Here is a 57,525-nt window from a genome sequence, read left to right on the forward strand (position 1 = left end):
CAATCGCTATTTTCAGCAGCAGCCACATCCAGCCGCGCTTGCCACGAGGCTTACGCCCTTTGCCTTTACCCTTACGCGGCATCGGTTCTTCATCCTCATAGTCATCATCATAATCGTCGTCGTACTCATCATCTCTGAGTTGGCGACGGCTCACCTTTTGTTTCACCGGACGCGTAGGTTTCCCTTTGCGTCCAATTGGCTCGCGGTCATTCCCGGCCATGCTTTTTCTCCGCTACATTCAGGCGCAAGGGCCTGATTCTCTGTTCTTCCGTCAGAAGACAGAAGAAGAAATCTCTCAATTTTACGGCTCTTTTGTCGGACAGGGCGTAAATGCCCTCTCCGGCTTACGAATACTTTTTGGTCCGCCGCGTCGGTGCCGTGTTCGCCGGATCGTCCGGCCAGACATGTTTGGGATAGCGCCCTTTCATCTCTTTTTGCACGTCGCGATACGACCCCTGCCAGAACGCAGCCAAATCCTGGGTTATCTGCAACGGTCGCTGCGCGGGGGACAAGAGCTCCAGAACCAGCGGCACGCGGCCCTCGGCGATGGTCGGCGTACGGGCCTCGCCAAACATCTCCTGCATTCTGACCGCCAGCGCCGGCGGATTATCGTCGTGATAACGAATGGCTATCCGGCTTCCCGTCGGCACAGTGTAATGTGTGGGTAACGAACTCACCAGACGAAGCTGTAGGGAATAATCCAGTAACCCGCTCAATGCCTGGTGAACATCCAGCGATTTCAGGCCGCGCAGCGAATGAACGCCGCTCATATGCGGCAGCAGCCAGTTCTCCAGCGTGGCCAGTAATGTCCTGTCGTCCACCGCAGGCCAGTCATACTCCGGCAGCCATTTCGCCGCACAGTGCAGGCGTAACCGCAGTTGTTCTGCCGCAGGCGTCCAGTTGAGCACGCTCAGGCCTTTATCGCGGATGCCGTTAAGCATCGCCAGATGCAGTTCTTCTTCGGACGGTTTTGCCAACGGCTGGACTTTGACCGTCAACTCCCCGACTCGCAGTCTGCGCCAGGCTTTCAGCGTCCCTTGCGCCTCATCCCACTCGACAGTATCAGACTGCTGTAACAACTCAGGACAACGCTGGATAAGCGCGTCGATATCGAGCGGCAGCGCCAGCAGGATCCGCGCATCCGGCGACGCGCTGCCCTGTAATAACAGAGGCGCGATCAGCCATTCGTGCCGCCCCAGCGCATCATCAGCGTCCAGCGCCGCCCCCATACCATTCGCCAGTTGATAACGCCCGTCCTGGCTGCGTCGACGCGCAATGCGGTCGGCAAAGGCCTGAGCCAGCAACGGGGCGATGCGTGACACATCCGCTTCGCCGTTGCGAACATTCAGACGTTTGAGAAGCTGCTGACTACGCTGTTGCCAGGCAGGATGATGGCGGGAAAACGCCACGCCGAGATTGGTATTGCCCATCCGCGGTGGCTCCTCAAGAACCGCCGCCAGCTTTGCCGCCGTGGCCGCATCGTCGGGTGTGGAAGCACTGACTAACATCGCGGCCAGCCGCGGATCGTTACCCAACGCCGCCATTTTTTGCCCCGTCACACTGAGCTGCTCGCCGTCCAACGCCCCCAGCAGGTACAGTAATCGTTTCGCTGCCTGTAAATTGACTGCGGGCGGGAGATCCAGCCAGGTGAGTTGCGCGGGATCGCGACATCCCCACTGCAACAGTTCCATCAGCAAACCAGAGAGATCGCTGTGCAAAATTTCAGGTTCCCCTTGCGCTGCTGCGCGTTCCGCCTGCTCTTTGGCAATCAGATGCAGACAGATACCCGGCTCCAGACGTCCTGCCCGCCCGGCGCGCTGGGTCATGGAAGCATGACTGATGCGCTGGGTGATAAGCCGGGTCAACCCGGTGCGCGCGTCAAACCGCGCCACCCGCTCCTGCGCGCAGTCAACCACCAGGCGAATCCCCTCAATGGTCAGACTGGTCTCCGCAATGTTGGTCGCCAGCACAACTTTACGCATGCCTTGCGGAGCAGGCAAAATCGCTTTGCGCTGATCGCTAAGCGACAGTGCGCCATAGAGCGGACACAGCAGTACATCGCTACCGACTCGCGTACTCAATTGCTCCTGTACGCGCAGGATCTCCCCGACGCCGGGTAAAAACAGCAGCAGCGAGCCGGGCGCTTTGCGCAGCAGTTCGGCACAGGCGACCGCCACGGCTTCGTCGAAACGCAACTGCGATGCCAGCGGCTGATAACGGCGCTCAACGGGAAAGGCACGCCCTTCGGAAACGATCGCCGGCGCATCCGGCAGGCACTGTTGCAGGCGATCGTTATCCAGCGTGGCGGACATGATCAACAGCCTGAGGTCGTCGCGCAGCCCTTGCTGTACGTCCAGCAGCAGCGCCAGCGCAAGATCCGCCTGCAAACTGCGTTCATGAAATTCGTCGAGGATCACCAGTCCCACACCGCTGAGCTCCGGATCGCGCTGGATCATTCGCGTCAGTACCCCTTCGGTGACCACCTCAAGCCGCGTTGCAGGCCCAACGCAGGATTGCGCCCGCATCCGGTAGCCAACCGTCTCACCGGGCTTTTCATCGAGCAGTTCCGCAAGCCTTTGTGCCACGTTACGCGCCGCCAGACGACGCGGCTCCAGCAGGATAATCCGCCCTTCGATACCCTTATGCGCCAGAAACTGTAGCGGCAACCAGGTTGACTTACCGGCTCCCGTCGGCGCGCTCAGCAGTACCTGTGGCGCAGAATCCAGGGCAGTAAGCAATTCAGGCAGTACAGCAGCAACAGGTAACGACGTCACAAATGGCTCCAGAGGGTTAACATTCTTCGCGCCGCATTGTAGCATCGCGTTAATTCATAACCGAGTACCTAAGATGTCTGAGCCGAAACGGCTGTTTTTTGCCATCGAACTGCCCGCCACGGTACGTGAGCAACTTATCTCGTGGCGGGCGGCTAATTTCCTCCCGGAGGCGGGGCGCCCCGTCGCGGCCGAGAACCTGCATTTAACGCTGGCGTTTTTAGGCGATGTGAGCGCTGACAAACAACAGGCGCTGATTGCCCTTGCCGGTCGCATTCGTCAGCCCGGGTTTACGCTCAGTCTGGATGATGCCGGACAGTGGTTACGCTCTCGCGTAGTCTGGCTGGGGACACGTCAGTCCCCGCGCGGGCTGTTGCAACTGGCAAATATTCTGCGGGCCCAGGCGGCGCGCAGCGGGTGTTATCAAAGTCCGCAGCCGTTTCATCCACACGTGACGCTACTGCGCGACGCCAGTCACGCCGTGGCGATCCCGCCGCCTGGCTTTTGCTGGTCATTTCCGGTGACGGAATTTGCCCTGTATGCCTCCTCTTTTTCCCGAGGACGCACGCGTTATGCCAAACTTCAGCGCTGGACGCTCACCGAATAATCAAGGACATGCGCGATGCAATTTACACCCCCTCTCCAGCGCGCGACGCTGGTTCAGCGATATAAACGCTTTTTAGCCGATGTGATCACACCTGACGGGACTGAACTCACGCTACACTGCCCCAATACCGGGGCGATGACGGGGTGTGCAACGCCCGGTGATACGGTCTGGTATTCGACGTCGGAGAATATCAAACGCAAATATCCGCACACCTGGGAATTAACCCAAACCCAGACGGGCGCATTAATTTGTGTTAATACGCTATGGGCTAACAGACTGACGAAAGAGGCCATTGAACAGGGACGAGTTTCAGAACTTTCAGGTTATTCCACGCTGAAAAGCGAAGTAAGATACGGCGCCGAACGGAGCCGCATTGATTTTATGTTACAGGCAGATTCACGGCCTGACTGCTATATTGAAGTGAAATCGGTAACGTTAGCGGAAAAGGATTTTGGTTATTTTCCCGATGCCATCACTGAACGAGGTCAGAAACATCTTCGGGAACTGATGAGCGTAGCAGCTGAGGGCAAACGCGCAGTGATTTTCTTTGCCGTCCTGCACTCCGCCATTACACGGTTTTCACCCGCGCGCCATATTGACGCGAAATATGCGCAACTATTGTTCGAAGCACAGCGTAAGGGGGTAGAAATTCTGGTTTATAAAGCGGAACTTTCTGCCGATAGTATGACTCTGATAGAGCCATTAACTGTCACTTTATAGTGTTGTAAACAATTGGTTATTTAGTATTCTGGTCGCGTGCGCAAATACGCTTTTCCTCACAGGGTTGTCAAGTGTTACGTTTAGTTAATTGCTATCCGGAAAAGCATCTGCTATTTATAGCGACCTGATTTTTCCCCCGAACATGGGGATCGATAGTGCGTGTTAAGGAGAAGCAACATGCAAGAAGGGCAAAACCGTAAAACATCGTCCCTGAGTATTCTCGCCATCGCTGGGGTGGAGCCGTACCAGGAGAAACCGGGCGAAGAGTATATGAACGAAGCCCAGCTGTCGCACTTCAGGCGTATTCTTGAAGCATGGCGTAATCAACTTAGGGATGAAGTCGATCGCACCGTTACTCATATGCAGGATGAAGCTGCCAACTTCCCGGACCCGGTAGACCGTGCCGCACAGGAAGAAGAGTTCAGCCTCGAACTGCGTAACCGTGACCGTGAGCGCAAACTGATCAAAAAGATCGAGAAAACGCTGAAGAAGGTTGAAGACGAAGATTTCGGCTACTGCGAATCCTGCGGTGTAGAAATTGGTATTCGTCGCCTGGAAGCGCGTCCAACAGCCGATCTGTGCATCGACTGCAAAACGCTGGCTGAAATTCGCGAAAAACAAATGGCTGGCTAAGGCCTGGCGTTTGAAACGTTTACAACAGGCGGGGCTTTCCCCGCCTGTTCATTTTTACGCAAAGATGACTGACTCACACTACATTGGCCGATTCGCCCCGTCACCTTCTGGTGAACTGCACTTTGGCTCCCTCATTGCTGCACTGGGCAGTTACTTACAGGCTCGCGCCCGTCAGGGAATATGGCGAGTACGTATAGAAGATATTGATCCTCCTCGTGAAGTTCCCGGTGCCGCAGACACGATTCTGCGTCAACTGGAACATTACGGCCTGCACTGGGATGGCGACATTTTATGGCAGTCACAGCGCCATGACGCCTACCGCGACGCGCTCGCCTGGTTATACGACCAGGGGCTGAGCTACTACTGCACCTGTACCCGCGCGCGCGTCCAGAGCATTGGCGGAATTTATGATGGTCACTGCCGCGAGTTGCATAACGGACCGGCGCAAGCGGCGGTTCGTATCAAACAGCAGCATCCCGTCACCCGTTTTTACGATCGACTTCGCGGTGACATTCAGGCTGACGAACGTCTGGCGAGAGAGGATTTTATTATCCATCGTCGTGATGGACTGTTCGCCTATAACCTGGCGGTGGTGGTGGACGATCACTTTCAGGGTGTCAGCGAAATCGTGCGCGGCGCCGATTTGATAGAACCGACGGTACGACAAATCTCGCTGTACCAGCAGTTCGGCTGGACGCCTCCGGACTATATTCATCTGCCGCTGGCGCTCAATGAACAAGGCGCTAAACTGTCCAAACAGAATCATGCCCCTGCCTTGCCGCAAGGCGATCCGCGTCCCGTTCTCATGGACGCGCTGCGCTTTCTTGGCCAACAAAGTGATGTGCCGTGGCAGGAGATGCGCGTCGACGAGATCCTGGCATCCGCCGTGGCAAACTGGACGCTTTCGACGGTACCTGAATCGGCGATTGTAAATCCGGCATTCTCAAATACGTCGTGCTGAGCTATGATTAGCCGCTATTTTTACACAGCAAATGATTTGAACTGAATTCTGAATATTGTTTGACACTACCGAGGTGCACTATTTTTACCCGAGTCGCTAATTTTTGCCGCAAGGTGCTAAGCCGCGAAGAGAGCGAGGCCGAAATTGCCGTCGCCCGTCCGCGTATGACGGTCATCCCGCGCGAGCAGCACGCTATTTCACGCAAAGATATCAGTGAAAATGCCCTGAAGGTAATGTACAGGCTGAATAAAGCGGGATACGAAGCCTGGCTGGTTGGCGGAGGCGTCCGCGACCTTCTGCTCGGCAAAAAACCGAAAGATTTTGACGTCACGACCAATGCGACGCCAGACCAGGTGCGCAAACTGTTCCGTAACTGCCGCCTTGTAGGCCGCCGTTTCCGTCTGGCGCACGTCATGTTTGGCCCGGAAATTATTGAAGTCGCCACCTTTCGTGGTCATCACGAAGGCAGCGAAAGCGACCGTACCACGTCCCAACGCGGACAAAACGGTATGCTGCTGCGCGACAACATTTTCGGCTCCATCGAAGAAGACGCCCAGCGCCGTGACTTCACCATTAACAGCCTTTATTACAGCGTCGCTGATTTTACCGTTCGCGACTATGTCGGCGGTATGCAGGATCTGGAAGATGGTGTGATTCGCCTGATCGGCAATCCGGAAACCCGCTACCGCGAAGATCCGGTGCGGATGCTTCGCGCCGTGCGTTTCGCAGCGAAGCTCGACATGAAGATTAGCCCGGAAACGGCAGAGCCGATCCCGCGCCTGGCCACGCTGCTCAACGATATCCCGCCCGCGCGCCTGTTCGAAGAGGCGTTGAAGCTATTGCAGGCGGGCTACGGCTATGAAACCTATAAAAAACTGCGCGAATACAGCCTGTTCCAGCCACTGTTCCCGACCATCACTCGTTATTTCACCGAGAATGGCGACAGCGCAATGGAACGCATCATCGCGCAGGTGCTGAAAAATACCGATAACCGCATCCATAACGACATGCGCGTTAACCCGGCTTTCCTGTTTGCCGCGATGTTCTGGTATCCGCTGCTGGAAATGGCGCAGAAAATCGCCCAGGAAAGCGGTCTGGCTTACTATGACGCGTTCGCGCTGGCAATGAATGAAGTGCTGGATGAGGCTTGCCGTTCGCTGGCGATCCCGAAACGTCTTACCTCGCTGACGCGCGATATCTGGCAGTTGCAACTGCGGATGTCCCGTCGCCAGGGTAAGCGCGCGTGGAAGCTGATGGAACATCCGAAATTCCGCGCCGCGTATGATTTACTCGCCCTGCGTGCCGAAGTGGAAAACAATGCCGAACTGCAGCGTCTGGCGCAGTGGTGGGGCGAATTCCAGGTTTCTGCACCACCAGAGCAAAAAGGCATGCTGAACGAGCTGGATGAAGATCCGTCACCGCGCCGTCGCCACCGTCGTCCGCGCAAGCGCGCGCCGCGTCGTGAAGGGACGGCATGACCCTCGTTTATATCGCGCTGGGCAGCAATCTGGCCTCTCCTCTGGAGCAGGTCAATGCTGCCGTCAACGCGATACGTGAGCTCCCTGAAAGTCGGGTCATTGCCGTCTCTTCCTTTTACCGAACTCCGCCGCTGGGTCCGCAGGATCAGCCCGATTACCTGAACGCCGCCGTGGCGCTGGAAACGACGCTTGAGCCAGAAACATTGCTCGATCACACCCAGCGCATTGAACTTCAGCAAGGCCGGGTACGTAAAGCCGAACGCTGGGGACCACGCACGTTAGATCTGGACATCATGTTGTTTGGCGATCGCATCATCAACAGCGAGCGGTTAACCGTGCCGCACTACGACATGAAAAACCGTGGTTTTATGCTCTGGCCGCTGTTTGAAATCGCCCCTGACCTGCACTTCCCTGACGGCATCTCACTGCAACAGGTACTCACTCACCTCGGCGCAGAAAAACCCGCTCGCTGGTAATCACGCGCGTCTTTCCTCACGTTTGTTCTTTTCACACCTGGCTGCTGCTTAAATCAATTGCCCCACTGAATGTGACTGTTAAAATGCCGGTAAATATGACGTTCACCATCAGGAAATGTTATGAAACCGACCACCATCTCACTGTTGCAGAAGTGCAAACAAGAGAAAAAACGCTTCGCCACCATTACTGCCTATGACTACAGCTTCGCCAGACTGTTTGCCGACGAAGGGATCAATGTGATGCTGGTCGGAGATTCCCTGGGGATGACGGTGCAAGGGCATGACTCCACCCTGCCGGTTACCGTTGAAGATATCGCTTACCACACGCGTGCGGTGCGTCGCGGCGCGCCGAATTGCCTGCTGCTCGCCGATCTGCCGTTTATGGCTTACGCGACGCCGGAACAGGCCTTTGAAAATTCGGCCATCGTCATGCGCGCGGGCGCGAACATGGTCAAGATTGAAGGCGGCGCCTGGCTGGTAGATACCGTGAAAATGCTCACCGAGCGCGCGGTACCCGTCTGCGGACACTTAGGGTTGACGCCACAGTCGGTCAATATCTTTGGTGGCTATAAAATTCAGGGCCGTGGCGATGCCGGACAGATTTTGCTGGACGATGCCCTGGCGCTGGAAGCCGCAGGTGCGCAACTCATTGTGCTGGAATGCGTCCCGGTTGAGTTGGCCAGGCGCGTGACTGACGCGCTTTCCATTCCGGTCATCGGCATCGGTGCCGGTAACGTCACCGACGGACAAATCTTAGTGATGCACGACGCCTTTGGCATCACCGGCGGCCATATTCCGAAATTTGCCAAAAATTTCCTTACGGAAGCAGGCGACATGCGCGCCGCGGTACGGCAGTATATTGCCGAGGTGGAGTCCGGCGTCTATCCGGGCGAAGAACACAGTTTCCATTAAGGAGTCTTGTTGTGCTGATTATTGAAACCCTGCCACTGCTGCGTCAGCATATCCGCAGAGCCCGTCAGGAAGGTAAGCGCATTGCGCTGGTGCCAACGATGGGCAACCTGCATGATGGTCACATGAAGCTGGTTGATGAAGCCAAAGCCCGTGCGGACATCGTGGTAGTGAGTATTTTCGTTAACCCGATGCAGTTTGACCGTCCGGACGATCTGGTGCGCTACCCGCGCACGCTGCAGGAAGACTGCGAAAAACTGAACAAGCGTAAAGTGGATTTCGTCTTTGCCCCCGCGCCAGACCAAATCTATCCCCAGGGCACCGACGGGCAGACGTACGTCGATGTCCCCGGCCTCTCGACGATGCTGGAAGGTGCTAGCCGCCCGGGTCATTTCCGTGGTGTTTCAACCATCGTCAGCAAGTTGTTCAATCTGGTACAGCCAGACGTCGCCTGCTTTGGCGAGAAGGACTTCCAGCAACTGGCGCTGATCCGCAAAATGGTTGCCGATATGGGCTACGACATCGACATCGTCGGTGTACCGATTATTCGCGCCAAAGACGGTTTAGCCCTGAGTTCGCGTAACGGTTATCTGACGGCTGAACAACGTAAAATCGCCCCCGGTTTGTACAAAGTGATGAGCCGCATCGGTGAAAAGCTGCAGGCCGGCGAGCGTGAACTGGAAGAGATTATTGCCATCGCTGAACAGGAATTGACGGAAAAAGGCTTCCGCCCCGATGATATTCAGATCCGTGATGCTGACACGCTGCTTGAACTGACCGAAAGCAGCCAGCGTGCCGTGATTCTGGTTGCCGCGTGGCTCGGTCAGGCACGGTTAATCGACAATCAGACGGTTGCATTAACCCAGTAGACAGGGGTTAAAAATCAGGCAATACTGCCTGAGAAAATTCTCAAAGCAGGTTTCGACCTGCTTCGTTAACAACTGAACACACTCGGAATGACTCAGGCGCTCCCAATACAGAGGCGGCCTGAATGATGAAGAGTCTTTAAGGTAGACGTTATGATTCGCACAATGCTGCAGGGCAAACTCCACCGCGTGAAAGTGACTCAGGCGGACCTGCACTATGAAGGTTCCTGCGCCATCGATCAGGATTTTCTGGATGCCGCCGGGATCCTCGAAAATGAAGCCATTGATATCTGGAACGTGAGCAACGGCAAGCGTTTCTCCACCTATGCCATTGCCGCCGAACGCGGTTCCAGAATCATCTCCGTCAATGGCGCGGCGGCACACTGTGCCAGCGTGGGCGATATTGTGATCATCGCCAGCTTCGTCACCATGTCTGACGAAGAAGCTCGCCGCTGGCAGCCGAAGGTCGCTTACTTCGAAGGCGACAACGAAATGAAACGCGCCGCGAAAGCGATTCCGGTTCAGGTTGCGTAAGCGAACTACCCCTGCGGCTGATTGCTGATCAGCCGCGACATGGTTTCCAGTGAGTCCGTCCTTAAGATGTATAACCGTTTGAGTAAGAACGGATTATCCCCCGGTTTTACCTTCCCTTTCACCGTGGTCACCGCCAGGTGAAATCCAGCCTCTTCTGCCGCTTTCACTGCCGTCGCGTTATAACTGCCAAACGGATAGGAGAGATAGAGCACGTGCGGATTAAACGGGGCCAGCGCGCGCCGGGAGCGTTCAAAATCATACAGAATATTATGATGGCTGCGGCTGAGCAGGATTGGGCGACGATTGCCATCGACCCGATGCAAAAAGTGCGTATGGGACTGAAAATCAAACACATCGCGGATGCCGTTGAGTTCTGAAATACTCATAAACTGCAGCGATTTGGGATCCCATTTTTGCGGACGAACTTTAATTCTCGACGAGATAATAAAGGCCGTGGCCTTCATCCCATACTGCTTCAGTACCGGATAAGCATAGCGGCTCACCGACTTCAGGCCGTCATCAAAGGTAATCACCACCGCCCGCGCTGGCAGGTTCAATTTATTGCGCACATAACCTTCCAGTTGAGTCATCGTCAGCGTGCTGTAACCGCGATCGCGCAGCCAGGTCATCTGGTTGCTGAAGGCGCGGACTGACGTGGTGGTGGAGGTATGACGAAAGCGCGTGTTCTCTTCATCGCGCAGAATATGGTGATAGGTCAGCACCGGTAGCCCGCGATCTTCCTGGGCGTCGAGCGCGCTTATCCAGGCCAGGCGGTCACCAATGCGGATCTGATACCAGGTTTGATTCAGCCTGTCTTTAAGCTTACTGATAATGGGATAACGCAGATTATCCGCCAGTACGCCAAACGGCGCGCTGCCAACGTTCGGCGCATTATAGACGGGGGTGGCTTGCCAGGTGATCAGATTCTGGTTGCTGAGCGGTTTGTTGAGATCGCCGAGGCTGTCCTCAACGCGCTGTTTACCCTGCACCGGTTCCAGATGCCCCTTGTCGATAAACCCGGTGCCGAAGCCAAATTTGAATTCGTAATAGTCAGCAGCGACCGGAATGACAGAAATAATCTGTCCGGCGCGAATATTTCCCACGGTCACCATGTCATCACCAATTTGCGCCCAAATAGCCGCATCTTCCGTGGTTTGCATATAGCGAGCAGGCAACGCCGCACTGACTACTGTAGAGAGTGACAGCAGCAGCAGGAACAGATATTTCATCATTAACGATAACCGGGGCAAGAAACAACGCAACGATTGTACCAATTCATCTCATTAATAAGAATGATTAATACTCATACAAATCGTGCAGCAGAACAAAGGGGGGATTTTTCTGTTGCTGATGCCAAAGGCTGGTAACTTCTGGCCCACCGAGGGCAACAATCTGGTCGCGAAACGCCGGACTACTCATTGAGTCTCGTGATGAAATCATGTTCCCCAGCAGCGTCTCATTAATGCCGGAGATCACTTCACATTGCGGATGTTTATGGCTCATCAATGACGCCACGCGATACGGCGCCGCACCGGGGAGATCGGTCAGAAAGATGACGCCATCACCGGAATCTGTGGCATGCAGGGCGTCACACATCATCCGACTCAGCATGTTCGCGCTCAACCCACGCCAAAAATTCACCGCCCGGCATTGCGCCAGCGGGCCGTGTTTTTTTTCCAGAAGGCTCAGGAGTTCCTCAGCCTTATCGTCATGACAGGTAATGACCCAACCTAGCATTTCTCACCTCATTAGCAGGCAAGTAGTTTATCAGTGTAACAAATGGAGAATGATGACAATGGTCAAAAATCGCCCTCTCCTCACGCGGAGGAGAGGATAAAAACGCTCAGCTACGCAACCCGCGTCCGCGCTGGATTAAGGACCAGCACAGCAGATAGAACGCCACAATAAAGACAACCAGCACGCCAAACGTGGTCACCAGCGGCACGTCGTGAATGCCGAGGAAGCCGTAGCGGAAGCCGCTTATCATGTAGACGATCGGGTTTAACTGCGATAAGCCCTGCCAGAACGGCGGCAGCAGCGTCAGAGAATAGAACACCCCGCCAAGATAGGTCAGCGGCGTCAGCACAAAGGTCGGAATCAGGCTGATATCGTCAAAAGTTTTCGCGAACACGGCATTCAACAGGCCCGCCAGCGAAAACAGAATCGCCGTCAGAACCAGCGTCAACGCAACAAACAGCCACGAATGCACCTGGAACGGAACAAAGAACAGCGAAATGGCCGTCACCAGAATCCCGACACACAGTCCGCGCGCTACGCCACCGCCGACAAAACCGGCGATGATCACGTGCGTGGGCACCGGCGCAACCAGCAGTTCTTCGATGTTGCGCTGGAACTTGGCGCTAAAGAACGACGACGCGACGTTAGCATAAGCATTGGTGATCACCGCCATCATGATCAGACCCGGCACGATGAACTGCATGTAGCTGAAACCGTGCATCTCGCCAATGCGGGAGCCAATCAGGTTACCGAAGATAATAAAATAGAGCGTCATGGTGATGACGGGCGGCACCAGCGTCTGGATCCAGATCCGCATAAAGCGGTTGATCTCTTTCGCCCAGATGCTTTTAAGCGCGACCCAGTAAAGCTGCATCATGTGCGATCTCCTTGTTTTTCATGAACCAGTGACACAAACAGCTCTTCAAGGCGGTTCGCTTTGTTACGCATACTCAGTACCTGAATGCCCTGCGCGCTAAGCTGGCTGAACACGCTATTAATTCCTTGCTCACGCAGCACTTCGACTTCCAGCGTTGAGGTATCCACCAGCCGATACTGATAGCCCTCCAGCTTCGGCAGCGGACTTTTCGCCGCCAGATCGAGAATAAAGGTTTCAGATTTGAGCTTAGAGAGCAGATTTTTCATCGAGGTGTTTTCGACCAGCTCGCCGTGCTGAATAATCCCGATGTTGCGGCAGAGCATTTCCGCCTCTTCCAGGTAGTGAGTCGTCAGAATGATCGTGGTGCCTTTGTCGTTTAAATCCTTCAAAAAGCCCCACATTGAGCGACGAAGTTCGATATCAACGCCTGCTGTCGGCTCATCGAGAATCAGCAGCTTCGGCTCGTGCATCAGCGCACGAGCAATCATCAGACGTCGCTTCATCCCACCGGATAACATCCGTGCACGTTCGTTGCGCTTTTCCCACAGATCGAGCTGTTTTAAATACTTTTCGCTGCGCTCGATCGCTTCTTTTCGCTCCACGCCGTAGTAGCCCGCCTGATTGACCACGATCTGCTGCACGGTCTCAAACGGGTTGAAGTTAAATTCCTGCGGCACCAGTCCCAACTGACGTTTGGCGTTAACGACATCTTTTTCGAGATCGTAGCCAAAGACGCTGACGCGCCCGGAAGATTTGTTCACCAGCGAACTGATAATACCGATAGTGGTCGACTTTCCTGCCCCGTTCGGTCCCAGAAGCGCGTAAAAATCACCCGCCTCGACCTGTAAATCTATCCCGCGCAACGCCTGAACGCCGCCAGGATAAGTTTTTTTAAGTTGTTGAAGTTCCAGTGCAATGGTCATAAATTTTTACTTACCTTACGTTCTTACACTTTATATGTGGTTTAAATAATCCCGGAGTTGCCCTATATTAGCCCAACGCACTTATTTGGTTACAGGTCGTTAACCTCCATGAAAGACATAGATACACTCATCAGCAACAATGCACTATGGTCAAAAATGCTGGTGGAAGAGGATTCCGGATTTTTTGAGAAACTGGCGCAAGCGCAGAAACCACGCTTTCTATGGATTGGATGTTCCGACAGTCGCGTTCCCGCAGAACGTTTAACCGGTCTTGAACCGGGCGAATTATTTGTCCACCGTAATGTGGCCAACCTGGTCATCCACACAGACCTCAACTGCCTCTCCGTTGTTCAGTATGCCGTTGATGTCCTCGAAGTTGAACACATTATTATCTGTGGTCACTACGGGTGTGGCGGCGTACAGGCGGCGGTCGATAACCCGGAACTGGGCCTCATCGACAACTGGCTGCTGCATATCCGTGATATCTGGTTCAAACATAGCTCATTGCTTGGCGATATGCCGCAAGAGCGTCGTATGGATACGCTGTGTGAGCTGAACGTGATGGAACAGGTGTACAACCTGGGCCACTCCACCATCATGCAGTCAGCCTGGAAACGGGGTCAGAAAGTGACCATCCATGGCTGGGCATACGGTATTCACGATGGTCTGCTGCGCGATCTGGAAGTGACCGCGACCAGTCGTGCCACCCTGGAGCAGCGCTATCGCCAGGGCGTTTCTAACCTCAGCCAGAAACACGTCAACCACAAATAAAAATCCCCGGTCATGCACCGGGGACGTATCCAGTCAATGCCGGGATTTTCCCGGCTTTTTTACGCTTACTCGTCCAGCAGCACCACTTTGCCGACATACGGCAGATGGCGATAGCGCTGAGCGTAGTCGATACCGTAGCCCACCACGAACTCATCCGGGATGGAGAAACCGATGAACTCGACCGGGACGTTCACTTCACGGCGGGAGGGTTTATCCAGCAGGGTGCAAATCGCCAGAGATTTCGGTTCACGCAGGCTCAGAATTTCACGCACTTTCGACAGCGTGTTGCCGGAGTCGATAATGTCTTCCACAATCAGCACGTCTTTGCCACGAATGTCTTCATCGAGATCTTTGAGGATCTTGACGTCTCGGGTGGTGGACATGCCGCTACCGTAGCTGGAGGCGGTCATAAAATCGACTTCATGAGATACCTGCACTTCACGGCACAGATCCGCCATAAACATAAATGAGCCACGCAGCAGACCAACCAGCACCATGTCACTGCCGCTGTCTTTGTAACGTTCAGTAATCTGACGACCCAGTTCGGCAATCCGCGCTTTGATCTCCGCTTCGGGGATCATTACTTCTACAGTATGTTTCATAACTCTAACCATATGATTTAAAAACAAATCACTCAATGCCTGCTTCTACCGGAACAGCATCGAAGTGCAAGGCATGCAGTATACCAGTAAAAGTATTTATTCGCGGCATCTCTTAATAAAGCTCATTTTGTGATGACGATCACACTTGTTAAATCCTATAATTAATTGCTACTAAAAAATTAACAAATTGAGATGGTGTATTTTTATGGCAGATAACAACGCACGTTCACCGCGACTCCTCGTGGTGTTAACGGCCCTCTTTGCAGCGCTTAGCGGGTTGTATCTCCTGATCGGCGGAGGCTGGCTGGTCGCCATTGGCGGCTCCTGGTACTATCCGATCGCCGGTCTTGTCATGCTGGGTGTCGCCGTTATGCTCTGGCGCAGTCAGCGTTCCGCACTGTGGCTCTACGCCGCCCTGCTCCTCGCAACCCTGCTCTGGGGCGTCTGGGAAGTCGGCTTCGACTTTTGGGCACTCACGCCGCGCAGTGACATCCTGGTCTTCTTCGGCATCTGGCTGATTTTACCGTTTGTCTGGCATCGCCTGATTGTTCCTTCCCGTGGTGCCGTAGCGGCACTGGTGGTGGCCCTGCTGATTAGCGGAGGGATCCTGACCTGGGCGGGCTTCCATGACCCACAGGAAATCAACGGCACCCTGAGCGCAGACGCCACTCCGGCCGACGCTATCTCCACTATCTCCGACAACGACTGGCCGGCGTATGGTCGTAATCAGGAAGGTCAACGCTTCTCGCCGCTCAAGCAGATCAACGCCGACAATGTCCACAACCTGAAAGAGGCGTGGGTGTTCCGCACCGGTGACCTGAAGCAGCCTAACGATCCTGGTGAGATAACCAATGAAGTCACGCCGATTAAAGTCGGCGATACGCTGTATCTCTGTACCGCCCACCAGCGTCTGTTCGCGCTTGATGCGGCCACCGGGAAAGAGAAGTGGCATTTCGATCCGCAACTGAATACCAACACCAGCTTCCAGCACGTTACCTGCCGTGGCGTGTCGTATCATGAAGCGAAAGCCGATAATGCCTCACCAGAAGTCATTGCCGACTGTCCGCGCCGCATCATCCTGCCGGTGAACGATGGTCGTCTGTTTGCGGTGAATGCGGAAACCGGCAAGCTGTGCGAAACCTTTGCCAACAAAGGTATTCTGAATCTGCAAACCAATATGCCGGACACGACGCCGGGGCTGTATGAGCCAACGTCACCGCCCATCATCACCGATAAAACCATCGTGATTGCCGGTTCGGTTACCGATAACTTCTCCACGCGCGAAACCTCGGGTGTGATCCGCGGTTTTGACGTCAATAACGGCACGCTGCTGTGGGCCTTCGATCCCGGTGCGAAAGACCCGAATGCCATCCCGTCCGACGAACACACGTTTACCTTTAACTCGCCCAACTCCTGGGCCCCGGCGGCTTATGACGCGAAGCTGGATCTGGTCTATCTGCCGATGGGCGTGACCACACCGGATATCTGGGGCGGTAACCGCACGCCGGAACAGGAACGCTATGCCAGTTCGATTGTGGCGCTGAACGCCACCACCGGTAAGCTTGCCTGGAGCTATCAGACCGTACACCACGACCTGTGGGATATGGACATGCCGTCTCAGCCGACGCTGGCGGATATCACCGTCAAAGGTGAGAAAATCCCGGTCATCTACGCGCCAGCCAAAACCGGTAACATCTTTGTTCTCGATCGCCGTAACGGCGAGCTGGTCGTTCCGGCCCCTGAAAAACCGGTTCCGCAGGGTGCCGCGAAAGGGGATTACGTCAGCAAAACGCAGCCGTTCTCTGAACTGAGTTTCCGCCCGAAAAAAGATCTGACCGGGGCGGATATGTGGGGTGCCACCATGTTCGACCAACTGGTGTGCCGCGTGATGTTCCACCAGATGCGCTATGAGGGCATCTTCACCCCGCCGTCTGAACAGGGCACACTGGTGTTCCCGGGCAACCTCGGGATGTTCGAATGGGGCGGTATTTCGGTCGATCCCAACCGTCAGGTGGCGATAGCTAACCCGATGGCGCTGCCGTTCGTTTCTAAGCTGATCCCACGTGGTCCGGGTAATCCGATGGAACCGCCGAAAGATGCGCAAGGCACGGGTAGCGAATCCGGTATTCAGCCACAGTACGGCGTGCCGTTTGGCGTCACGCTGAACCCGTTCCTGTCGCCGTTTGGTCTGCCGTGTAAGCAACCGGCCTGGGGGTATATCTCCGCGCTAGATCTGAAAACCAACGACGTGGTCTGGAAAAAACGCATTGGTACGCCGCAGGACAGCATGCCGTTCCCGATGCCGGTTCCGGTACCGTTCAATATGGGTATGCCGATGCTGGGCGGTCCTATCTCCACGGCAGGCAATGTGTTGTTCATCGCCGCCACGGCGGATAACTACCTGCGCGCTTACAACATGAGCAACGGTGAGAAACTGTGGCAGGGACGTCTGCCAGCCGGTGGACAAGCCACGCCGATGACCTATGAGGTGAACGGCAAACAGTATGTCGTGATTTCGGCCGGAGGCCACGGCTCGTTTGGTACGAAGATGGGCGACTATATCGTGGCTTACGCGCTGCCTGACGACGCGAAGTAACGCAGTCTATTTTGTAGCAGAGACAGCGTGGAGACCCCACGCTGTCTTTTTTATGTTAGCGATTATCAAACGTATCATTCACACCGTCATTTTCACCCGCCGCAGAGACAACAACGTCATCAAAGCGCAAATGATTGACCGCCACAATGCGCCCAAACTCTTTCGCCTCGATCCGGCAATGGCTAAACCGAATGTCTTCCATCGGTTTCTCCGCAAAGGCCACCAGATCAAACGCGCGCGCCGGTAAGCGATAATCCGCCGCCAGCGTGGCATCGACATGGCTGATACGGATATTACGCACTTTGGTCATCTGTAAATTTTCCGGGATCTGCCTCGCCACCGCCTGCCAGGCTTCGGGCAACTCAGCAATATTGTCGAACCGTTTGCGGTTATAGGCGTTGTGCCAGTCCATAATCCAGGAGAAAGGAAATTGCACATTACGCATCCGCAGGTTTTCCACGACCACATCTTCAACAAACCCTCCCCGCTCCTTCGACGACTTCATGCGCAGCCCGCAGTCAGAGTTTTCGAAGGTAATATCGTGCACGTAGACGTTACGTATACCGCCGCTGACTTCACTGCCCAGCGTCACGCCATAGCCCGAGCGAATCACACAGTGGTCAATTTCAATGTGTTCGGCGATCCGCCCCACCCGATACCCATCCCCATCGCGACCCGACTTGATCACGATGCAATCGTCGCCGCATGACACATCACACTGCGTGACGTGGACGTGGCTTGAGGAGTCAATGTCAATGCCGTCCGTGCTTGGCCCGTGGTTATCACGAATGGTGACCCCGCTGACGATTACGTTATCTGCATAGGTTATCTGTAAATTCCAGAACCCGGCACGCTCAAAGGTTAAATCGGTAATCGAGACATGCTCTGCTTTGTAAATCAGGCAGGCGCGCGGTCGCTTAATGAGATAGTCCGCAATCCAGCGCAGCCCTTTGTTATCATAATCAACCCGCAGACCGCTCGCTTTATCCGGGCCGTAGTAGAGATCCCACCAGTGGGCGCCCTGACCATCGATCCTGCCATGTCCTGAAATAGCGATGTTGTTCACCTCAATGGCATTCACGATCGCCGCAGGCCACATCATCTCAACGCCTGCCACACGCGTCGGGATCTCCGGATAGTCGGCAATATCAGTCGACCCCAGTAGCGTCGCTCCCTGCGCGAAATGGAGTCGGCTGCCTTCCTTCAGAAATAACGAACCGACCAGGTAAGTTCCCGGAGAAATCACAACGGGAACCCCCTGTGCCGCCCCGCTATCGATGGCGCTTTGCAGCGCCCGGGTGTCTTTGACGAGACCATCGCCCCTTGCCCCAAAATCTTTGACATCAAGTTGTACGGACATGAATTCAATCCTTCTCTCTCATGGCGTGATGGGCTAATGCCACTGAATTTATTCAGCGTCGCTTCCCTTTCCCGCATTTATCCACAATTTAACGAATAGAGATATATCAAATAACGGCAGGAATCACCATTTACGAGGGTAACAATGTCTTATGCAGGTGAATGATAAATATGATGAATAATAAGAAAGAAGGGGGGATTATCAGAAGCGAATATTCAGGAAAAACAAAACGCCCGCAATAATCGCGGGCGCTTGTTGATATTCAGCAATAATGATCAGTCAAACTTCAGCGACATTAGCGACGCTTTTGCAACATCCTGATACTGATCAACTAAATCCTTCGTCATATTAAAGGCGACCTGGACGGCTTTATTGTCTTCGCTGGTAATCAGCATCAGATTCAGAATTTCACTGTCTGCGGCCTGGGAGCGGAAAGTCAGTAACCATGCTTTATGCCCGTCAACCGTAACCGATTCTGCCTCCGGTTTGTAGTTGGCTAACATTTTCAGCAACGCATCTTTCATCATATCCACCTGTGCGGCTGGCAGCGCGCTGCGGCCAGCAGTCACACCCAGAGAGACTTTACCTCTTTCATCGCCATAAATGATCTGCGGACGATTCTCGGACGGATACTTAATTTTCGCCATTTCAGCCGACATTGGCGTTAGCGTTTGCGGAATTTCAATGCTTAACTTCAGCTCAGGAAAGTTTTTACGCTCCATGTCCATTCCAGCATGGGCTGAAATCGCCACTAACATTGCAAAAGATGCTGCCACCATTTTACGGAAAATATCCATTTTTCACCTCAGAGTTCACGATTAGTTTGCGCAAGTATATCCGGTGACATCTGTAAAGATAACGACCAAAATCTATTTTCAGAGATTACAGATGAGAATGGTATTATTCCTATCTCTATTGGAGAGCGATATCCGAAAAAAACAGAATCGCCCTCCGTACCGCTTATACCGTAAAGCCTAACATCATTCCGGTATCTTCATGCTCCAGCAGGTGACAATGCGCCATATAGGCGTGTTCTTTCGGCGCAGCGTGTTCAAATTTTACTAACACCTCGCTAATGCCGCCTTCCACCCGAACGGTATCTTTCCAGCCCGTACGATGTGCTGCTGGTGTCTGACCATTCTCAGACAAAATACGGAACTGCGTGCCGTGAATATGGAACGGATGCAGCATCATATCGCCCACGCCAGAAATCACCCAGCGTTCAACCGTTCCTCTGCTCGCCGCAAACATCGGTTTGTTCATATCAAAAGCGATATCGTTAATCTTATTGGCATTGTGGAAATCAAATTGACCGCCGTGATTCATATGCCCCATGTCACCGTGCTGCATGTTGCCCATATGTCCCTGCATCTGCCCGTGCGCCATCCCGCTCATCGCCTGGTCGCCGTACTTTTTCATCAGCGACTGCATTCCCATCATGTCGAGCATCGGGTCCATCGACAGTTGCAGATTACGCACCGTCAGCCCGTCAACGGAAGGCAACGCGGGCATTACGCTGAGAGTATCCGGCAATGTACCAGAGGCGTTTACGGCAATCGGCTGAATACGCATGACCGGATGCGGCTTATCAAACGGCGCAATCGCCATCCCCATCTGACTAACCGGCAGAGTCAACAGATCAAACGGTTTACCGTCGCTGACGTCCACCAACACTTCAAAACGCTCGCCCATCAGCACGGGCAGTTCGTTGACTTTTACCGGTTCCGCCAGCAATCCACCGTCACTGGCGATGACGTACAATGGACGTTGATCGCTGGCAGCAAAATTGAGTGAACGGGCGTTACAGCCGTTGAGCAAACGCAGACGCAGCCAGCCACGCGGCGCAGCATGTTGAGGATAAAGGGCTCCGTTGGTCAGCAGCGTATCGCCAAACCAGCCTACGGCAGCCGCCATCACATCAAGCTGATAATCAATCTGCCCGGCAGCATTAAACCGTTTGTCCTGCACGATGACCGGTACATCGTCGATCCCCCACTGCTTCGGGAGCAGCAACTTGTGAATCTCTTCATCTTCAATCAGAACCAGACCCGCTAAGCCCATTGCCACCTGACGCCCGGTTTTCCCATGTTGATGGGGGTGAAACCAGCAGGTCGCCGCCCGTTGTTGCGGCGTAAACGTGACGGTACGCTTCCCGCCCGCCGGGATAATCCCCTGCGGCCCGCCATCCACCTCGCCCGGCACTTCCAGTCCATGCCAGTGCAGCGTGGTCTCTTCATTAAGCTGGTTATGGATATCCACCGTTACCGCCTTGCCTTTTTGCAGCTTCAGCGCGGGCCCGAGCAGATTGCCGTTATAGCCCCAGGTGGTTGCCGTTTTTCCAAAGAAGGTCGACTGGCCAGTCTTCGCCATCAGCGAGATATGGTTACGCGCGTCGGCGGTAAGCAGTTCGGGAATGGGTAGCGCGGGGCGTTCGGCGGCAAAGACGGCGCGGCTCCAGAGCGGTAAGGCTGACGACAGCCCCAGTGCCACAGAATATTTTAAGAAATCACGACGTTGCATAATTATTTCCTTATTTTGCTGCAGGCGAAATAAAGCTAATCTCTGAGCATAGACCCTCCCCTTACGGCAAGGTCAAGCCAGGAATATGACTTAATACATAATAAAAGTCGTCGCTTCGCCTCCAGTATGCTAACGTTTACTTTCCGTAATGCAGTGGTAGAAGCAATGAAGACGTTTTTCAGAACCGTGTTGTTCGGCAGCCTGATGGCCGTATGCGCAAATAGCTATGCGCTTAGTGAATCTGAAGCCGAAGATATGGCCGATTTGACGGCCGTTTTTGTCTTTCTGAAAAATGACTGCGGCTACCAGAATTTACCCAACGGGCAGATTCGTCGCGCACTGGTCTTTTTTGCTCAGCAAAACCAGTGGGACCTCAGCAACTACGACACCTTCGATATGAAAGCCCTTGGCGAAGACAGCTATCGCGATTTAAGCGGCATCGGTATTCCTGTTGCCAAAAAATGCAAAGCGCTGGCGCGCGATTCCCTGAGCCTGCTGGCTTACGTCAAATAACCTCCCGTCCATATTGCTGAAATAATGACCGTGCATCAACGGTCATTGTTAGCTATGATGTTGCGCCCTTTTTTTACGGGTGTTAACAAAGGAGGCATCACCCCATGGCCGAAAAAAAACAGTGGCACGAAACGCTACACGACCAGTTTGGGCAGTACTTTGCCGTCGATAATATTCTCTATCACGAGAAGACCGATCATCAGGATCTCATCATTTTTGAAAACGCCGCCTTTGGTCGCGTGATGGCGCTGGACGGCGTGGTGCAGACCACAGAGCGCGATGAGTTTATCTATCATGAAATGATGACTCACGTTCCGTTGATGGCTCACGGTCATGCAAAACACGTGCTGATTATTGGCGGCGGTGACGGTGCGATGCTGCGTGAAGTCACCCGGCACAAAAACATCGAAACCATCACGATGGTGGAAATCGATGCGGGCGTCGTCTCGTTCTGCCGCCAGTATTTACCCAACCACAATGCCGGCAGCTATGACGATCCGCGCTTTACGCTGGTGATCGACGACGGCGTGAATTTCGTCAACCAGACACAGAACACGTTTGATGTGATCATCTCCGACTGCACCGATCCGATCGGCCCCGGCGAGAGTCTGTTCACCTCGGCATTCTACGAAGGCTGCAAGCGTAGCCTGAATCCGGGTGGGATCTTTGTCGCTCAGAACGGCGTCTGCTTCCTGCAACAGGATGAGGCCCTCGACAGCCACCGCAAGCTCAGCCATTACTTTGCCGATGTCGGCTTCTACCAGGCGGCGATCCCAACCTACTACGGCGGCATAATGACCTTCGCGTGGGCGACGGATAATGAAGCGCTGCGCCATCTGTCGACCGAAATCATTCAGGCGCGTTTTCACTCGTCCGGCCTGAAGTGTCGCTATTACAACCCGGCAATCCACACGGCGGCGTTTGCCTTACCTCAGTATCTGCAAGATGCGCTGGCGACAGCGTCGTCCTAAGGAGAAGATAAGAAATTGAAAAAACTGAAACTGCATGGTTTTAACAATCTGACCAAAAGTCTGAGTTTTTGTATTTACGATATCTGCTATGCCAAAACCGCCGAAGAGCGCGACGGATACATCGCCTATATCGACGAACTCTACAACGCCAACCGCCTGACCGAAATTCTGTCAGAAACCTGCTCCATCATCGGCGCCAATATCCTGAACATCGCCCGTCAGGATTACGAACCTCAGGGTGCCAGCGTCACTATTCTGGTGAGCGAAGAACCTGTCGATCCACGACTTATTGATACAACCGAGCATCCAGGCCCATTGCCGGAAGCGGTGGTCGCCCATCTCGATAAGAGCCATATCTGTGTGCATACCTATCCGGAGAGCCACCCGGAAGGCGGATTATGCACCTTCCGGGCCGACATTGAGGTCTCAACCTGCGGCGTGATTTCCCCGCTGAAGGCGCTGAATTACCTGATCCACCAGCTTGAATCCGACATCGTGACCATCGATTACCGCGTGCGCGGCTTTACCCGTGATATCAACGGGATGAAGCACTTTATCGATCATGAGATTAACTCCATCCAGAACTTTATGTCCGAAGATATGAAGTCGCTGTATGACATGGTGGATGTGAACGTGTATCAGGAAAATATCTTCCATACCAAAATGCTGCTCAAAGAGTTCGATCTTAAGCACTACATGTTCCACACCCGGCCGGAAGAGTTAACTGAGGCAGAGCGTAAAGAGATTACCGCTGCGCTATGGAAAGAGATGCGTGAGATTTACTACGCGCGCAATATTCCGGGCGTTTAAGAAAACCATCAGGAGCGCGTCGGCGCTCCTGAACTTGAAATAATAGAATCAGCCGGTCTCTGAAAAGAGGCTGTCATTGGCTCAATAGACGGTGTAACACAGCCGCCAGTGCCGACGGATTTTCCCAGGACATTGAATGTCCGGCTTCTGGCACGATGGCGACAGACATCCCCTATCGCTGACATACTGAAAGTCACTGTAAGGAAACATAATGCGTACGCGTCCATCATCACGACTTATTATTCTCTCTTCCGAGAACAGGGTTCTGCTTTTTCGTTTTCATCATGAAGATGATGCGCTGAGCGGACGTACCTACTGGGCAACACCGGGTGGCGGCGTTGAGGAAATGGAAACGTTTGAACACGCCGCATTACGGGAGCTGCGTGAAGAAACAGGGTTGATAAGAGGATCCGCTGGGCCGCAAATTGCCTCCCAAACCTTCACCATGATGTTACCTAACGGAGAGACCGTACTGGCAGATGAACGTTTCTTCATTATCCGTGTAGAAAGTCAGGAGACCGATGACTCCGGATGGAGTGGCAATGAACAAAAAGTGATTCGCGGGCAGCACTGGTGGTCGATAGAGGAGCTCAGGGAAACAAAAGAGACCGTATTTCCTCGCGAGTTAATCATCGAGGTGCTTGAGAAGCATTAGCTCAAACTTGATCTGACGGTTTTCACTGGCAGCACACAATCAAATCTGACAGTCTGCTGTGAGCGAGGAGCGGACATTGCTAGTAGCATTCTGTGTCTATCAACGGGTAGCAGATCAAAAATGACTCTGAGGTGTCTGTTAAACCCGTGGCGATTCAAGCCTCTATCTCACCAAAATTGTCACGCTTTACCTCTTTTATAGAAATATGGCTAATACCCATCGTGTTACTCCCTAGCTCATTAATAAATAAACATTATAGGTCCGCAGAAGTCATGGGATGGCCGGTGTTTCATACACCGAAACCTCAATCCTGTTAAGGTCAGGGCTGTTAATACCTTTTAAGGCATGATGGACACGCTCGCGGATAATCCTGCCACTAACTCAATGCCCGCAGGCAAGGTATCTAACTGGATGCGCACCGGTACGCGTTGAGCCAGCCGCACCCAGCTAAAGGTGGGATTAACATCCGGTAGCCCAAGTCCACCCATCTCGTCGTTGCTGTCACCGATCCCACGTCCGATACTCTCCACATGCCCCGTGATCAGTGGATCAAATCCCATCAGCACAATCTGCGCGGTATTTCCGACACGGATATGACGCAGTTTGGTCTCTTCAAAGTAGCCCACCACCCAGAAACTGTGCGCATCGACAATGGCGACTTTTGTCTCTCCCGCAGTGGCATAGTCACCGGGGCGAAGACGGAGATGCGTGACATAGCCATCCACCGGTGAGCGTACGGTGGCATGTGCTAAATTAAGCTGCGCCAGTTCCAGCGCGATCAGTGCCCCCTGATAATTGGCCGCCGCGATGCTTGCCGCACTGCCTGTTTGCTGGATGTCCTCACTGGAAATCACCCCTTTGATCAGTGCACGTCGCCTGGCCGCATCCTGGCGCATCAGCATCTCATGACGTTTTGCCTCAACGTCAGCCTGTGCACTCAGCACAGCCAGCTTCAGCCAGTGCGGATCGATGGCATAGAGAACATCGCCACGATTAACCCACTGGTTATCGCGGACCGCCACGCGGCTCACTGGCCCGGAAACATCCGGCGCAATCTGCACCACATCGGCACGAACCCGCCCGTCGCGCGTCCAGGGTGTCTGCGCATACTGTTTCCAGAAAATAAACGCCACGAGCGTCGCCACCACTACAGCACTTAACGTCAGCACATAGCGACCCAGCAAAGAGAGTAAAGATTTCATGCGAATAACCCCAGAGTGGTCAGGCCCTGCAAAAGCAGGAAAAAACTAATGATAAAGGTTGAAAAATCAATCAACGGGCGAAAGGGCAAACGGCGGTAAAGCCTGCTGAAAGAGAAAAACGGTACGAGTGACAGCGTACAGATCAGCGCGATGAGCGCAGTCATCAGCAGACCGGGGATAAAAACCCCCCCGATATTGATGTCATTTATCATTGGCGGGTTCCTCGTCCTGCGTCCGTAACGCGCAGTGCAGATCAACCAGTTTGTCGACTAACTGACGCGATGGTTCATCAGTTGCGGGCAAGCAGAGATCGGTTATCGCAGCGATGCGCTCGCGTAAGGCTTCTGTCTCCGTTGAGCGGGTAAGGTCATAAAGGATGGTGTTGATCTCACAACAGCCTGAGGACGCATCGCAGCGGCGCAGGTGCATCACACCGAGGCCAACACGCATAAAGTGCATCAGATGAGCAAGTGCCCGAGCGGATGACGGCCCGCTACGCGGCAAGCGCGGCAACAGCAGGGCGGCCCGGTCAATCATCAGATTGGTCCAGTGCGTTTCATTGCCTTTAAACACGCCGTTCACGCTACGGCGGATATCACGCTGGCAAAGTTTCAGCAGTCGGTTTATCGCCGCGTCGGCTTGCACGGTTTGCAGCAGGCTCATGCTAATGACCGCAAAACCGGTCGCGAAAAATAGCGCGATGGCGGTGTTAGCGGCATCGGCGAAGTTGCCGCTGTAGTGCGCACCCAGCTCGCACAACACAGGCAGCGTTAACGTTATTCCCATCGCCATAAAAGTGGTGGGGGGTCGCGCCTGGAGTGACCCGGCAAGCAGGTAGACCGGAGCAAGCACGGCAACCAGTACGGGAAAATCGCTGAGCTGGGGAAGCAGGGCAAAACTATAGATAAGACTGATTAATACGCCCCAGATGGAGCCGATAATGTATTTCACAATATGGGGTGCTGGCGTGTCGAAACTGCCAAACAATGTGCAACAGACCCCAAGAATGGAGACCGCCGTGCCGCCATCTGGCCAGGCCGAGTAAATCCATAGCAGACAGCCGCTGAGGATGATGACAAACGCGCCCAGTGCCGTGCGGGCAGCACTCAGGGGATCGCGATGGAAAACATACCCTTTCGCTGTGTTATCTTCCGTTCGTGTAGGTGCGGGTTTGGCGTGGTAGATAGCCTCCGAAAGTCGCTCACACTGGTGAATGAGGCTAATCAACTCCGCTATGTAGCCTAAGAAATTCACCCGAAGCGCGTCCTCAAAAGTCAACGACTGTACCGCACGCTCCTGTGCCAACCGGGCGCTGCGTTTTTGTAGCGCATCCGCCGTATTCTTGCGTTTCCCGCTATCGCCGCAGGTCAGCCAGGCCTGAACATCATCCAGCAGTATCTGCATGTCGGCGGGCATATCCGCGATCATCTGCAAGCGATCGCGTAATTCACCGTTCACGATGACTAATCGCGCCAGCCTGTCATGGAGTGCTTTCCTGGCCTGGCGGGCCGGAACCGAAAGGGCAAAATCATACGGGATGTGGTGGCTGATGCCCTGCAGGAATTGCAATGCCAGCGCGAGGTGCAAGGGGTTTGATACCGCATCAGACTTGCCCGCCAGGGTATCGGCAACACGCTGTCGCGCCGCGTGCAGCGTCTGCGTTAATTTGCTGTTGAACAGGCCTGATATCCGACTGGGCAGAATGTACCGGTGAATCAGTGCGGCGCAGACGATGCCGATCATTATCTCCTGCACCCGGATGATGGCGATGTTAAACACCGAGCCTGGGTCGGAAACGGCGGGAAAGCCAATCAGGCTCGCGGTGTAACCGGCCAGCACAAAGGCATAGGCACGGGGTGTGCGTTCAAGTAGGGATAACCCGAGGCAGAACGTGATCCAGCCTGTCAGCATCACGCTGCACAACACGGGCATATTCACAAATGTGGGCACGATCAGCACCGTTGCCCCAGCGCCAGCCACGGTGCCGGCCAGGCGATAGAGACTCCTGCTCAGTGAGGCCCCGACCGACGTTTGCGAAACGATATAGACGGTGATGATGGCCCAGGAGGGGCGTTCAAGGCCAATCGACAGGGCGATGTAATACGCGAGCATGGCTGCGGCAAAACTCCTGACGGAATAGAGCAGGGCGTGGGCATCGCTCAGTAGCATGGGAGTGATGATGCGGCCTGACCAGCGGCGTATCGCGTGCCAAAAAGGGATGTGATGGGGGATGATTTTATTCATGCCGGGAATTATTCCCGGTTTGCGCACGTCACTAAATACTCTATTCTGTCAAAAAATACCTAAATGTTGCCAATAACATGACATCCCGACTTGCCAATACGTTGTTTGATCCCGACAGCACGCCGAGCCCGGTAGTCGCACGTCATATTGATTTCGTGGATTACGCAGCAGAAGTGCCGGTTCATACGCACCGTAAAGGGCAGTTGATTATTGCCCTGTACGGGGCGGTAATTTGTCGTGCGGAAAATGATATCTGGATAGTGCCACCCGATTGCGCGGTGTGGATCCCAGGCGGAGTTCCTCATAGCGCCAAAGCGACCTGGAATGCGCACCTTAACTACTTGTTTATTGAACCCGGAGCAGTCGCGCTGCCGGAAAAATGCTGCACGCTGGCAATTTCACCGCTGATTAAAGAGTTAATTGATCGCTTAACAAATGAAGGCGTTGATTACGCACCGCAGAGCCATGTTGGCAGGTTGACCAGAGTGACGCTCGATGAACTCGTGACCATGCCGCAGCAGAAATTGAGCCTGCCGGTTTCTGCGAACCCTAAAATTCGCGCGATGGCCGATGCGCTGGTCAGCAATCCGGAAGATCGGAGCACATTCAAAGTCTGGGCAAAGCGACTGGCGCTCAGCGAACGTTCATTAGCGCGCTTAATGCTGCGTGAAACCGGTCTGACCTTCGGTCGCTGGCGTCAGCAACTGCATTTGATTATTGCCCTTCGGGAACTGGCAAGCGGAGTATCGGTACAAAACGTGGCGGCAAACCTGGGGTATGAGTCGGTTAACGCGTTTATTACCATGTTCAGAAAAACGATGGGCAGCACGCCAGCGCACTATTTTGCTGTTCGCAGAACGGCGGATTCATAGTCTGATACAGTGTGAGTCACTTGATTTACGTGTGGGCAAGCCTACTGTTTTGCCGACGTGGTCGCCAGAATCACCGATAACAAGGGTGTTGATCTCATCCTTGATTTTATCGGTGCGCCATATTTTGAACGAAACGTGAACGCACTTAATTTTGGTGGCCGCCTGGTGCAGATTGGCATTATGGGAGGCATTGAAAACGCGAAGATCCCGCTGGACCGGGTGTTGTACCGCCATCTGCAGATTATCGGTACGGTAATGAAATCATGTTCGCAAGAAGTGAAGCATGAGATGTCCCGTCGCTTTGAAGAGTGCTGGTTAACCCGTTTCGGTAAAGATGGGCTGAACCCGGTTATTGACAGCGTATTCCCGCTGGTCGACGCCTGTAAAGCTCGCCAGCGTATGGAAGACGGTCTGAACACAGGAAAAATTGTGTTGACGATGTAGATGACGCAAACGAAAGGGCTATTTTTCCTGCCTTTTCGTCGCAACCCCCCTTCGCTATCAGGCATGAACAGCCCGCGCAATATACTCAGGGCTGTTCGATGTCAGAGGATGAATCAAGTACCGCCATAAAAAACATCGCTAGTGGTTAAAAGTGATATCAGAGTATTGCTGTTACATTGTTTGTCAAAGCTAAGTTCAGATGTCCGTGGTGGGGCTAATTTGAAATGTCTGCTTCCGGCACAGAGCCGCCTGTCAGATTAGGTTTAGATCTGTGCCATAGTGGTGCCAGGTCAAATCTGAGCTAATACACTTAAGAAGCACGGACACGACGAACATCATTGCGTGCCCTTATCCAAATAGACCTCAACGGGGACTATTCATTCCCCCATTGATTGAGGAATTCCGCGATCTCATCAATGCGTTGCGCATCAATGCCGGCTTCGCTGGCCATCTCTTGCTGCGCGTCTTCGCTGATCTCTTCGTTATTCATCAAACGCGTAATCAGTAACTGAAAATAGTGCGCCAGGGGTTCACGTTCTGAATCCTCTACGGGTTTCGCACACTCCGTCGAATACTCATCCACAATGTCATAATATTTCAGCGGTATTTCATTACCCATCACTCATCTCCTGGGGTTATCCCAACGTCGGTTACAGTGTTACTCAGGCTGTACCAGCATCAGGGCGACGGATTGCGCCTTCAGTTCGGCCTGCACGGCTTGCGGTAAATTAACATCGGTCACAACATCGGTAAAGCGACTGAGCGGAGCAACATTAAACAAGGAATGCGCACCATATTTGCTGCTGTCGGCGAGTAACACCTTACGTTGGGCGTTGGCGATAATTTCCTGCTTCAGCCCCGCTTTGTCCTCTGTCGGCGTGGTCACGCCCTTTTCCATACTCCAGGTATTACAGCTCATAAAGGCGATATCGGGGTAGACGCTACGCAGCATTTTGCGGCCAAACTCGCCAATGCAGGACTGACTGCTATCATCAATCCGCCCGCCGACAATCGTGACCTCTATCTGGCGAAACTCGGATAAAAACAGGGCGATATGCAGATCAACGGTGATCACTCTGAGAGGAAGATGGGTTAAACATTTTGCCAGCTCCAGCATGGTGGTGCCAGCATCGAGCACCACGGCATCGCCCGCGTGTACCATCGAAGCAGCATAACGCGCAATCGCCCTTTTTTCAGCGGGCGATCGCAGTTGCTTCTCGTTAGTCGTCGGTTGTGCAGGTTCAAAGCGCCGTAACGCAACACCGCCGTGGCTGCGGCTGATCACACCTTGTTCATCCAGTTTGATCAGATCGCGTCGTATCGTTGCCGGAGATGCATCAACGGCATCCACCAGTTGCTCCACGGTAACCAGCGTATGATTTTTCAAATACGCCACAATCTTATCCAGACGGTGTTGTCCTTTCATAACAGGAAATTACGCCAGTTGCATTGCCAGTTTAATCGATACGGCCATGCTCTCAGATTTTGCTTTTCCCGTCCAGGCGATATCAAATGCCGTTCCGTGATCGGCAGAGGTGCGGATAAACGGCAAACCCGCCGTGATATTGACGCCATCATAAAAACCCAGCAGCTTCAGCGGGATATGGCCCTGGTCGTGGTACATCGCCACCACCATGTCATATTGACCTTCATACGCCTGTAAAAACACCGTATCCGGCGGGCATGGGCCATAAACCGCCATCCCCTTCGCCTTCATGCGCTCAATCGCCGGTCCGACAATGCGAATCTCCTCATCGCCAAACAATCCGTTCTCACCGGCATGCGGGTTCACCCCTGCCACCGCAATTCGTGGATGCGCATACCCTACGCGCTTGAGGAAGGTATCAGCGATGCCAATCACGGTCTCCACACGCTGACCGTTCAGGGTATCGAGGAACTTACGCAGGGCGATGTGGGTGGAAACATGAATGACTTTCAGCTTATCGGTATAAAGCACCATCGCGTAATCGCGGCTTTCCGTCAGCGTCGCCAGCAGTTCGGTGTGTCCCGGGAAATTGTGTCCACCAAGATGCAGCGCTTCTTTGTTCAACGGTGCGGTGGCGATGGCGTGGACGTCGCCTTTCATCGCCAGTTCCGTCGCCCGTTTTACGCAGCGATAGGCCAGATCGCCCGCCTGCGCCTGTACTTTGCCCGGCTCCAGCGCCTCCGGTTGCGCCAGCGGTTCATCAATCACATGAATGATGCCAGGCGCGAATCGGGCATCCGCAACCTGCGTAATGGCGCGGAACGTCACGCCTTCAGCCAGACCATTGGCCTGCAGCCGCTTCAGAGTTTGCAGGCATCCCACCACCACCAGCGGCGCGCCGTTAAGTTCATCTTCGCTGAGCGCTTTAACAATAATTTCCGGACCGATCCCCGCGGGGTCGCCCATCGTAATCGCAATTGTTTTAGTTACCACTGTACATCTCCTCAATAAAATAAAGCGCATCACAAAGGGTACTGTCGGAGCCGAATCCGCCCGCTTTGGTGATCACCGGCAGATCGTCAATCTCGCTGTTCACAAACGTTCCGCACGGAATACAGGGGGCCACCTCGCGTTGAATGCGATAGCCTTCCGCCCCCAGCGCACTGGCAACAGCGGTCGCGATATCCCCCCCGGTCAGGAACAGACCGCCAATGCGCGCCTGCTCAATAATGTGCAACGTGATTGTCCCAAGACGCTGGCTCAACCGTTCGCCAAGCGCCTGACGACGCATCCCCACGCTGGCACACAGCGTGTCGATCATCTGCCGGTCTTGCGCACACCGGCTGGTACGTAAAATCGTATGGTGCTGGCGGCTCAACAGCGTGCAGGCCTGCTCCACGACGGACGCTATTTCCTGTTCGAAATGGGCAGAGGCCAACCGTGAAACATCGATATCGACAACCTTCGCCCTGTCCTGACACAGCGCTTTGTCTACCTGACGCCGCGTGGCTTCACTCATCGAACCCGCGACGACCAGCACCGGAAGCTCCTGCTTTTCCTGCATGAACATTCTGACGGGTAGGGCATTGGCAAGCCCGGCGGCACCGACCAGTAACGGCAGTACCTCCTGCTCGCAGATGGCATGCGCAATCAGCGACAAATCGCGGTCATCAACCGCATCCACCACCACCATGCACTCACCTTCTGCCGCGTAAGCGACTAACCGCGCGCTCAGTCGTCCCTGTCGGACATCGTCGAGTGACACTTCATGCACCGGAATGTCACTTTGCAGCGTGACCAGTTCCGCAATGCGCGAAGAGATAATCGGCGTTTTGGGATCGCTGGCAAATTCAGTCTCCAGTAGCGGTGTTCCATTGACCAGGCACAGTCCGTCACGCGTCGTGCGCCCTGCGGCGGGGATTGCTGCGGCAATCACGGCCAGTTTCCGGTTGGCGGCGCGCATCGCCGCAGTCACCTCGGCCCCCACGTTGCCACGAAACGTAGAATCGATTTTTTTATACACCAGCGGCGTGGCGGCCCCTTCACACCAGGGGACTAACGCCTGTTGAACCGCCTGCGCGGCTTGCGCCGCCGGGATTGCCCGGCTCTCTGTGTTGATAACCAGCACATCGGCACGCCGTGAAGGCTTCTGTGCCGGGGTGAGCATCACCTCCGTACGTGCGCCTTTTTTTGCCAGTTGCACGCCGGTATCGTTAGAGCCCGTAAAATCATCGGCGATAACGATCATTTTCATGCTTTATTCTCCTGAGCAACCTGACGTGCCTGCTTTTTGGCCACCCAAGAGGTGAGGATCGGGGTCAGGATCGCAGTGGTAATCACGGAGGCGGCAATCAGCGGCGCGGCAGCGGCGGCGACTTCCGCCAGTGAAGGATCGGCCTGGGCAATCGCCAGTGGCGTCGCGACGGCGTTACCGGCGGTACTGGAGGCTGCCGCTCCGGCAATCCCGCTTCCTCCCACCAGACGGTCTGCGCGGATGTTAAAGAAACCGCCAATGAACGTGGTCAGTACACCAAGCAGAATGCCCGCCAGACCGCCCTGCAACAGCATTTCGAGGTTGATGCCGGCGCCGAGCGCAAAGGCAAAAAACGGAATCAATAGCGGTCCGCCTTTGGTCAGGAAGTCACGCATGTTGTGATCGAGATTACCGAGGATCATGCCGACCACCAGGGGAACCAGTACCGCCACCAGTGCCATAATTGGAATGTTGGCCATCCCTGCGGCACCCAGCGCGATCATCGTAAAGAACGGACCGTCATTAAGAGACAGAATAGAGATTGCGCCGACATCACGTTCGTTGCCGAACTCACCGACTAACGCCGCGTACAGCCCCCCGTTCGAGTTGCTCATGGCGGCAATAATGGCCAGGCCGCTTAAGCCAAAGATCCCTTCCGCTCCGAACAGGTGTTCAACCCCCAGGCCGATCGCGATGGCCACCAGCAATTTGGTCAGGGTGATCGTGCCCCCTTGCAGCAAAGCCTGAGGTGCTGCTTTTACGCTGATCCCTGCGCCCATACACAGCAGGAATGCGCCGATCAATGGCGCAGCGCCGTTTTTAAACAGCGCGGTGGTAAAGCCGCCGATTTCCAGCGCCTGCGGGGCAAAGGTATTAATAATGGCACCGATAACCAATGGCACGACCATCATGCCGCCGGGTATGCGTTCTATTGCCTTTTTGATGTTCATGGTCTTCCCGCCTGTTGTTATGTTGTGATTAAAAAAAATCATAACGATTATATTTAATCATTTTCAGATCACAAACGCGCCAGATCACAGTTTTAAAATGATTAATAAAAATCAAACAATCATTTTTCTGCAAAAAAAAGCCGGACGCAGACGCCCGGCTTCATTGATGATTGAAATAACTCAGGATTGACGCAGAAATTCCCGGTATGCGTTTACCACCTGAAGAAAATCCTCAACGCCACACAGCGACAGGCTCTCTTCATCGTAGTAACTCATCCCCTCTTCCATTTCGTCGCCGGTAAACTCCAGCTGATTGGCGCGGATCATCACCTCTTCGCCATCCATCCAGAGCGTATATTCGTGCCCCGCCCGTTGCCAGGAACGTTCGCTGCCTTTCACCGCGTGTGCCGCCTGTTCCACTTCGTCCAGCAGGGCCAGGTTTTCTTTCACTTCTTCATTAAACCAGTGCCCGACCACTTCGTGACCCATGGACATGCGCACCTTGACCACTCCGGTAACATCGCGCAGAAATTCGTAATCCATAATGTAATCCTCTGCTCCCGGCAATGCGCCATTACCGCATTGCGCCTTGTTTTAATTATCGCAGCCTGGGCGCAGAAAAAAAGCGGATCGCGTATAAGGAATGGAAATAAAAATGCCCGGAGAAGCGCGCTTCACCGGGCATTGATGCGTTTTTACGCGAAATGCGTTAGCGCATTACACCGCTGTCTGGAAAATCACACCGTCTGCTTTCTCAGTGTACTGAGAAAGCTGGTCGAAGTTCAGATAACGATAGGTGTCGACTGCCGTTTTATCGACCTGCGCCACATAGGTCTGGTACTCTTCCGGCGTCGGCAGTTTGCCGATCAGTGCCGCAACCGCCGCCAGCTCCGCAGACGCCAGATAGACGTTCGCACCGGTCCCTAAACGGTTCGGGAAGTTACGCGTGGAAGTGGATACCACCGTCGCCCCGTCTGCCACACGCGCCTGGTTACCCATGCACAGTGAACAGCCCGGGATTTCAATACGCGCACCGCTCTTACCAAAGACGCTGTAGTAGCCTTCTTCCGTCAGCTGTGCTGCATCCATACGGGTTGGCGGTGCCACCCACAGACGCGTCGGCAATTGACCTTTGTGCGCATCCAGCAGCTTACCGGCCGCACGGAAGTGACCGATGTTGGTCATACAGGAACCGATGAACACTTCGTCGATTTTATCGCCCTGAACATCAGAGAGCAGACGCGCGTCATCCGGATCGTTTGGCGCGCACAGGATAGGCTCTTTGATATCGGCCAGATCGATGTCGATTACTGCGGCATATTCAGCATCCGCATCGCCTTCCAGCAGTTCAGGTTCCGCCAGCCATTTTTCCATGCCCTGCACACGACGTTCCAGCGTACGACGGTCGCCGTAGCCTTCCGCGATCATCCACTTCAGCAGAACAATGTTGGAGGTCAGGTATTCAACGATCGGCTCTTTGTTCAGCTTGATGGTACATCCTGCTGCAGAACGTTCGGCGGAAGCATCGGTCAGCTCAAACGCCTGCTCGACTTTCAGATCCGGCAGACCTTCGATTTCGAGAATACGGCCAGAGAAGATGTTCTTCTTGCCTTTCTTCTCGACGGTCAGCAGACCCTGTTTGATCGCGTACAGCGGAATAGCGTGTACCAGATCGCGCAGGGTGATCCCCGGCTGCATTTTGCCTTTAAAGCGCACCAGTACCGATTCCGGCATGTCCAGCGGCATCACGCCGGTCGCAGCAGCAAACGCGACCAGGCCTGAGCCTGCCGGGAAGGAAATCCCGATCGGGAAGCGGGTGTGGGAGTCACCACCGGTACCGACGGTATCCGGCAGCAGCATACGGTTCAGCCAGGAGTGGATCACGCCATCGCCCGGACGCAGCGACACACCGCCACGGTTCATAATGAAGTCCGGCAGCGTGTGGTGCGTGGTGACGTCAACCGGCTTCGGATAAGCCGCAGTGTGACAGAAAGACTGCATCACCAGGTCAGAAGAGAAGCCCAGGCACGCCAGATCCTTCAGTTCGTCACGGGTCATTGGGCCGGTGGTATCCTGGGAACCCACGGAGGTCATCTTCGGTTCGCAGTATGCACCCGGACGGATACCGGCTACGCCGCACGCACGGCCGACCATTTTCTGTGCCAGCGAGTAACCACGGTTGCTTTCCGCCACATCTTTCGCCTGACGGAACACGTCGCTGTGCGGCAGGCCCAGCGCTTCACGCGCTTTGGTGGTCAGACCGCGACCGATGATCAGCGGAATACGACCGCCCGCGCGCACTTCATCTACCAGCACGTCGGTTTTCAGTTCAAAGCTCGCCAGCAGTTCGCCGGTTTCATGGTTACGCACTTCACCTTTGAACGGGTAAACGTCAATCACATCACCCATATTCAGGTTGCTGACGTCAACTTCGATTGGCAGCGCGCCCGCATCTTCCATGGTGTTGAAGAAGATAGGTGCGATTTTACCGCCGAGGCACAGACCGCCGCCGCGTTTGTTCGGCACGTGCGGAATGTCATCGCCCATAAACCACAACACGGAGTTGGTGGCAGATTTACGCGAAGAACCGGTACCGACAACGTCACCGACGTAAGCCAACGGATAGCCTTTACTTGCCAGGGCTTCGATCTGTTTGATCGGACCCACTACGCCAGGCTGATCCGGCTCAATGCCTTCACGGGCGTTTTTCAACATTGCTAACGCGTGAAGTGGAATATCCGGACGAGACCAGGCATCCGGCGCCGGAGACAGGTCATCGGTGTTGGTTTCACCGGTCACTTTGAAGACGGTGACGGTCATTTTTTCAGCCAGCGGCGGACGGCTCAGGAACCATTCGGCATCAGCCCAGGAATGCATCACCTGCTTCGCAAATTCGTTACCCGCTTTGGCTTTTTCTTCTACGTCATAGAAGTTATCGAACATCAGCAGAGTATGGGAGAGCGCTTTGGCGGCAATCGGCGCCAGTTTTGCATCGTCCAGGGCGTCGATCAGCGGATGGATGTTGTAACCACCCTGCATGGTGCCGAGCAGTTCAATCGCTTTTTCAGGCGTAATCAGTGGGGAAGTTGTTTCGCCTTTAGCGATGGCTGCGAGGAAACCCGCTTTGACATAGGCGGCTTCATCGACGCCTGGGGGAACACGGTTGATCAACAGGTCTAACAGGAATTCTTCTTCGCCCGCAGGCGGTGCTTTCAGCAGCTCGACGAGCGCGGCCATTTGGGTTGCATCTAAGGGTTTGGGCACAATCCCCTCGGCGGCACGTTCTGCTACGTGCTTACGGTATTCTTCTAGCACGACGGTTCTCCTCGCTCTCATTGTCATAGTGCGGCGCTTTATCGATGGGCGATTCTCTTCACGCTCCTGTGAGACAGCAGTTTGTAGGGTAAATGCCCGGTACCGCAATGGGCAGAATAACAGGATTTTAGTGAGGTGTTAATCTGTTTACAAAAAAGCAACATAAAAAAGTGGCTGAATCGTTAAGGATGGTCTAATGCCCTTTTCGATTTCAGAAGCGGGGAATTAATCGCTGTTACGAATCGTCACACTATTTCGCATTCTTATAATCACTCTGCTGTACCGATCCCAAGATTAGTCAAAAATTAAACTATCGTCTCTTTATACTCACGCAACACTGCACCTGCGGGTGGCAGCACTTCGACCATTGCGATTTCAAGGCAAATCGGGAGTAAGAATATGACGTTGCCCTTTAAACCCCACGTGCTTGCGCTGATCTGTAGCGCCGGGCTACTTGCTGCTTCAGGCATGCTGTATGTCAAAAGCCGCACACCGGAAGCCCCGACGCCCGTCGCGGTGCAACCGCCCGCGCCAGCCGAAGCCCCTCCGGCTCCGGTTGCAAAAGCGAGCTTTACCACGGCGCAAATCGATCAATGGGTTGCGCCGATTGCCCTCTATCCGGACCCGCTACTTTCTCAGGTTCTGATGGCGGCGACCTATCCGGCTAACGTCGTTCAGGCGGTGCAATGGTCGCGTGATAATCCAACACAACAGGGCGATGCCGCCATTCAGGCGGTTGCAAACCAGCCATGGGATCCCAGCGTGAAGTCGTTGGTTGCCTTTCCGCAACTCATGACGCTGATGGGGGAAAATCCGGAGTGGGTACAAAACCTCGGTGATGCGTTTCTGGCGCAACCGCAGGATGTCATGGATTCAGTTCAGCGCCTGCGCTTACTGGCCCAGCAAACCGGCTCGCTGAAATCCACCCCGCAGCAGACGGTAACCAGCACGCCGAAAAAGAGCGTGACTCCAGCGCCCTCAGCCACCGCCTCCACGACGCAATCCAGCGCCGTTTCTACGGCACCGGCCTCCACGGTGATTAAAATTGAACCTGCCGATCCGCAGGTGGTGTACGTCCCCAGCTATAACCCTTCCACGGTTTATGGTACCTGGCCCAACACCGCGTATCCGCCGGTGTATCTCCCCCCTACGCCAGGCGAACAGTTTGCCGGGAGTTTTGTTAAGGGATTCGGCTACAGCCTTGGCGTTGCCACCACCTATGCACTGTTCAGCAATATCGACTGGGATGACGATGATCATCACCACGATGACGATCACCATCATGACGACGATCGTCATGGCGGTAATGGCTATCAGCACAATGGCGATAACATCAATATCAACGTTAATAACTTCAACCGCATCTCCGGGCAGAATCTGAAAACGCAGAACATGACCTGGCAGCACAACCCGGCCTATCGCGGCGGAGTGCCGTATCAAAACGCCTCAACGGCGCAGCGTTTCCATCCGACCAACGTCAGCGGCGGTCTCAGCGCCACACAGCAACCTGCCGCGACGGCTTCCCGCGACAGCCAGCGTCAGGCGGCGATGGCGCAACTGCAACAGCGTCATCCGGATGCGTCTAAAGCGCTGCCTCAGCAACCCACTGCGACAACGCGCGATGCCCAGCGTAAAGCGGCCTCTCAACAGTTGAATCAGGTTGCCCAGCGCAATAATTATCGCGGCTATGACGACAACAACACACGTCGTCAGAGTGCGCAGCAGACATTGAAACAATCGACCACACCAGCACAACAACAGCATCGCGACGATCTCAGGGCCAAAGCGCAGCAACACCCGGTCTCACAACAGCAGCGTGATACGGTACGTCAGCACGTCGGGTCCTCGTCACCACAGCAGCGTCAGCAGGTATTCCAGCAAAACCGGGCAAATGCCCTTAGCGGCAATGACAGTCGGTCGCCGACCTGGCAGTCGCAGCAGCAGCGCGGTCAGGAAAGTCGTCGTCTGAGTAATGTCAGCCATGGGCAACCTGCCCCCGCGCGCGATCGCGCTTCTGAACACCATCAATTTCGCCATCGCTAACGGGAGCCCATAATGAAAAAAATACTGTTAAGCACCCTGCTGCTCTCGTTGCCATTAATGAGCTACGCCCAGCAGATGTTTGCCACGCCAGACGAAGCTGCTAACGCCTTTTCCCGTGCGATTACCGGGAATAACGACGCACAACTGACCGCTCTGTTAGGTGATGACTGGCGACAATTTTTACCCCCGGAAGGTGCGGATCCGGAAGCCGTCGCGCGCTTTAACCGCGACTGGAAGGTCAGCCATCAGATTGTGCAGCAAGGTAACGTGGCCCATCTGAACGTCGGTCAGGAGAACTGGCAGTTGCCCATCCCCATCGTGAAGGCAAGCAAGGGCTGGCATTTTGATATGTCTGCCGCGCAGGATGAGATCCTCACGCGAACGGTAGGTCGCAATGAACTCTCGGCGATTCAGGCCATGCGTGCCTATGTCGATGCCCAGTACGACTACTGGCAGCGCAAACAGGCTTTCGCCACCCGGATTATCAGCCATAACGGTCAACAGGATGGTTTGTACTGGCCCGTAAAACCCGGCGAAACGCCAAGCCCGTTAGGACCGGCCTTCAGCCCTGACTCGCCTGGTGAAGGGTATCACGGCTACTATTTTCGCATTATTGCCAGCGACAACGAGAAAGGGTTCGCGCTGCTCGCCTGGCCCGTCAGCTGGGGCGAAACAGGCGTGATGAGCTTTATGGTAAGCCAGGATGACCGCGTGTATCAGACGGATTTGGGGGAAGATAGTGGGCTAAAAGCCATCGCCATAGAAAAATTTACGCCACACGATCCCTGGAAACCGGTGGAGTGACAGGCATAAAAAAAGCGGCATTTACGCCGCTTTTTTGTCGCCGGAAGGCTGAAGATTACTTCTTCTTCTTCGCTTTCGCGTTCGGCAGGTCAGTGATGCTACCTTCGAACACTTCTGCCGCCAGACCAACAGACTCGTGCAGAGTCGGGTGCGCATGGATGGTCAGCGCGATATCTTCTGCATCACAACCCATTTCAATCGCCAGACCAATTTCACCCAGCAGCTCGCCGCCGTTGGTGCCGACAATCGCACCACCGATCACACGGTGAGTTTCTTTGTCGAAAATCAGTTTGGTCATACCGTCTGCGCAGTCGGAAGCGATAGCACGGCCAGAAGCAGCCCACGGGAAGGTGGCTGTTTCATAGCTGATGCCTTTCTCTTTCGCTTCTTTCTCCGTCAGACCTACCCACGCCACTTCTGGTTCAGTGTAAGCAATGGATGGGATCACTTTCGGATCGAAGTAGTGTTTCATGCCGGCGATAACTTCAGCGGCAACGTGACCTTCGTGAACACCTTTGTGCGCCAGCATTGGCTGACCGACGATATCGCCGATAGCAAAGATGTGCGGCACGTTGGTGCGCAACTGTTTGTCAACGCGGATGAAGCCACGGTCGTCCACTTCCACGCCAGCTTTGCCCGCGTCGAGGTTTTTACCGTTCGGTACACGACCGATGGCGACCAGCACCGCGTCATAACGCTGTGCTTCAGCCGGGGCTTTTTTGCCTTCCATGGAAACGTAAATACCGTCTTTTTTCGCTTCAACGGCAGTCACTTTGGTTTCCAGCATCAGGTTGAATTTCTTACCGATACGTTTGGTGAAGACTTTAACGATGTCTTTGTCAGCCGCCGGGATAACCTGGTCGAACATTTCAACCACGTCAATCTCTGAACCCAGCGCATGGTACACGGTCCCCATTTCCAGACCGATGATACCGCCACCCATGACCAGCAGACGCTTCGGTACGGATTTCAGTTCCAGGGCGTCGGTGGAGTCCCATACACGCGGATCTTCATGCGGAATGAACGGCAACTGGATCGGACGGGAACCCGCCGCGATGATCGCGTTGTCGAAGTTGATCACGGTTTTGCCGTTGTCACCTTCAACTTCCAGGGTGTTCGCCCCGGTGAATTTACCCAGACCGGTAACCACTTTCACTTTACGGCCTTTCGCCATACCCGCCAGACCACCGGTCAGCTGAGTGATTACTTTTTCTTTCCAGGTACGAATTTTGTCGATATCGGTTTTCGGCTCGCCGAAGACAATACCGTGTTCAGCCAGCGCTTTGGCTTCTTCGATAACTTTCGCAACGTGCAGCAGTGCTTTAGAAGGGATACAGCCGACGTTCAGACAAACACCACCGAGGGTGCTGTAACGTTCTACGATTACGGTTTCCAGACCTAAATCAGCGCAACGGAAGGCTGCAGAGTAACCTGCGGGGCCTGCCCCAAGTACCACGACCTGAGTTTTGATTTCAGTACTCATCATGACCTCTTAATTTATTTCCGGCGATCCCTGGTCTTGTCGCCCATCGTCCACCGGGTCGTTCTATCCGTCCGTATTTTACAAAATTGTTAACAATTTTGAAACAACAAAACGGCAACGATTTATCTTTAGCACTAATAACCCCAAAACCATCATGAGATTACCAGAAAAAAGCCGGCCGTCGGGCCGGCTTTTTGGCTTACATCACCAGGCGGCGAATGTCAGACAGCATATTGTTGATGATGGTAATGAAACGCGCACCATCCGCACCGTCAATCACACGGTGGTCGAAGGACAGAGAGATAGGCATCATCAGACGCGGTACAAACTCTTTACCGTTCCACACCGGCTCCATCGCTGACTTGGACACACCGAGGATAGCCACTTCCGGCGCGTTCACAATCGGTGCGAAGTGGGTGGTACCCAGGCCGCCGATGCTGGAGATGGTGAAGCAACCGCCCTGCATTTCGCCCGCGGTCAGCTTACCGTCACGCGCTTTCTTAGAGATAACCGTCAGTTCGCGAGACAACTCGGTAATGCTCTTCTTGTTCACGTCTTTAAAGACCGGAACCACCAGACCATTTGGCGTATCAACCGCCACACCGATGTTGATGTATTTCTTCAGCGTCAGACGCTGACCGTCTTCCGACAGCGAACTGTTAAAGCGAGGCATCTGCTCAAGCGCCGCAGCAACCGCTTTCATGATGAAGACCACCGGGGTGAATTTCACATCCAGTTTGCGCTTCTCAGCTTCCGCGTTCTGCTGTTTACGGAACGCTTCCAGATCGGTGATATCGGTTTTGTCGAAGTGCGTAACGTGCGGGATCATCACCCAGTTACGGCTCAGGTTAGCACCCGAGATTTTCTGGATGCGGCCCAGTTCCACTTCTTCGATTTCACCAAACTTGCTGAAGTCGACCTTCGGCCACGGCAGCATGCCCGGAATACCGCCACCTGCTGCGGCTGCCGGAGCGGCTTCCGCACGCTTGATAGCGTCTTTCACGTAGGTCTGAACGTCTTCGCGCAGGATGCGACCTTTACGGCCTGAACCCTTCACTTTCGCCAGGTTCACACCGAACTCGCGCGCCAGACGGCGAATCAGCGGGGTCGCATGAACGTAAGCGTCGTTCTCAGCAAACTCAGATTTGCCTTCGGCAATCGCCGCCGGAGCAGGCGCGGCTGCTTGTGCAGGTGCAACGGCCGCAGCCGGAGCAGCAGCTTGCGCAGGAGCGGCAGCCGGTGCTGCGCCTTCCACTTCGAAGACCATAATCAGAGAACCGGTTTTTACTTTATCGCCGGTGCTGATTTTGATTTCTTTTACGGTACCTGCGAACGGTGCCGGGACTTCCATTGACGCTTTGTCGCCTTCAACGGTGATCAGTGACTGCTCAGCAGCCACTTTATCGCCCACTTTCACCATCACTTCGGTGACTTCAACTTCGTCGCCGCCGATATCCGGTACGTTAACGTCTTTCGCGCCAGAGGCAGCAGGTGCCGCCGCCGCTGCCGGAGCAGCCGCCTGCGCGGGAGCCGCAGCAGGTGCAGCGCCCGCCACTTCGAAGACCATAATCAGCGAGCCGGTGGACACTTTGTCGCCGGTGTTGATTTTGATCTCTTTCACGGTGCCCGCGAACGGTGCCGGCACTTCCATCGACGCTTTGTCGCCTTCAACGGTGATGAGGGACTGTTCAGCCGCAACGGTGTCGCCCACTTTCACCATGATTTCAGTGACTTCAACTTCGTCGCCGCCAATATCCGGTACGTGTACTTCTTTCGCTGCCGCAGCAGCCGGTGCCGCTGCCGGAGCCGCTTCTTTCTTCTCTTCTGCCGGAGCAGGTGCAGCGGCTGCTGCACCGTCAGCGGAATCGAATATCATGATAAGTGCGCCGGTCTCGGTTTTGTCGCCAACAGAGACTTTGATCTCTTTAACAACGCCAGCCTGCGGAGACGGAACTTCCATAGAGGCTTTATCGCCTTCTACGGTGATCAGCGACTGTTCTGCTTCAACCTTGTCGCCCACTTTGACCAGGATCTCGGTGATTTCAACTTCATCTGCCCCGATGTCCGGTACTTTGATTTCGATAGCCATTATTCTTTTACCTCTTACGCCAGACGCGGGTTAACTTTTTCTGCATCGATATTGAATTTGGTAATTGCATCCGCAACCACTTTCTTATCGATTTCGCCACGTTTAGCCAGTTCGCCCAGTGCCGCTACAACCACGTAGGAAGCATCCACTTCGAAGTGGTGACGCAGGTTTTCACGGCTGTCAGAGCGACCGAAACCGTCGGTACCCAGTACGCGATAATCATCAGCCGGTACATAAGTACGAACCTGTTCGGCAAACAGTTTCATATAGTCAGTTGAGGCTACAGCCGGCGCGTCGTTCATCACCTGAGCGATGTACGGAACGCGCGGCGTTTCCAGCGGGTGCAGCATGTTCCAGCGTTCACAATCCTGACCGTCACGGGCCAGTTCAGTGAAGGAGGTGACGCTGTACACGTCAGAGCCCACGCCGTAGTCTTTCGCCAGGATCTGTGCCGCTTCACGAACGTGACGCAGGATAGAACCGGAGCCCAGCAGCTGAACTTTACCTTTGCTACCTTCCAGGGTTTCGAGTTTGTAGATACCTTTACGGATACCTTCCTCAGCACCTTCCGGCATGGCTGGCATGTGGTAGTTTTCGTTCAGCGTGGTGATGTAGTAGTAAACGTTCTCTTGTTTCTCACCGTACATACGCTCCAGACCATCGTGCATGATGACCGCAACTTCGTACGCGTAAGACGGATCGTAAGAGATACAGTTCGGGATAGTCAGAGACTGAATATGGCTGTGACCATCTTCGTGCTGCAAACCTTCGCCGTTCAGCGTTGTACGACCGGACGTCCCGCCAATCAGGAAGCCACGCGCCTGCTGGTCACCTGCTGCCCAGCACAGGTCGCCGATACGCTGGAACCCGAACATGGAGTAGTAGATGTAGAACGGAATCATCGGCAGGTTGTTGGTGCTGTAAGAAGTCGCCGCAGCCAGCCAGGAAGACCCTGCACCCAGCTCGTTGATCCCTTCCTGCAGAATCTGACCTTTCTCGTCTTCTTTGTAGTATGCAACCTGCTCACGGTCCTGCGGGGTGTACTGCTGACCGTTCGGGCTGTAAATACCGATCTGACGGAACAGACCTTCCATACCGAAAGTACGCGCTTCGTCGGCGATGATCGGAACCAGTCTGTCTTTGATCGATTTGTTCTTCAGCATCACGTTCAGGGCACGAACGAAAGCGATAGTGGTGGAGATTTCTTTGTTCTGCTCTTCCAGCAGCGCGCCGAAGTCTTCCAGGGTCGGCAGTTCCAGCTTCTCAGTGAAGTTCGGCTGGCGGCTCGGCAGGTAGCCGTGCAGCGCCTGGCGACGTTCGTGCAGATACTTGTGTTCTTCAGAACCTTCCGGGAAGGTAATGTAGGACAGTTTTTCAACCTGCTCGTCAGTGACAGGAACATTGAAACGGTCGCGGATATGACGCACGCCGTCCATGTTCATTTTCTTCACCTGGTGCGCGATGTTTTTACCTTCGGCAGTGTCACCCATGCCATAACCTTTGATGGTATGAGCCAGGATTACCGTTGCTTTGCCTTTGGTTTCTTGCGCTTTTTTCAGTGCCGCGTAAACTTTCTTCGGATCGTGACCACCACGGTTCAGCGCCCAGATCTGCTCATCAGTCCAGTCTGCAACCAGTGCTGCGGTTTCCGGGTATTTACCGAAGAAGTGCTCACGAACGTACGCGCCATCTTTGGATTTGAAGGTCTGGTAGTCGCCGTCAACGGTTTCGTTCATCAGTTGGATCAGTTTACCGCTGGTATCTTTACGCAGCAGCTCATCCCAACGACCGCCCCACATCACTTTAATTACGTTCCAGCCAGCGCCCTCGAAGATGCCTTCCAGTTCGTTAACGATTTTGCCGTTACCGGTGACCGGGCCATCCAGACGCTGCAGGTTACAGTTGATGACGAAGACCAGGTTGTCCAGTTTTTCACGGGTCGCGATGGTGATCGCCCCTTTGGATTCCGGTTCGTCCATTTCACCGTCGCCCAGGAAAGCGTAAACGGTCTGTTTGGAGGTGTCTTTCAGGCCACGGTGTTCCAGATATTTCAGGAATTTAGCCTGATAGATAGCACCGATTGGGCCCAGCCCCATAGAAACGGTCGGGAACTGCCAGAATTCCGGCATCAGTTTCGGGTGCGGGTAGGAAGACAGGCCATTGCCATGAACTTCCTGACGGAAATTGTCCATCTGCTCTTCAGTCAGACGACCTTCCAGGAAAGCACGGGCGTAAATGCCTGGGGAGATATGACCCTGGAAGTAAACCAGGTCGCCGCCATCCTGCTCATTGCGGGCGCGGAAGAAATGGTTGAAGCAAACATCGTACACCGTCGCAGAAGACTGGAAGGATGCCATGTGGCCGCCCAGCTCGAGGTCTTTTTTAGACGCACGCAGCACGGTCATGATGGCGTTCCAACGGATAGCAGAACGAATTCGACGCTCCAGCTCCAGATTGCCCGGGTATTCCGGCTCATCTTCAACGGCAATAGTGTTGATGTAATTGCTTGCCCCAGTACCTGCCGCTACTTTCACGCCGCCTTTGCGGGCTTCAGAAAGAAGCTGGTCAATCAGATACTGAGCGCGCTCAACACCTTCTTCACGGATGACCGATTCGATCGCCTGTAGCCAGTCGCGAGTTTCGATCGGATCCACGTCATTTGGGAAACGTTCTGACATGGGGGTATTCCTTATCTATCTAATACGTTGAGTTATCTGGAACCTGTCCCATTGAACTCTCGCCAGAGAACTCAATAAGACAGGTTCTGCGTTTAGTTGCCGCGCTTTAGAATAGCGCTTGATTTACAACATCTTCTGGCTAACGAGCCACCAGAAAAATCACTAATTCTTTCGCTGCTCCAGACGACGTAAGGCGCGTTCACGACGGCTCTCCTCACGACTTCGGTCGAGCAGAATTTCTTCGATAAACGCCAGGTGGCGATGTGATGCTTCACGCGCCTCTTCTGGCTTACCGGCAATAATCGCTTCGAAAATACGGGTGCGGTGACCACTCACCAGCGGAAGCATCTCGCGACGCGAATAGAGCAACTCGAAGTTCTGACGAACGTTCTGGGCCAGCATGGGTTCCATACACCTTAGCAGATGGAGTAAAACCACATTGTGTGCCGCTTCGGTGACAGCAATTTGATACTGGAGGACCGCATCGGACTCAGCATCGCGGTCACCTGACTCTTGCGCCAGTTCAATGGCATGGTGCAGTTCACGAATGCGTGTTTTGTCTTCATCGGTACTGCGCAGCGCTGCGTAGTATGCAGCAATGCCTTCCAGCGCATGGCGCGTCTCAAGCAGGTCAAACTGGGATTCAGGATGGTCGGAGAGCAGTTCTACCAGTGGATCGCTAAAGCTCTGCCACAGGCTACTCTGAACAAAAGTGCCGCCGCCCTGGCGACGAAGCAGCAATCCCTTCGCTTCGAGACGTTGAATCGCCTCACGCAAGGAGGGACGGGAGACGTCGAACTGTTTCGCCAGTTCGCGTTCCGGTGGGAGTTTTTCGCCTGGGCGCAGTGTACCCTCGAGGATCAAAAACTCCAGCTGTTGCTCAATCACATCGGATAATTTTGGTTGGCGGATTTTGCTGTAGGCCATGATGTCCTGTCTTAAGCCATTTGCCCGAAGTCAATTGGTCTTACCAATTTCATATCTGTGACGCTAAAGTAACAAAGTATTCACCTTATGTCCATACAGGTTTTGATTGAAATCAGTAAACCAGGCACATTTTAACAACATCACAGAAATAACGTTTCAAACATGTAACTATGCACAAATGTTAAATTTACCACCCTCGAGGTAGTTTTAACCTTATTGAAACGAAGAAAAATCCTGGTTGAACCGATTCAGATGTATTTTTATGCACAAATTAATCATAAATAGTCATTTTACAGCTAACGGAAGTGTTATCAGGAGGTAAGAGGAGGGACACACAACTGCTCTCTTTTTATTCAACTCGTCATCATCCATTCACAAAGCAGGTGCATTCCCTGCCGCATACCATTATTCTGTTCCGGACAAAAGAGTTTCGGCGACATTTTAAAAATCATTGCTGTAAACATAATAATACAACAGACGGAATTGCAAACTTACACACGCATCACTGCGTAGTACAAATAATAATTACTCAAATAGTTCGGGTCGTCTTCGGCGGCAGCCTGAAATCTGAAGAGTAAACCACACACGAGGTTTCATGATGGACAGTCAGCAGCACGGCGAGCAGCTAAAGCGCGGCCTTAAGAACCGCCATATCCAGCTTATCGCGCTGGGCGGCGCGATAGGAACAGGCTTGTTCCTGGGAAGCGCCTCCGTTATCCAGTCCGCAGGCCCCGGTATTATTCTGGGTTATGCGATAGCGGGTTTTATTGCCTTCCTTATTATGCGTCAGTTGGGTGAGATGGTGGTTGAGGAGCCAGTTGCCGGTTCGTTCAGTCACTTTGCCTACAAGTACTGGGGGAGTTTTGCAGGCTTTGCGTCGGGCTGGAACTATTGGGTGCTGTACGTGCTGGTCGCGATGGCGGAACTGACCGCCGTCGGTAAGTACATTCAGTTCTGGTGGCCGGAGATCCCCACCTGGGTTTCGGCAGCCGTCTTCTTTATCGCTATCAACGCCATCAACCTGACCAACGTAAAAGTGTTTGGTGAGATGGAGTTCTGGTTTGCCATTATTAAAGTCATCGCCGTGGTGGCGATGATCATCTTCGGTGGCTGGCTGCTGTTCAGCGGCAATGGCGGCCCGCAGGCGACCGTACGTAACCTGTGGGAACAGGGCGGTTTCCTGCCTCACGGCATGACCGGGCTGGTGATGATGATGGCAATTATCATGTTCTCTTTCGGTGGGCTTGAGCTGGTCGGTATCACCGCCGCCGAAGCCGATAACCCGGAGCAGAGCATCCCCAAAGCCACCAACCAGGTTATCTACCGTATTCTGATCTTCTATGTGGGTTCACTGGCCGTTCTGCTTTCCCTGCTGCCGTGGACGCGCGTCACTGCCGACACCAGCCCGTTTGTCCTGATCTTCCACGAGCTCGGCGATACCTTTGTGGCAAACGCGCTGAACGTTGTGGTTCTGACCGCCGCCCTTTCTGTCTATAACAGTTGCGTTTACTGTAACAGCCGCATGCTGTTTGGTCTGGCGCAACAGGGTAACGCCCCAAAAATCCTGCTCACTATCGACAAACGCGGCGTGCCGGTGAATACCATCATCGTCTCGGCGCTGGTGACAGCACTGTGCGTGTTGATCAACTACATGGCACCGGAATCCGCCTTCGGTCTGCTGATGGCGCTGGTGGTCTCCGCACTGGTGATCAACTGGGCGATGATCAGTCTTGCACACATCAAGTTCCGCCGCGCCAAGCAGCAACAGGGAGTGAAGACTCGCTTCCCGGCGCTGTTCTACCCGTTGGGTAACTGGGTCTGCCTGCTCTTCATGGCGGCCGTACTGGTGATTATGCTGATAACGCCGGGTATGGCGATTTCGGTCTACCTGATCCCGGTATGGCTGGTTGTTTTAGGTATCGGTTACCTGTGCAAACAGAAAACCGCAAAGACAGCGAAAGCACATTAATCCCTCGGACCCTCACCCGTCCTGGGTGAGGGTTGTTACCTGCCTCACACTTTTCCTCCTGTAGCCATTTCGTCCATGTTCGCGGCGCTATCCTGCAACGCAAATAATCGATAGCAGACGAATAATTATTTCCATCACCTTGATGGAGAGACATCGCAATGGATACAGGTAAACTGTCGGTAAGAGAAAAGATTGGTTATGGCATGGGCGATGCCGGATGCAACATCATCTTTGGCGCTATCATGTTGTTTGTTAACTATTTTTACACAGATATTTTTGGTCTCGCCCCGGCGCTGGTAGGGGTGTTATTACTGTCAGTACGCGTTATCGATGCCGTTACCGATCCCATTATGGGCGCCATTGCCGACCGGACCCAAAGCAAATATGGCCGTTTTCGTCCGTGGCTACTGTGGATTGCCTTCCCCTACGCGCTGTTCAGCATTCTGATGTTCACCACCCCGGAGTGGACTTATAACAGCAAGGTTATCTATGCGTTTGTCACTTACTTCCTGTTATCGATTACCTATACGGCAATCAATATTCCTTACTGCTCGCTGGGCGGCGTGATCACCAACGACCCGAAAGAGCGCGTGGCCTGTCAGTCTTACCGCTTTGTGCTGGTCGGCATCGCGACGTTGCTGTTGTCGCTCACCCTGCTGCCCATGGTTGACTGGTTTGGCGGTGATAACAAAGCGAAGGGATATCAACTGGCGATGACCGTGCTGGCCATTATCGGCATGTGCATGTTCCTGTTTTGTTTTGCCACCGTTCGCGAGCGCGTGCGCCCTGCCGTTCCCACTCACGACGACATGAAGAATGACTTCAAAGACGTGTGGAAAAACGACCAGTGGGTACGCATTCTGCTGCTGACGCTGTGCAACGTCTGCCCGGGCTTCATACGCATGGCGGCAACCATGTACTACGTCACCTGGGTAATGGGGCAAAGCACCCACTTCGCCACGCTTTTTATCAGCCTCGGCGTTGTCGGCATGATGATCGGCAGCGTGCTGGCAAAAGTGCTGACCGACCGCTGGTGCAAACTGAAGGTGTTCTTCTGGACCAATATCGCGCTGGCCCTTTTCTCCTGCGCGTTTTACTTCTTCGATCCCAAAGCCACGATGCTGATTGTGGCGCTCTACTTCCTGCTCAATATTCTGCATCAGATCCCGTCGCCGCTGCACTGGTCGCTGATGGCGGATGTTGACGACTACGGCGAATGGAAAACGGGCAAACGTATTACCGGTATCAGCTTCTCCGGCAACCTGTTCTTCCTGAAGCTCGGTCTGGCAATTGCCGGCGCGATGGTCGGCTTTCTGCTCTCATGGTACGGCTACGATGCAGGGGCGAAAGCGCAAAGCGATTCCGCCATCAACGGCATCGTGCTGCTCTTTACCGTAATTCCGGGTATCGGATACCTGATTACCGCCGGCGTAGTGCGTCTGCTGAAAGTTGACCGGGAACTGATGAAACAGATTCAGAACGATCTGGAAAAACGCCGCGCCAACTACCGCGAACTCAATGATTATCAGGAACTGAACGCCACTGAAACCGTAAGGAAAGCCTGATGCAAAACTGGCCCAACCCGTTTATTGAACAACGCGCCGATCCGTTTATCCTGCGTGACGGCAGCGACTACTATTTTATTGCCTCCGTGCCGGAATATGACCGGCTGGAAATCCGCCGGGCGGATTCACTGGAAGGATTGCGCACGGCGACGCCCGTTGTCGTCTGGCGCAAACCCGAACACGGTCCAATGAGCGAACTTATCTGGGCACCGGAAATACATCACCTCGACGGCAGATGGGTCATCTACTTTGCCGCCGCCCATACACAGGCGCTCGACAAACTGGGCATGTTTCAGCACCGGATGTACGCGCTGGAGTGCACGCATACCGATCCGCTCACCGGTAACTGGGTCGAAAAAGGTCAGGTGAAAACGCCGTTTGATACCTTTGCACTCGATGCCACAACGTTTCGCCATCAGGGAAAGCAATGGTATCTGTGGGCGCAAAAATCGCCAGACATCACCGGGAATTCCAACATTTATCTGGCGGAGCTGGAAAATCCCTGGACGATTAAAGGCCAGCCAGTGATGCTCAGCAAGCCGGAGTACGACTGGGAGTGTCGGGGTTTTTGGGTCAATGAAGGGCCAGCGGTGTTAAGCCACGGTGACAGGCTGTTCATCAGCTACTCCGCCAGCGCCACGGACGAAAACTACTGCATGGGACTGTTATGGATTGATATTCACGCCGATCCGCAGAATCCGGCAAACTGGCACAAATTGCCGCATCCGGTATTTACCACCAGCAAGGAAAATCGTCAGTATGGGCCCGGGCACAACAGCTTTACCCAAACGCCGGAGGGCGACGACGTGCTGGTGTATCACGCGCGCAACTACACCGAAATTGAAGGCGATCCGCTCTACGATCCTAATCGCCATACCCGTCTGAAGCGAATTCGTTGGGATGAAAACGGGATGCCGGACTTCGGCATCCCGCCTGCCGATACGCTTTGAGAGATTGCCCGGTAACCTGTTGCTTACCGGGCGTCCTGATTCGTTAAATCAACGTGCCATAAATGGTCAGCACGGCAATCACCACCACTAAGGCAAACGACGTTTTCTTCGCCATAGAAACCGCCGCTTTCGGCGTCTCAATCTTATCGGTATGCGGCTCGCGTGCCAGCGAGAACTGCGCCAGGCGCGTTAACACCTGATACTGCGAGGTATGCAAATCCGCCAGCGAGGCAAACCACGCGGGCAGCGCTTTTTCGCCATGCCCGATCAGGGCGTACACCACGCCCGCCAGACGTACCGGGATCCAGTCCAGAACATGAAGAATGCCATCAATGCCGGACTGTAAACGCTCATGTGGTGTCTGATAGCGCGCCAGCCAGGACTGCCACGAGCGCAGAAAGGCGTAGCCCACCAGCAGAACCGGCCCCCACGGACCGCCGACGATCAGCCAGAACAACGGCGCGATATAAAAACGGAAGTTAATCCACAGTAGCGCGTTTTGCAGCTCACGCAAAAACTCACGCTCATTGCAATCCGGCGGGACGCCATGAATCATCGTCAGTTCGCTGGCCATCGCCGTTCTGGCATGCACATCATCACGCGCCGCCGCATTAAGATAGGCATGATAGTGCATCCGCACTTTACCCGCGCCAATACACAACAGCCCGATCAGAATCCACGCCACGATCGTCGGCACATTAAACAACAAACCTTCCAGCGCGCGCAGTAACAGGAACGTGACCACCATCGCGATCGTCATCATCCCCAGCGTACGCGCCACCGAGAAGCGTTTAACCCGACGGAAAAAAGCTTCTAACCGGTGATCCAACTGCCAGTGTTCGCCCAGCTTAAACAGGCGCTCGACGAGCAGCACCAGTAATGTCGTAAATAGCGTCATGTCATCTCCTTATCTGACGAGGCGGTGATCAGGGCGCGAAACCTTGCCCAGTCAAAAGCCGGACTGGGATCGGTCTTACGCTCAGGCGCAATATCGCAGTGCCCGGTTATGTTGTCGGCAACGGCCGGGAAAACCTTTATCAACGCACGCGTGACGGCTGCCAGTTGTTGGTACTGAGCATCGGTGTAGGCCAGCGTGTCGGTCCCTTCCAGCTCAATGCCAATCGAAAAATCATTGCAGCGTTCACGCCCATGATAGCTCGACACACCGGCATGCCACGCGCGCTTATCGAAAGGAACATACTGAACGATTTCGCCATCGCGGCGAATCAGACAATGGGCGGAAACGCGCAGATGCGCAATTTCGGCAAAAAAAGGGTGGGCGTTGGGATCAATCGTTCCGGTGAATAGTGCGTCAATCCACGGACCGCCAAACTCGCCGGGCGGCAGGCTGATATTATGCACCACCAGCAAAGAAGGGACTTCATCATCCGGGCGGCAATCGTAATGCGGAGAAGGAACGCGTCGCGCTTCTGCCAGCCAGCCCTTGTCTAACAACATGCTGAATCTCCTTTTGAGTGGTGCTTATAGCCGCATCAGAGTAGCATGTTTCTACCTTATGATTCGTTAGCAATTTGGAGTTTTCTCATGCCGCCTCGCCGCTATAACCCCGACTACCGACGTGACGCGCTGTTGGAACGTATTAACCTGGATATCCCAAACGTTGTCGCCCAGGCGCTGCGTGAAGATTTAGGCGGTGAAGTGGATGCCAGCAACGATATTACGGCTCAACTGTTACCGGAGAACGCCCGTTCTCATGCCACCGTCATCACCCGTGAAGACGGCGTTTTTTGTGGCAAACGCTGGGTCGAAGAGGTCTTTATTCAACTGGCTGGCGACGATGTCAGCATCAACTGGCATGTGGATGACGGCGACAGCATCAACGCAAATCAACCGCTGTTTGAGCTTGATGGTCCTTCCCGCGTGTTGCTGACCGGCGAGCGCACCGCGCTGAACTTCGTGCAGACCCTGTCAGGTGTCGCCAGCGAAGTGCGTAAGTACGTTGATATCCTGGCGGGCACAAAGACCCAACTACTGGACACACGTAAAACCCTGCCGGGACTGCGTACCGCGCTAAAATATGCCGTGCTATGCGGCGGCGGCGCGAATCATCGTCTGGGTCTTTCCGATGCGTTCCTGATCAAAGAGAACCATATTATTGCTTCCGGCTCAGTGCGTCAGGCGGTAGAGAAAGCCTTCTGGCTGCATCCGGATGTTCCTGTGGAAGTCGAAGTGGAAAATCTGGATGAACTGGACGACGCGCTGAAAGCCGGAGCCGACATCATCATGCTGGACAACTTTGAAACGGCGCAGATGCGTGAAGCAGTCAAACGGACCAACGGCCAGGCGCGACTGGAAGTTTCTGGCAACGTGACGGACAAAACGCTGCGTGAATTTGCCGAAACCGGCGTCGACTTTATCTCCGTGGGCGCTCTCACCAAGCACCTCCGGGCGCTCGACCTGTCCATGCGCTTCGCTAACGCTTAATCATTATACGGCCCGATCGCGTACTGCTTATCGGGCCTGTTTGCCCCTTCCCGTGACTAAAATTCTCGTCGTGCCTCGCAACAACAATGCTGACGACTGCAAACCGATAACATTTCTCTGAACCCTCCTTCCTGATTCATTTTTTGCCGCTCGCCCGCCGCACCCGCGTTTGCCACAGTGACGTCCACTCACTCAAGGAGCGAACAATGGATAAACAACGCGGATTTACCCTTATTGAACTGATGGTCGTGATCGGCATTATCGCTATCCTCAGCGCCATCGGCATTCCGGCCTATCAAAACTATCTGCGCAAAGCGGCGCTGACCGACATGCTGCAAACTTTTGTCCCCTACCGCACCGCCGTCGAACTCTGCGCCCTGGAGCATGGCGGTACGGACACCTGCGACGCAGGAATCAACGGTATTCCCTCGGCAACGACGACACGCTATGTCTCGGAAATGAGCATTGAGAATGGGGTGGTTTCTCTTACCGGCCAGGAAAGCCTGAACGGACTTAGCGTCATCATGACGCCAGGGTGGGACAAAGCAGAGGGCATTACGGGCTGGACGCGTAGCTGCAACATCCAGAATGACGGCACATTAAAACAGGCCTGCGAAGACGTCTTTCGCTTTGATAGCCACTAAGGAAGCGCAATGAACACGACGCAACTCAGCGCGCTATGTCAGCGCTACCAGGGAATATTACTGAATGCGAATAACGATACGGTACACATTGCCGTCGAAGATGCCCCTTCTCACGAACTGCTGGACGCCCTGCATTTCGCCACGACTCGCCGCATTGAGATTGCCTGCTGGACGCGTCAGCAGATGGAACAACACCAGCATCCGTCCTCACCCACGCTGCCGTCAGTGGCTCCTGAAAACAGCGTCAGCGCTGCGGTTTTGCTGGATAAGACATTACAGAGCGCGCTGGCGAAACGGGCCTCAGACATCCACATAGAACCCGCAGAGCATCACGTTCGCCTCCGCTTACGGGTGGACGGCGTGCTGCATAGCTTACCCGATATTGCCAAAGAGACCGGCATTGCCCTGACAGCACGCCTGAAAGTGTTAAGCCATCTGGATATTGCGGAGCACCGCCTACCACAGGATGGGCAATTCACCGTTGAGCTAAACGGCGCTGCCGTCTCGTTTCGTATCGCCACCCTTCCCTGCCGTTATGGCGAAAAAGTGGTGCTGCGGTTGCTGCATCAGGTGAATCAGGCTCTGGATGTCTCCATGCTGGGTATGCACGACACGCAGCTATCTGTCTTCATCGACGCCCTACAACAGCCACAAGGGCCGATCCTCGTCACCGGTCCCACGGGCAGCGGTAAAACGGTAACCCTTTATAGCGCGTTGCAAACACGAAACGCGCCGGAGGTAAACCTGTGTAGCGTTGAAGATCCCGTGGAAATTCCCCTCGACGGTATCAATCAGACGCAGATCCATCCGCGTGCCGGGCTGACCTTTCAGGGCGTATTGCGGGCACTGCTACGTCAGGATCCCGATGTCATCATGGTGGGCGAGATCCGCGACGGCGAAACCGCAGAAATTGCTATTAAAGCCGCACAGACCGGGCATCTGGTACTTTCCACGCTGCATACCAACTCAACCTGCGAAGCGCTGGTGCGCTTGCAACAGATGGGCGTGGCCCGCTGGATGCTCTCTTCTGCGTTAACCCTGGTCGTGGCACAACGGCTGGTCAGAAAGCTGTGTCCATACTGCCGACGGCTTATCGACGATCCGATTCGTTTGCCCCCTGCATGGTATCCCACGCCGCTCCCCCGCTGGCAAGCGGTTGGCTGTGAACACTGCTATCACGGATTCTATGGTCGCACTGCGCTATTTGAACTGCTCGCGATCGCGGCCGAACTGCGTCATCAGATTGCCAACGACGCCTCAGTGGCAACGCTGGAAGCCCATGCGAAACAGGCAGGAATGAGCACACTCTTTGAAAGCGGGTGTCGGGCCGTCGATCAAGGACTGACGACCTTTGAGGAACTGGTGCGTATTCTGGGTATGCCAAATGACCACTAAACAACTGTGGTACTGGCAGGGGATGAATCGCGATGGACTGCCCGGAGAGGGAACCAATTGGGCAGAAAATCGACTCCTGCTGATGCAGGAACTGGAACAGCGTCAGGTAACGCCACTGCGTGTGAAATCCCTACGCGTGAAGCGAGCGCTCTGGCGCAGTGACCAATGCACAGAAGTGATTCACCAACTCGCAACGCTGCTAAAGGCGGGTTTAACACTCTCCGAAGGGCTGGAACTGCTTGCCGGACAACAACCCAGCAAGCAGTGGCAAGCCCTGTTGAGGGGTCTTGCGCAAGAACTGGAGCACGGTACGCCGCTCTCCAGCGCGCTGGCGCAATGGCCTGACGTTTTTCCGCCGCTGTATCAGGCGATGATACGCACCGGTGAACTGACCGGGAAACTGGATGAATGCTGCTTTGAACTCGCCCGACAGCAGAAGGCACAGAGACAACTCACCGATAAGGTCAAAAAAGCACTGCGTTACCCCATCATTATTTTAACGATGGCGGTGATGGTGGTGCTGGCGATGCTCCACTTTGTTCTACCCGAATTTGCCGCCATTTACCGAACCTTTAACACGCCGCTGCCTGCACTCACCCAGGGGATCATCGCGTTTGCCGACTGGAGTCAACGCTGGGGCGGGCTGATTGTCCTGATGACTATCATGCTGATCGCGGCCAACAATCTGTTATGCCGAAAGCCCGGTTGGCAAATTCTGCGCCAGCGCGGATTACTCCGCATGCCTGTCATGGGACCGTTGATCAGAGGCCAGAAGCTCACGCAAATCTTTACCATTCTCGCACTGACGCAGACGGCGGGAATCGCATTTTTACCCGCGCTTGAGAGCGTGAAAGAGACGATTCAGTGCCCCTACTGGGCACTGCGTCTGGCACAGGTACAGCACGATATCAGTACCGGCGTTCCCGTCTGGCAGGCACTGAAAAATGCGGAAGAATTCAGCCCGCTGTGCTTGCAACTGGTCAGGACGGGTGAAGCCTCAGGCTCGCTGGATACCATGCTGCACAATCTTGCCCGACATCATGATGAACATACTCAGACAATGGCTGATAACCTGGCGGCGTTACTGGAACCAGCGCTGCTGGTGATTACCGGGCTTATCATCGGCACGCTGGTCGTGGCAATGTATTTGCCGATTTTTCATCTGGGCGATGCGATGAGTGGAGTGGGATAACAAAGGGAAATCGAAAGCAGAACTGGCGCTGAATGCAGCGCCAGTACAGGAGATTACAGGCTATTGAAAACGCGGTTTTCTTGTTCCTGAACCCGGATAAACGTCGTACGTTTGGTCAGTTCTTTCAGGCGAGAGGCACCAACGTAGGTACAGGCAGAACGCAGGCCGCCAAGAATATCACGCGCGGTGTTCTCTACCGGGCCACGCAGCGGCAGTTTGACGGTTTTACCTTCCGCAGCACGATACTGTGCGACGCCGCCGACATGACGGGTCATGGCGGATTCGGAACTCATGCCGTAGAACAGCATGAATTTTTCGCCGTTTTCTTCAACGACTTTACCGCC

General features: G+C 54.4%; 53 protein-coding genes (2 of these 53 running past the window's edge). 26 read left to right on the forward strand and 27 right to left on the reverse strand.

Annotation, left to right across the window (positions count from 1 at the left end; translation table 11 throughout):
* Both mrcB and hrpB read right to left on the reverse strand, forming a co-directional pair.
* On the reverse strand, positions 1-220 hold the beginning of the coding sequence (mrcB, locus tag OGY35_RS01370; RefSeq protein WP_286631229.1) for a bifunctional glycosyl transferase/transpeptidase. The gene continues 2,309 nt to the left of window position 1, outside the view; the window shows 220 of its 2,529 coding nt (coding positions 1-220); it begins with the start codon at positions 218-220; its stop codon lies beyond the left edge, outside the window.
* Between the two features lie 124 nt (positions 221-344).
* Positions 345-2,774, reverse strand: coding sequence for an ATP-dependent helicase HrpB (hrpB, locus tag OGY35_RS01375; protein ID WP_286631230.1), 2,430 nt, complete (start codon positions 2,772-2,774; stop codon positions 345-347).
* A 73-nt stretch (positions 2,775-2,847) separates the two neighbouring features.
* Between hrpB and thpR the strand changes: the two genes are divergently transcribed.
* The 9 genes from thpR (at position 2,848) to panD (ending at position 9,955) form a co-directional block, all read left to right on the forward strand.
* The gene (gene thpR, locus OGY35_RS01380; protein ID WP_152405832.1) at positions 2,848-3,378 is read left to right on the forward strand and encodes an RNA 2',3'-cyclic phosphodiesterase; all 531 of its coding nucleotides are present in this window, start codon (positions 2,848-2,850) and stop codon (positions 3,376-3,378) included.
* Between the two features lie 15 nt (positions 3,379-3,393).
* Complete coding sequence (sfsA, locus tag OGY35_RS01385) at positions 3,394-4,098, forward strand: DNA/RNA nuclease SfsA (RefSeq protein WP_286631232.1); 705 nt, start codon at positions 3,394-3,396, stop codon at positions 4,096-4,098.
* Positions 4,099-4,275: 177 nt separating this feature from the next.
* Entirely contained in the window at positions 4,276-4,731 is a 456-nt protein-coding gene (gene dksA, locus OGY35_RS01390) for an RNA polymerase-binding protein DksA (RefSeq protein WP_003829221.1), read from the forward strand.
* Positions 4,732-4,795: 64 nt separating this feature from the next.
* Positions 4,796-5,692 carry a tRNA glutamyl-Q(34) synthetase GluQRS gene (gluQRS, locus tag OGY35_RS01395; RefSeq protein WP_286631278.1) on the forward strand — a complete coding sequence of 299 codons (897 nt, stop codon included), beginning with the start codon at positions 4,796-4,798 and terminating at the stop codon, positions 5,690-5,692.
* An 80-nt stretch (positions 5,693-5,772) separates the two neighbouring features.
* On the forward strand, positions 5,773-7,170 hold the full coding sequence (gene pcnB, locus OGY35_RS01400) for a polynucleotide adenylyltransferase PcnB (RefSeq protein ID WP_205685287.1): 1,398 nt from the start codon (positions 5,773-5,775) through the stop codon (positions 7,168-7,170).
* Entirely contained in the window at positions 7,167-7,646 is a 480-nt protein-coding gene (gene folK / locus OGY35_RS01405) for a 2-amino-4-hydroxy-6-hydroxymethyldihydropteridine diphosphokinase (RefSeq protein ID WP_286631233.1), read from the forward strand. Before pcnB ends, folK begins: the two co-directional genes overlap by 4 nt.
* Before the next feature lie 120 nt (positions 7,647-7,766).
* Positions 7,767-8,558, forward strand: coding sequence for a 3-methyl-2-oxobutanoate hydroxymethyltransferase (panB, locus tag OGY35_RS01410; RefSeq protein WP_286631234.1), 792 nt, complete (start codon positions 7,767-7,769; stop codon positions 8,556-8,558).
* An 11-nt stretch (positions 8,559-8,569) separates the two neighbouring features.
* A complete protein-coding gene (gene panC, locus OGY35_RS01415; RefSeq protein ID WP_102602591.1) occupies positions 8,570-9,424 on the forward strand; it encodes a pantoate--beta-alanine ligase in 855 nt (284 codons plus the stop codon).
* Between the two features lie 150 nt (positions 9,425-9,574).
* Entirely contained in the window at positions 9,575-9,955 is a 381-nt protein-coding gene (gene panD / locus OGY35_RS01420) for an aspartate 1-decarboxylase (RefSeq protein ID WP_286631235.1), read from the forward strand.
* 5 nt (positions 9,956-9,960) lie between these two features.
* On the opposite strand, the gene OGY35_RS01425 is transcribed toward panD, so the two are convergent.
* The 4 genes from OGY35_RS01425 to OGY35_RS01440 form a co-directional block, all read right to left on the reverse strand.
* Positions 9,961-11,187 (reverse strand): polysaccharide deacetylase family protein, encoded by a 1,227-nt coding sequence (locus tag OGY35_RS01425; protein ID WP_187696629.1) that lies wholly within the window; start codon positions 11,185-11,187, stop codon positions 9,961-9,963.
* Between the two features lie 64 nt (positions 11,188-11,251).
* Positions 11,252-11,692, reverse strand: a complete 441-nt coding sequence (locus tag OGY35_RS01430) for a PTS sugar transporter subunit IIA (RefSeq protein ID WP_178824003.1) — start codon at positions 11,690-11,692, stop codon at positions 11,252-11,254.
* A 106-nt stretch (positions 11,693-11,798) separates the two neighbouring features.
* Positions 11,799-12,569 (reverse strand): ABC transporter permease, encoded by a 771-nt coding sequence (locus OGY35_RS01435; protein ID WP_152405838.1) that lies wholly within the window; start codon positions 12,567-12,569, stop codon positions 11,799-11,801.
* Entirely contained in the window at positions 12,566-13,492 is a 927-nt protein-coding gene (locus OGY35_RS01440; protein WP_152405839.1) for an ABC transporter ATP-binding protein, read from the reverse strand. The genes OGY35_RS01435 and OGY35_RS01440 overlap by 4 nt, the downstream gene beginning before the upstream one ends.
* A 108-nt stretch (positions 13,493-13,600) precedes the next feature.
* Between OGY35_RS01440 and can the strand changes: the two genes are divergently transcribed.
* Positions 13,601-14,263 (forward strand): carbonate dehydratase, encoded by a 663-nt coding sequence (can, locus tag OGY35_RS01445; protein WP_061076458.1) that lies wholly within the window; start codon positions 13,601-13,603, stop codon positions 14,261-14,263.
* Positions 14,264-14,328: 65 nt separating this feature from the next.
* Here the strand turns inward: can and hpt are convergent, their stop codons facing one another.
* A complete protein-coding gene (gene hpt / locus OGY35_RS01450) occupies positions 14,329-14,865 on the reverse strand; it encodes a hypoxanthine phosphoribosyltransferase (RefSeq protein ID WP_042997896.1) in 537 nt (178 codons plus the stop codon).
* Positions 14,866-15,070: 205 nt separating this feature from the next.
* On the opposite strand from hpt, the gene OGY35_RS01455 reads away from it, so the two are divergent.
* Positions 15,071-17,461: a glucose/quinate/shikimate family membrane-bound PQQ-dependent dehydrogenase gene (locus OGY35_RS01455; RefSeq protein WP_286631238.1), complete on the forward strand. Its 2,391-nt coding sequence runs from the start codon at positions 15,071-15,073 to the stop codon at positions 17,459-17,461.
* 55 nt (positions 17,462-17,516) lie between these two features.
* Here the strand turns inward: OGY35_RS01455 and OGY35_RS01460 are convergent, their stop codons facing one another.
* The 3 genes from OGY35_RS01460 to cueO form a co-directional block, all read right to left on the reverse strand.
* A complete protein-coding gene (locus OGY35_RS01460; RefSeq protein ID WP_286631239.1) occupies positions 17,517-18,821 on the reverse strand; it encodes a glycoside hydrolase family 28 protein in 1,305 nt (434 codons plus the stop codon).
* Between the two features lie 275 nt (positions 18,822-19,096).
* Positions 19,097-19,618: a hypothetical protein gene (locus OGY35_RS01465; protein WP_152405842.1), complete on the reverse strand. Its 522-nt coding sequence runs from the start codon at positions 19,616-19,618 to the stop codon at positions 19,097-19,099.
* 163 nt (positions 19,619-19,781) lie between these two features.
* Positions 19,782-21,341: a multicopper oxidase CueO gene (gene cueO, locus OGY35_RS01470; RefSeq protein ID WP_152405843.1), complete on the reverse strand. Its 1,560-nt coding sequence runs from the start codon at positions 21,339-21,341 to the stop codon at positions 19,782-19,784.
* Between the two features lie 165 nt (positions 21,342-21,506).
* Between cueO and OGY35_RS01475 the strand changes: the two genes are divergently transcribed.
* From OGY35_RS01475 to OGY35_RS01490, 4 genes are all read left to right on the forward strand, one after another.
* Positions 21,507-21,854, forward strand: a complete 348-nt coding sequence (locus tag OGY35_RS01475) for a YacC family pilotin-like protein (protein ID WP_001295568.1) — start codon at positions 21,507-21,509, stop codon at positions 21,852-21,854.
* Between the two features lie 104 nt (positions 21,855-21,958).
* On the forward strand, positions 21,959-22,825 hold the full coding sequence (speE, locus tag OGY35_RS01480; RefSeq protein ID WP_286631241.1) for a polyamine aminopropyltransferase: 867 nt from the start codon (positions 21,959-21,961) through the stop codon (positions 22,823-22,825).
* A gap of 15 nt (positions 22,826-22,840) precedes the next feature.
* Positions 22,841-23,635 (forward strand): adenosylmethionine decarboxylase, encoded by a 795-nt coding sequence (gene speD, locus OGY35_RS01485; RefSeq protein WP_042323781.1) that lies wholly within the window; start codon positions 22,841-22,843, stop codon positions 23,633-23,635.
* Positions 23,636-23,846: 211 nt separating this feature from the next.
* Positions 23,847-24,290 carry an NUDIX hydrolase gene (locus tag OGY35_RS01490; RefSeq protein ID WP_286631242.1) on the forward strand — a complete coding sequence of 148 codons (444 nt, stop codon included), beginning with the start codon at positions 23,847-23,849 and terminating at the stop codon, positions 24,288-24,290.
* A gap of 338 nt (positions 24,291-24,628) precedes the next feature.
* On the opposite strand, the gene OGY35_RS01495 is transcribed toward OGY35_RS01490, so the two are convergent.
* The 3 genes from OGY35_RS01495 to OGY35_RS01505 are packed head-to-tail and all read right to left on the reverse strand — an operon-like array spanning position 24,629 to position 27,661.
* Positions 24,629-25,492, reverse strand: coding sequence for an HlyD family secretion protein (locus OGY35_RS01495; RefSeq protein WP_286631243.1), 864 nt, complete (start codon positions 25,490-25,492; stop codon positions 24,629-24,631).
* Complete coding sequence (locus OGY35_RS01500; RefSeq protein ID WP_200040253.1) at positions 25,489-25,704, reverse strand: DUF1656 domain-containing protein; 216 nt, start codon at positions 25,702-25,704, stop codon at positions 25,489-25,491. Before OGY35_RS01500 ends, OGY35_RS01495 begins: the two co-directional genes overlap by 4 nt.
* On the reverse strand, positions 25,694-27,661 hold the full coding sequence (locus OGY35_RS01505) for an FUSC family protein (RefSeq protein WP_407056993.1): 1,968 nt from the start codon (positions 27,659-27,661) through the stop codon (positions 25,694-25,696). The genes OGY35_RS01500 and OGY35_RS01505 overlap by 11 nt, the downstream gene beginning before the upstream one ends.
* A 152-nt stretch (positions 27,662-27,813) precedes the next feature.
* Between OGY35_RS01505 and OGY35_RS01510 the strand changes: the two genes are divergently transcribed.
* Both OGY35_RS01510 and OGY35_RS01515 read left to right on the forward strand, forming a co-directional pair.
* Positions 27,814-28,608 (forward strand): AraC family transcriptional regulator, encoded by a 795-nt coding sequence (locus tag OGY35_RS01510; protein ID WP_200040255.1) that lies wholly within the window; start codon positions 27,814-27,816, stop codon positions 28,606-28,608.
* A gap of 57 nt (positions 28,609-28,665) precedes the next feature.
* On the forward strand, positions 28,666-29,052 hold the full coding sequence (locus OGY35_RS01515; protein ID WP_286631246.1) for a zinc-binding dehydrogenase: 387 nt from the start codon (positions 28,666-28,668) through the stop codon (positions 29,050-29,052).
* Positions 29,053-29,425: 373 nt separating this feature from the next.
* On the opposite strand, the gene OGY35_RS01520 is transcribed toward OGY35_RS01515, so the two are convergent.
* From OGY35_RS01520 to acnB, 7 genes are all read right to left on the reverse strand, one after another.
* A complete protein-coding gene (locus OGY35_RS01520; RefSeq protein WP_042323783.1) occupies positions 29,426-29,671 on the reverse strand; it encodes a YmjA family protein in 246 nt (81 codons plus the stop codon).
* A 39-nt stretch (positions 29,672-29,710) separates the two neighbouring features.
* Positions 29,711-30,478: a DeoR/GlpR family DNA-binding transcription regulator gene (locus tag OGY35_RS01525; protein ID WP_286631247.1), complete on the reverse strand. Its 768-nt coding sequence runs from the start codon at positions 30,476-30,478 to the stop codon at positions 29,711-29,713.
* A gap of 9 nt (positions 30,479-30,487) precedes the next feature.
* Positions 30,488-31,471, reverse strand: coding sequence for a D-threonate 4-phosphate dehydrogenase (locus OGY35_RS01530; RefSeq protein ID WP_178824206.1), 984 nt, complete (start codon positions 31,469-31,471; stop codon positions 30,488-30,490).
* On the reverse strand, positions 31,461-32,732 hold the full coding sequence (dtnK, locus tag OGY35_RS01535; protein ID WP_286631248.1) for a D-threonate kinase: 1,272 nt from the start codon (positions 32,730-32,732) through the stop codon (positions 31,461-31,463). The genes OGY35_RS01530 and dtnK overlap by 11 nt, the downstream gene beginning before the upstream one ends.
* Positions 32,729-33,682, reverse strand: a complete 954-nt coding sequence (locus OGY35_RS01540; protein ID WP_152405850.1) for a 2-keto-3-deoxygluconate permease 1 — start codon at positions 33,680-33,682, stop codon at positions 32,729-32,731. The genes dtnK and OGY35_RS01540 overlap by 4 nt, the downstream gene beginning before the upstream one ends.
* A 180-nt stretch (positions 33,683-33,862) precedes the next feature.
* Complete coding sequence (gene yacL, locus OGY35_RS01545) at positions 33,863-34,225, reverse strand: protein YacL (protein ID WP_125368799.1); 363 nt, start codon at positions 34,223-34,225, stop codon at positions 33,863-33,865.
* A 174-nt stretch (positions 34,226-34,399) separates the two neighbouring features.
* Positions 34,400-36,997, reverse strand: a complete 2,598-nt coding sequence (gene acnB, locus OGY35_RS01550) for a bifunctional aconitate hydratase 2/2-methylisocitrate dehydratase (RefSeq protein ID WP_152405851.1) — start codon at positions 36,995-36,997, stop codon at positions 34,400-34,402.
* Positions 36,998-37,396: 399 nt separating this feature from the next.
* On the opposite strand from acnB, the gene OGY35_RS01555 reads away from it, so the two are divergent.
* The gene (locus OGY35_RS01555) at positions 37,397-39,040 is read left to right on the forward strand and encodes a DUF3300 domain-containing protein (RefSeq protein WP_152405852.1); all 1,644 of its coding nucleotides are present in this window, start codon (positions 37,397-37,399) and stop codon (positions 39,038-39,040) included.
* A 12-nt stretch (positions 39,041-39,052) separates the two neighbouring features.
* On the forward strand, positions 39,053-39,844 hold the full coding sequence (locus OGY35_RS01560; protein ID WP_286631249.1) for a DUF2950 family protein: 792 nt from the start codon (positions 39,053-39,055) through the stop codon (positions 39,842-39,844).
* A gap of 55 nt (positions 39,845-39,899) precedes the next feature.
* Here OGY35_RS01560 and lpdA read toward each other — a convergent pair whose 3' ends face one another.
* From lpdA to pdhR, 4 genes are all read right to left on the reverse strand, one after another.
* On the reverse strand, positions 39,900-41,327 hold the full coding sequence (lpdA, locus tag OGY35_RS01565; protein WP_152406395.1) for a dihydrolipoyl dehydrogenase: 1,428 nt from the start codon (positions 41,325-41,327) through the stop codon (positions 39,900-39,902).
* Positions 41,328-41,526: 199 nt separating this feature from the next.
* Positions 41,527-43,416, reverse strand: a complete 1,890-nt coding sequence (gene aceF / locus OGY35_RS01570) for a pyruvate dehydrogenase complex dihydrolipoyllysine-residue acetyltransferase (protein ID WP_286631250.1) — start codon at positions 43,414-43,416, stop codon at positions 41,527-41,529.
* A 14-nt stretch (positions 43,417-43,430) separates the two neighbouring features.
* A complete protein-coding gene (gene aceE / locus OGY35_RS01575; protein ID WP_046475539.1) occupies positions 43,431-46,094 on the reverse strand; it encodes a pyruvate dehydrogenase (acetyl-transferring), homodimeric type in 2,664 nt (887 codons plus the stop codon).
* Between the two features lie 162 nt (positions 46,095-46,256).
* Positions 46,257-47,021 carry a pyruvate dehydrogenase complex transcriptional repressor PdhR gene (gene pdhR, locus OGY35_RS01580; protein ID WP_042997914.1) on the reverse strand — a complete coding sequence of 255 codons (765 nt, stop codon included), beginning with the start codon at positions 47,019-47,021 and terminating at the stop codon, positions 46,257-46,259.
* 595 nt (positions 47,022-47,616) lie between these two features.
* Between pdhR and aroP the strand changes: the two genes are divergently transcribed.
* The 3 genes from aroP (at position 47,617) to OGY35_RS01595 (ending at position 51,505) form a co-directional block, all read left to right on the forward strand.
* Positions 47,617-48,990 carry an aromatic amino acid transporter AroP gene (aroP, locus tag OGY35_RS01585; protein ID WP_187696630.1) on the forward strand — a complete coding sequence of 458 codons (1,374 nt, stop codon included), beginning with the start codon at positions 47,617-47,619 and terminating at the stop codon, positions 48,988-48,990.
* Positions 48,991-49,148: 158 nt separating this feature from the next.
* The gene (locus OGY35_RS01590; protein WP_152405856.1) at positions 49,149-50,555 is read left to right on the forward strand and encodes a glycoside-pentoside-hexuronide (GPH):cation symporter; all 1,407 of its coding nucleotides are present in this window, start codon (positions 49,149-49,151) and stop codon (positions 50,553-50,555) included.
* Complete coding sequence (locus tag OGY35_RS01595; RefSeq protein WP_286631251.1) at positions 50,555-51,505, forward strand: glycoside hydrolase family 43 protein; 951 nt, start codon at positions 50,555-50,557, stop codon at positions 51,503-51,505. Before OGY35_RS01590 ends, OGY35_RS01595 begins: the two co-directional genes overlap by 1 nt.
* A 43-nt stretch (positions 51,506-51,548) precedes the next feature.
* Here OGY35_RS01595 and ampE read toward each other — a convergent pair whose 3' ends face one another.
* Positions 51,549-52,403: a beta-lactamase regulator AmpE gene (gene ampE / locus OGY35_RS01600; protein ID WP_286631252.1), complete on the reverse strand. Its 855-nt coding sequence runs from the start codon at positions 52,401-52,403 to the stop codon at positions 51,549-51,551.
* Positions 52,400-52,963, reverse strand: coding sequence for a 1,6-anhydro-N-acetylmuramyl-L-alanine amidase AmpD (gene ampD / locus OGY35_RS01605; protein WP_286631253.1), 564 nt, complete (start codon positions 52,961-52,963; stop codon positions 52,400-52,402). Before ampD ends, ampE begins: the two co-directional genes overlap by 4 nt.
* Before the next feature lie 87 nt (positions 52,964-53,050).
* Here ampD and nadC point away from each other — a divergent pair, with 87 nt between their 5' ends.
* From nadC to hofC, 4 genes are all read left to right on the forward strand, one after another.
* Complete coding sequence (gene nadC / locus OGY35_RS01610; protein ID WP_178828343.1) at positions 53,051-53,950, forward strand: carboxylating nicotinate-nucleotide diphosphorylase; 900 nt, start codon at positions 53,051-53,053, stop codon at positions 53,948-53,950.
* 206 nt (positions 53,951-54,156) lie between these two features.
* Entirely contained in the window at positions 54,157-54,594 is a 438-nt protein-coding gene (ppdD, locus tag OGY35_RS01615) for a prepilin peptidase-dependent pilin (protein ID WP_152405861.1), read from the forward strand.
* Between the two features lie 9 nt (positions 54,595-54,603).
* Entirely contained in the window at positions 54,604-55,989 is a 1,386-nt protein-coding gene (gene gspE, locus OGY35_RS01620; protein WP_286631254.1) for a type II secretion system protein GspE, read from the forward strand.
* Positions 55,979-57,181, forward strand: coding sequence for a protein transport protein HofC (hofC, locus tag OGY35_RS01625; protein WP_286631255.1), 1,203 nt, complete (start codon positions 55,979-55,981; stop codon positions 57,179-57,181). Before gspE ends, hofC begins: the two co-directional genes overlap by 11 nt.
* Before the next feature lie 53 nt (positions 57,182-57,234).
* Here hofC and OGY35_RS01630 read toward each other — a convergent pair whose 3' ends face one another.
* Positions 57,235-57,525, reverse strand: the end of a protein-coding gene (locus OGY35_RS01630) for a GMP reductase (protein WP_152405864.1). 753 nt of this gene lie beyond the right edge of the window; the window shows 291 of its 1,044 coding nt (coding positions 754-1,044); the start codon falls outside the window, past its right edge — the gene reads right to left on this strand; the stop codon is at positions 57,235-57,237.

The sequence above is a fragment of the Citrobacter sp. Ct235 genome (assembly GCF_030332305.1).
GTDB classification, from domain to species: Bacteria; Pseudomonadota; Gammaproteobacteria; order Enterobacterales; family Enterobacteriaceae; genus Citrobacter_A; species Citrobacter_A telavivensis.

What these genes read in the sequence shown, in the direction of transcription:
- thpR (WP_152405832.1), top strand. Translation starts at nt 2,848, where the DNA reads ATGTCTGAGCCGAAACGGCTGTTTTTTGCCATCGAACTGCCCGCCACG.
- sfsA (WP_286631232.1), top strand. Translation starts at nt 3,394, where the DNA reads ATGCAATTTACACCCCCTCTCCAGCGCGCGACGCTGGTTCAGCGATAT.
- dksA (WP_003829221.1), top strand. Translation starts at nt 4,276, where the DNA reads ATGCAAGAAGGGCAAAACCGTAAAACATCGTCCCTGAGTATTCTCGCC.
- gluQRS (WP_286631278.1), top strand. Translation starts at nt 4,796, where the DNA reads ATGACTGACTCACACTACATTGGCCGATTCGCCCCGTCACCTTCTGGT.
- folK (WP_286631233.1), top strand. Translation starts at nt 7,167, where the DNA reads ATGACCCTCGTTTATATCGCGCTGGGCAGCAATCTGGCCTCTCCTCTG.
- panB (WP_286631234.1), top strand. Translation starts at nt 7,767, where the DNA reads ATGAAACCGACCACCATCTCACTGTTGCAGAAGTGCAAACAAGAGAAA.
- panD (WP_286631235.1), top strand. Translation starts at nt 9,575, where the DNA reads ATGATTCGCACAATGCTGCAGGGCAAACTCCACCGCGTGAAAGTGACT.
- OGY35_RS01425 (WP_187696629.1), bottom strand. Translation starts at nt 11,187, where the DNA reads ATGATGAAATATCTGTTCCTGCTGCTGCTGTCACTCTCTACAGTAGTC.
- OGY35_RS01430 (WP_178824003.1), bottom strand. Translation starts at nt 11,692, where the DNA reads ATGCTAGGTTGGGTCATTACCTGTCATGACGATAAGGCTGAGGAACTC.
- OGY35_RS01435 (WP_152405838.1), bottom strand. Translation starts at nt 12,569, where the DNA reads ATGATGCAGCTTTACTGGGTCGCGCTTAAAAGCATCTGGGCGAAAGAG.
- OGY35_RS01440 (WP_152405839.1), bottom strand. Translation starts at nt 13,492, where the DNA reads ATGACCATTGCACTGGAACTTCAACAACTTAAAAAAACTTATCCTGGC.
- can (WP_061076458.1), top strand. Translation starts at nt 13,601, where the DNA reads ATGAAAGACATAGATACACTCATCAGCAACAATGCACTATGGTCAAAA.
- hpt (WP_042997896.1), bottom strand. Translation starts at nt 14,865, where the DNA reads ATGAAACATACTGTAGAAGTAATGATCCCCGAAGCGGAGATCAAAGCG.
- OGY35_RS01455 (WP_286631238.1), top strand. Translation starts at nt 15,071, where the DNA reads ATGGCAGATAACAACGCACGTTCACCGCGACTCCTCGTGGTGTTAACG.
- OGY35_RS01460 (WP_286631239.1), bottom strand. Translation starts at nt 18,821, where the DNA reads ATGTCCGTACAACTTGATGTCAAAGATTTTGGGGCAAGGGGCGATGGT.
- OGY35_RS01465 (WP_152405842.1), bottom strand. Translation starts at nt 19,618, where the DNA reads ATGGATATTTTCCGTAAAATGGTGGCAGCATCTTTTGCAATGTTAGTG.
- cueO (WP_152405843.1), bottom strand. Translation starts at nt 21,341, where the DNA reads ATGCAACGTCGTGATTTCTTAAAATATTCTGTGGCACTGGGGCTGTCG.
- OGY35_RS01475 (WP_001295568.1), top strand. Translation starts at nt 21,507, where the DNA reads ATGAAGACGTTTTTCAGAACCGTGTTGTTCGGCAGCCTGATGGCCGTA.
- speE (WP_286631241.1), top strand. Translation starts at nt 21,959, where the DNA reads ATGGCCGAAAAAAAACAGTGGCACGAAACGCTACACGACCAGTTTGGG.
- OGY35_RS01490 (WP_286631242.1), top strand. Translation starts at nt 23,847, where the DNA reads ATGCGTACGCGTCCATCATCACGACTTATTATTCTCTCTTCCGAGAAC.
- OGY35_RS01495 (WP_286631243.1), bottom strand. Translation starts at nt 25,492, where the DNA reads ATGAAATCTTTACTCTCTTTGCTGGGTCGCTATGTGCTGACGTTAAGT.
- OGY35_RS01500 (WP_200040253.1), bottom strand. Translation starts at nt 25,704, where the DNA reads ATGATAAATGACATCAATATCGGGGGGGTTTTTATCCCCGGTCTGCTG.
- OGY35_RS01505 (WP_407056993.1), bottom strand. Translation starts at nt 27,661, where the DNA reads ATGCTACTGAGCGATGCCCACGCCCTGCTCTATTCCGTCAGGAGTTTT.
- OGY35_RS01510 (WP_200040255.1), top strand. Translation starts at nt 27,814, where the DNA reads ATGACATCCCGACTTGCCAATACGTTGTTTGATCCCGACAGCACGCCG.
- OGY35_RS01520 (WP_042323783.1), bottom strand. Translation starts at nt 29,671, where the DNA reads ATGGGTAATGAAATACCGCTGAAATATTATGACATTGTGGATGAGTAT.
- OGY35_RS01525 (WP_286631247.1), bottom strand. Translation starts at nt 30,478, where the DNA reads ATGAAAGGACAACACCGTCTGGATAAGATTGTGGCGTATTTGAAAAAT.
- dtnK (WP_286631248.1), bottom strand. Translation starts at nt 32,732, where the DNA reads ATGAAAATGATCGTTATCGCCGATGATTTTACGGGCTCTAACGATACC.
- OGY35_RS01540 (WP_152405850.1), bottom strand. Translation starts at nt 33,682, where the DNA reads ATGAACATCAAAAAGGCAATAGAACGCATACCCGGCGGCATGATGGTC.
- yacL (WP_125368799.1), bottom strand. Translation starts at nt 34,225, where the DNA reads ATGGATTACGAATTTCTGCGCGATGTTACCGGAGTGGTCAAGGTGCGC.
- OGY35_RS01555 (WP_152405852.1), top strand. Translation starts at nt 37,397, where the DNA reads ATGACGTTGCCCTTTAAACCCCACGTGCTTGCGCTGATCTGTAGCGCC.
- OGY35_RS01560 (WP_286631249.1), top strand. Translation starts at nt 39,053, where the DNA reads ATGAAAAAAATACTGTTAAGCACCCTGCTGCTCTCGTTGCCATTAATG.
- lpdA (WP_152406395.1), bottom strand. Translation starts at nt 41,327, where the DNA reads ATGAGTACTGAAATCAAAACTCAGGTCGTGGTACTTGGGGCAGGCCCC.
- aceF (WP_286631250.1), bottom strand. Translation starts at nt 43,416, where the DNA reads ATGGCTATCGAAATCAAAGTACCGGACATCGGGGCAGATGAAGTTGAA.
- aceE (WP_046475539.1), bottom strand. Translation starts at nt 46,094, where the DNA reads ATGTCAGAACGTTTCCCAAATGACGTGGATCCGATCGAAACTCGCGAC.
- pdhR (WP_042997914.1), bottom strand. Translation starts at nt 47,021, where the DNA reads ATGGCCTACAGCAAAATCCGCCAACCAAAATTATCCGATGTGATTGAG.
- aroP (WP_187696630.1), top strand. Translation starts at nt 47,617, where the DNA reads ATGATGGACAGTCAGCAGCACGGCGAGCAGCTAAAGCGCGGCCTTAAG.
- OGY35_RS01590 (WP_152405856.1), top strand. Translation starts at nt 49,149, where the DNA reads ATGGATACAGGTAAACTGTCGGTAAGAGAAAAGATTGGTTATGGCATG.
- OGY35_RS01595 (WP_286631251.1), top strand. Translation starts at nt 50,555, where the DNA reads ATGCAAAACTGGCCCAACCCGTTTATTGAACAACGCGCCGATCCGTTT.
- ampE (WP_286631252.1), bottom strand. Translation starts at nt 52,403, where the DNA reads ATGACGCTATTTACGACATTACTGGTGCTGCTCGTCGAGCGCCTGTTT.
- ampD (WP_286631253.1), bottom strand. Translation starts at nt 52,963, where the DNA reads ATGTTGTTAGACAAGGGCTGGCTGGCAGAAGCGCGACGCGTTCCTTCT.
- nadC (WP_178828343.1), top strand. Translation starts at nt 53,051, where the DNA reads ATGCCGCCTCGCCGCTATAACCCCGACTACCGACGTGACGCGCTGTTG.
- ppdD (WP_152405861.1), top strand. Translation starts at nt 54,157, where the DNA reads ATGGATAAACAACGCGGATTTACCCTTATTGAACTGATGGTCGTGATC.
- gspE (WP_286631254.1), top strand. Translation starts at nt 54,604, where the DNA reads ATGAACACGACGCAACTCAGCGCGCTATGTCAGCGCTACCAGGGAATA.
- hofC (WP_286631255.1), top strand. Translation starts at nt 55,979, where the DNA reads ATGACCACTAAACAACTGTGGTACTGGCAGGGGATGAATCGCGATGGA.